This window comes from Cohnella sp. GbtcB17 (assembly GCF_019091135.1).
Taxonomy (GTDB): domain Bacteria; phylum Bacillota; class Bacilli; order Paenibacillales; family Paenibacillaceae; genus Cohnella.
This window is the reverse complement of sequence record NZ_JAGXJW010000026.1, coordinates 1-57,671: the sequence shown is the minus strand read 5'-3', so window position 1 is coordinate 57,671 and position 57,671 is coordinate 1. Positions and strand designations below refer to the sequence as shown.

The following is a 57,671-nucleotide window of genomic DNA, read 5'->3' as shown; positions in this document are numbered from 1 at the left end:
AGCGGCTATCTGGGCGGTCCGGTCAAGATGAGCGCGATCAGCGGCATCGATATGGCGCTCTGGGATTTGACGGGCAAAGCCTACGGCCTGCCCGTTCACAAGTTGCTGGGCGGGACATTCCGCGATCGGGTGAAGGTATATCGTGCTTGCCACGACGAGCAGCCGTATACGGTCGCGCCAGGCATGCCGTATCGACCGTCCCCTTACCGTTCGGCACCGGAGGATGGGGCTGCCCGGGCACCGGCGCGAATGGCCCGCGCCGCCGAGACGCTGCTTCAGTGGGGCTTTCGCTGCCTGAAGCTGCACTTCGGCCCCGCCGATACGCTGGAGCGCGCGGCCGATCTCGACGGGATCGTCGAATGCGTCGAGGCCGTGCGATGCGCAGTCGGCCGCGAGATCGACATCGCGGTCGACATTCACAACACGCATCTGTCGCGCGCGCAGCAGCTCATCCGCCGCTTCGAGCCGCTTGGCCTTCTGTTCCTGGAAGAGCCGCTGCCGCCGGAGCGCATCGATCTGCTCAGACGCGTCGTCGATGCGGCGCCGGTGCCGGTAGCGGCGGGCGAGCGCTGGATGGGCAAATGGGCGTTCCGCGAGGCGCTCGAGGCCGGAGCGGCCGTGCTGCAGCCGGATCTGGCGCATGCGGGCGGCTTCACGGAGCTGCGCAAGATCGCCGCGATGGCGGAGGCTTCCTATGCGTCCATCGCTCCGCATTGTCCGCTCAGCCCGCTCAGCTTCGCGGCGAGCATCCAGTTCGGCGCCGCCGTGCCGAACTTCCTGATCCAGGAGCACAACGAAACGAATGCGAGCAGGGAGAACGGCATGACCCGCATCGGTAGCGGCTTCATGTCGGAGCCGTTCGAGCTGGGGCTCGACGGCTGCGTGGCGGTGCCGGATCGGCCAGGCCTCGGCTTCGAACCGGATCCTGCCGGCTTCGAGGCGATCATGCGTCGGCCCTGGCGGCAGGCGAGAGGATAGGCCGCCGCTGAAGTCGCTGCCGGAGCCGCTACCGAAGCCGCTGCCGATCGGCCCGTCATGCCCCATTCTCATGCCGCCCTCCGTCGGCCGGTTCGTCCGCAGCCATGGACAATCGGTACTGCGCCGGCGTCATGCCGTACGTCTTCTTGAACAGCGTGAAAAAATAAGTGCCGCCGAGTCCGACCTTCTCGCTGATGGCCGCAGCGGATTCGCTCGTCTGGCGGAGCAGCCGTTCGGCCTCCTCCAGCCGAAGCGCGTTCACGGTGTCATTGAACGAGTGGCCTGTCGCCTGTTTAAACAGCTTGCTCAGATGACCGCTAGAGTAACCGACTTGTTCCGCCGCCCATTCCAGCGACAGCTGCGGATTGTTGTACGCCGCCTTGGCCAGATCGAGCACGCTGTCCACGATCTCGAGATTGCGAGCGCTCCGTTTCTTTTCGAGACGGTCGGCCACGGTGGCGCACAGTTGCTTGAGCGCCGATCCGATCTCGTCCAGCGTCTCGAACTCGGAGAACGAGAAGAGCAGGGCGGCGTGCGTCGCATAGTCGTCCTCGTCGAAGGATAACACGTTCTCGAACTGCTTCTGCACGGAGATGACGAGCTGGTTGGCGAACACAAAGGCGTACTTGTAGTCGAGCGTGCGAATGGCGTCCAGGAAGCGGTCGACGGTTCGCTCGGCGTCCTTGCGGCGACCGAGCCGGACGTTTTCAAGCAGCACGGTCTCCTCCCTGGCGGGATATTCGCCGCCACGGCCGTCTCGCGAAGCGACTGCGGCCTCGTCGATGATGCAACCGTGTCCAAGGAGAAACCGGTAGTTCAAATACGAACAGGCCGAATGGTAAGAGTCCCTGATCTTGTCCTCTGTGTCGGCGATGCCGCCGACGCCGATCGAGACGGACAGACGAAAATATTGCTTCGCCTTCAGCTGCAGTTCGGCCAGCGCGAGCTGCAGCGGTTCGGGCAGCCGCGGCTCGGATAGCTGTGCCAGGATGACCAAATGATCGTTGTCAGCCTCGAGCGTCCGGCAGGCGACGCCGTCCGTCAGCTCGTCGGCAATATTGCGGATCGCGAAGCGGATCAGCTCCTGCTCCTTGTTGCTGCGCGCGAGGAACTGTCTGTACTCGTCGAACTTGACCACGATGACGCAGTACCGGCTGCCGTCCGCCCGCCAGTCGAACAGCTTGCCGCCCTGGTCGGACGGCGGCTTGCCCGCCAGCAATCCGCGAAGGTAAGACTCCTGCAGCAGCGGGAACGCCGTCTTCCAGGTCGCCTCGAGCGTGCTCGTACGGCTCTGGAAGGCGGAGTAAGGCCGGAACATCCCGCTTGCGAGCCGGAACGCGAATAGCACGCCGACGGCCGACAGCAGACCGAAGCCTGCCCAGATCAGCGTACGACGGCCGCCCGCGCCGAAGAGGAGCAGCTCGTCGTATGGACGACGGCCGATGACGGTCAGACCGGTATCCTTGGACTTGGAATAGGTGACGAGTGTATTGACGCCGTCCTTTTTCGTCGCAAAGTGACCCCGGTCTTCGGAGGCGCGCATGACCGCCGCCACATCGGCATCGCCGGACACATTATTCATGATCCTGGACGCGTCGTTGTGGGAGACGACTGCGCCGTCCCTGTCGACGACCATCCATTCGCTGCCCGGCGACGCCGCGACGCTGCGGTTCAGCGCGCCAATGGCCGCCTCTTCGTTCACATTGATGACGATCGCCCCGTCGCGCGGCATGAGGTTGGAGAAGTTGGAGTAGAGGATGTAGGACAAGAGCGGCTTCGGCGGCAGGGGGGTGCCAAGCGGCGTGAGATCGAGGAGACGGGGGACGAAGAAGATGGAAGCGTCGCCGTCGCCGTTCCCGCTCTCGATTCGGCGGATCAGCTCGCCGTCCATCTCCTTGGTGATGCCGCGATAATTCAGGTAGCGGCCCGTGTTGCCGTTGTAAACGCTGATGTATTCGATAAACGGATAGACCGCCTGGATCGCAGCCAGCTTGACGACGACCTCGTTCTCGAGCAGCGGATCGGCTTTTTCGTTCAGCATGGCCGCGATCAAACGCGGATCGTGGAGGAGCTCGTTGCCGATCGACACCGCACTGTTCTGCACCGCTTCGGTCGTCCGTTCGATCTGGTCGAGACTCGTCAGCGTCATCCGGCCGATCTCTGTCTCCGTTTGATAGGAAAACCGCTGGTAGAGCAGAGTCGACACGAGCAGAATCGAGATGAGGACAAGGATGAGATAGGAAACGAGCAGTCTTCGGTAGATCCCGTACCGCTTGATGTTGTTCCATAACGTCATGTCGATGTTCCTCTCCGGTTTCTTGTAGTTAGCATTGTATCGTGATGGAACCGCCGTTTCAATGGAAACGCATTCATAAATGCGGCAAATGCGGCGCTTGCGGCGTTTTTTTAGGAATATCCGGTTTTCGAAGGCCTTCAATTTCCCAGGATTCCTTCGATTTCCGCTATTTTAAGTTTACCCGCTGCCAAAGCGCTCACTAGAATGGGGCTATCACGACAAGCTGGCGAGAGGAGAGATCGATCATGCAAACATCCGCATCAAGGCCCGGCTTCGGGAAGCGTGCCGACGCGGCGTCGAAGACGGGCAAGGGCAGCTTTGTCAGAGACATCTGGCGCAATCCTGTCAGCTATTTGCTCGCGCTGCCAGCCATCGTTTATACGCTCGTGTTCGGCTATGCGACGCTGCCTTATTTATTAATGGCGTTCCAGAAGTTCAGCTACGACACCTCGTATTTCTGGCAAAACCCGTTCGTCGGACTCAAAAATTTCGAATTTTTCTTTATGTCCGACAATGCGGTGCGCGTCACCTGGAATACGATCCGTCTCAATTTCCTGTTTATCGTGTTCGGCAACGCCGCAGCCGTTCTGCTGGCGATCCTCATGAACGAGGTCCGGTCCAAATGGTTCCTGCGCGTGTCGCAATCGCTGTTCCTGTTTCCTTACTTCCTGTCCTGGGTCATCGTCAGCTATGTCGTCTACAACATTTTCTCCTCTCAATACGGCCTGTTGAACCAGATCCTTGAGGGACTCGGGATGAGACCGCAAAACTGGTACGGGATGGCGGACGCCTGGCCGGGCATTCTTACTTTTATGCGCGTCTGGAAGGACGCGGGGCTGCTGGCCGTCATTTTCCTCGCAGCGATCATCGGCATCGACGGCGAGCTGTTCGAGGCGGCCAAAATTGACGGGGCGAGCCGCTGGCAGCAGATCCGATCCATTACGCTGCCGCTGCTGATGCCGACCGTCGTCATCATGATGCTGCTTGCGATCGGCAAAATATTTTACGGCGACTTCGCGATGATGTACGCCATCATCCGCGACAACGGCTTGCTGCTGCCGACGACCGACGTCATCGATACCTACGTATACAGGGCGCTCCGCATGACAGGCGATCCCGCGCAAGCGATGGCGGTAGGCATCTACCAGGCGGTCATGGGCTTCGTCCTTGTGTACGGCGTCAATCGGCTGATCCGGCGATACTTTCCGGAAGGGGCGCTGTTCTGATGACGACGAACTCCCCGCGACTCGCAGGCCGCCTGATCCAGCTGTTCATGACGGCGTTCGCCTTGTTCTGTTTTCTACCGGTGCTGCTGGTGCTGATGATCTCCGTGACGGACGAGGAGGCGATCCGCATGAACGGGTACAGCTTCTTCCCGGCGAAGTTCTCCGGCGAAGCGTACCGCCTGCTGTTCCAGGATTCGGGCACCATTTTGCGCAGCTATGGCATCTCGCTGTTCGTCACGATCGTCGGATCGCTATTGGCGGTAGCGATCACGGCGATGGCCGCTTACACGCTGACGAATCGTTCTGTGCGCTACCGCAACCATCTAGCCGGCTTCTTTTTCTTCACCATGCTGTTCAACGGCGGCATCGTGCCCTGGTACATGATCTGCAGAGAGCTGGGGCTGAACAACAATATTTTCGCGCTGCTCGTGCCGAGTCTGCTGTTCAGCGCGTTTAATCTGTTTCTCGTTCGAAACTTCATGCTGTCGCTGCCTTACGCGCTGGTCGAATCGGCCAAGATCGATGGCGCGAACGATGCGACGACAGCATTCCGGATTATTTTTCCGCTGTGCAAGCCGGTCCTCGCGACGATCTCGCTGTTCTACGGGCTTGCTTACTGGAACGACTGGTGGAACGCCATCATGCTGGTCGACAACCAGCAGCTGTATCCCGTGCAATACTTCCTGTTCAAGCTGCAATCCGACATCCAGATGATGACGCAGATTCAGGGCGCTTCGAATTCAGGAACGCTTCCTGCGGAATCGGTCAAGATGGCCACCGCGGTTCTGACGATCGGACCGATCGTGCTCATGTATCCGTACCTGCAGCGCTACTTCGTCAAAGGGCTCGTCATCGGCTCCGTCAAAGGTTGACCATCCGCTCCGAACATTCGCATGCGGATTCAACGATAGAGCAATCATTTTACTGAGGAGGTCGTGCAAAGATGAGGAAGATCGGGAATTCGGCTGCCGTGCTGTTGACCGTATCGATGCTGCTGGGCTCGCTCGCCGCATGCTCCGGAGGCAAGTCGAACGAAGGGAACGCGGGAAAAGGAAATGCGGCGCAGACTGACAAGGGCTCGGCCGCGAATCCGGACGGCGGTACCGTAACGATCAAGATCGTGCAGCCGGGCAGCGAGCCTACCGAGGCGAAGAAGCGCTGGGATGCCGTCAACGCCAAGCTCAAAGCGGACGGCGTCGGCCTCCATGTAGAGTTCCAGCATATCGGCTGGGACGCTTGGGAGCAGAAGACAAATCTCATGCTGTCCACGAACGAAGCGTTCGACGATTTGACGATCATGGAGGACCTGATCAAGACATCCGTGTACGCAGGGCGCGGGGCGCTGCAGCCGATCGACGATTTATTGGCCAAGTATCCGGATTTGAAGAGCAAGTTTTCCGACGACGTCTGGAACGCCATCAAGGTAAACGGCAAAATCTACGGCATCCCGGTCATTAACCGGGAATGGGCGAACGACTATGAGCTGATTACCTATCGCAAAGATCTGTACGACAAGTACGACATTCCGGTGCCGACGACATTCCAGGGCTTTATCGACGCCGCCGATCAGATCAAGAAGGCCGAGAAGGACCCGAATATGTTCGTCGTCATGAAGCCGAACTTCCTGGCAGGCGCACTTCACCGCGAATACGACACGTATCCGTTTAACGTCATCGACGACTTGATCTATGTCGATCAGTCCGGCGGCGTGAAGTCGTGGCTCGAGACGGACGAGTTTAAGAAGGACGCCGAATATTTCCGTCAAATGTATGAAAAAGGTTTGATTCATCCGGATATACTCACCTTGCCGCTCGACCAGGTCACCAAAACGTTTACCGACGGCGAGTTCCTGTTCAACCTCGGCAACGGATTTTTCGATTATCCGGCCATCAAGCAAAAAAAACCGGAGCTCGACATGGACGCTGTCCGTCTGGCGCCGGAGAAGCAGTGGATGCGTCCGATCGTCGCGACGAACGCCAATGTGATCCCGAAAACGTCTAAAAATCCGGAAGCCGTCATCAAATTTTATAACTGGCTTTATAGCAGCCAGGACAATTATGACCTGCTCGTCTACGGCATCAAGGACGATTGGTGGAAAGACGCGGGGCCGAACAAGCGCGAGGCGCTGCGCCCGGTGGGCAACGAAGTGCAGTGCTCCGAATGGACGATGGGGTACGGACCGCTCACGCGCATTCCGACGAACGCCCATCCCAAGCTGTTCGATACGCTGCAGCTGAGCGACAAGGCCGTCAACGCGGCGAATATCGGCTTCACGTTCGATACGACGCCGGTGTCCGTGGAGTACGCCAACCTGCTGGCCGAGATCAAGACGAGCGTCTACCCGCTGAAGATGGGCGTCGCGGATTGGGATGACTTCTACCCCGGCGCGCTGAAAAAGATGAAGGCGGCCGGACTCGACAAGGTCGTCGCCGAGTACAAGAAGCAGTTCGACGCCTGGAAGGCGCAGCAGTAAAACTAAAAACCTAAAAAAATAGGATCGGATCCTTGGAGGAAACCAAACGATGCAAATCATGACACTCGACGGCAATTGGCAGTACCGCAGGCTTGGCGAAGGACAATGGCGGCAGGGGCTCGTGCCCGGCACGCTGCTCGGCGACATGCTGCGCGGCGGCGAGATTGAAGACCCGTTCTATCGCGACAACGAAGCGCGGGTCCTGCCGCTGTTCGATCACGACTACGAATACAGGCGGACATTCGATTGGGACGGCGGCCTGCCGGACCCTGCCATCAAGCGGGTGCTGCGGTTCGAAGGACTCGATACGCTCGCCGAGGTCGAGCTTAACGGGCAGCCGCTGCTGTCGGCCGACAATATGTTCCGTACGTATGAAGCCAACGTGGGGGAACGGCTTGTTCAAGGGGAGAACGAGCTGCGCATCGTGTTCCGTTCGTCGTCAGGCTATATGCGAAACCGCCATGCCGCCTATGCGCTTTTCGGCATCCCGATGGTCGTGGAAGGCTATACTTATTTGCGAAAAGCGCATTACATGTCCGGTTGGGATTGGGGGCCGAAGCTGCCGGACTGCGGCATCTGGCGCAGCGTCCGGCTGCTGTCTATCGCCGGAGCGCGGTGGGCGGACGTGCTTGTCCGCCAGCGGCACGAGCAGGGCCGCGTATGGCTGAATATCGCGCTGCGCACAGATCGCGCGGACGGGGGATCGGACGGTTACCGCGCGCAGGTGACCGTTGCCGGACCGAAAGGCGAACGCCAGGTTCATGCAGTGAACCTGGCGCAAGCGGTCTCGGCCGAGGTCGAACTCGAGATCGATGCGCCGCAGCTGTGGTGGCCGAACGGCTTTGGCGCGCAGCCGCTCTACATGGTCGAAGCCGCGCTGCTGGATGCGTCCGGTAGCACGCTCGATACGCGCTCGCTGCGCATCGGACTTCGCGAGTTGACAGTGAACACCGAGCCGGACGCATGGGGCAGCGCCTTTGCCTTCAAGATCAACGGCGTCGAGATCTTCTCCATGGGCGCCGACTACATCCCCGAGGACAATGTGCTCGGCCGGCTGTCCCGCGAGCGCTCGGAGCGGCTGATCCGCGATTGCGTCCGCGCGAATTTCAATACGATCCGCGTATGGGGCGGCGGCTTTTATCCGGACGATTATTTCTACGATCTGTGCGACGAGTACGGCCTGATCGTCTGGCAGGACTTCATGTTCGCTTGCGGCGTCTATCCGCTGGACGACGAGGCATTCATCGACAATTCGGTGGCGGAGCTCGAAGACAATGTGAAGCGGATTCGCCATCACGCCTCGATCGGCCTTTTCTGCGGCAACAACGAGATCGAGATGTTTTTCGAGGACGGGCGCATCGCGAACACGGAGGCGAACCGCCGCGCGTACGTATCCTTCTTCGAGGAGCGGCTGCCCGCAATGGTAAGGGAGCTGGCGCCGGATACGTTTTACTGGCCGGGCTCGCCGTCATCCGGCGGCGATTTCTTCGAGTCGAACGGACAGAACCACGGAGACGGACACTACTGGGACGTCTGGCACGGCAACCAGCCGTTCACCGATTACCGCAACACCTACTTCCGCTATATGTCCGAATTCGGCTTCGAGTCGCTGCCGGATTACCGGACGACGCTGTCGTTTACCGAGCCGGACGACCGGAATCTGTTCTCGTACGTAATGGAGTGCCATCAGAAAAATCCGTCGGGCAACCAAAAAATTCTGGCCTATCTGGCCGAAACGTTCCGGTACCCGAAGGATCTGCGGTCGCTCGGCGTCGTGTCCCAGCTCATGCAGGCCGAGGCGATGCGCTACGGCGTGGAGCACTGGCGCCGCCATCGCGGCCGGTGCATGGGCGCCTTGTACTGGCAGCTCAACGATTGCTGGCCGACGCTGTCCTGGTCGAGCATCGATTATTACGGGCGCTGGAAGGCGCTGCATTACTTCGCGCGGCGCTTCTTCGCGCCGGTGCTGCTGTCCGCCTGCGAGACGGAGACGACCGCCTCGCTGCATGTCGTGAACGAGCGGCTGGAAGGACTGCGGGGCAAAGTGAGCTGGGCGCTGAAGGATTTGAACGGCCAGGTGCTGAAGCGCGGCGAGGCTTCGTTCGAATCGGCACCGCTAAGCTCGCTCTGCGTCGCACAGCTGGACTTCACGGAGCAGCTCGCGAATCCGGACATCCGGCGACGCGTTTATCTCGAGTATGCGCTGACCTCGGACGGGGCGCCGGACTCCCTGGGCATGGCCTTCTTCGTGCCCGCGAAGTATCTAGAGCTGAAGCAGGCGAAGATCGACGCCGAAGTGACCGAGGAGACGGACCGATTTGTCGTCGAACTCTCCGCGCCTTCGCTGGTCCGCTACGTAGAACTGTCGTTTAGCACGCTGGACGGCGTATTCGAGGACAATTACTTCGACCTGCCGGCAGGCGCGAAGCGGCGCATCGGTCTCGCCAAATCGGACCTGTCCCGCGCCGTCTCCCTGGAGGAGATTCGGTCAGAGCTGTCCGTCACCAGTCTGGCCGACACCTATTAATCGCAGGGGGGAAATCGATGGCAAGCGGCAAATTCGCCTGGACCTGGCATGTGAAGCCGGCATTTCTGGATGCGTATGTGAAAATGCATCGCGAGCCTTGGCCGGAAATGATGGAAGAACACGTCCGTGCGGGCATTCGCAACTATTCGATCTTTCAAAACGGAAATCAGTTTTTCTATTGCTTTGAATGCGACGATGTCGAGGAGGCTTTTCGGATTCTGGCCGACAGCGACGTTTGCAACCGCTGGAATGCCCTTACGTCGGCCATGGTGGAAGGCTCCTTTGACCTGAACAATCCGGAGCCGATCAAGCCGATGAACGAAATTTTTTATCTGAAATAAGGGTAGGCGTAACGGCGAAAAAGTCCACCTTATTAGATAAGGAAAGACGAAATCTTCGTATATAGCAGCATCTTCCGGCGCTTTATAATTGAATCGACTAATAAATGAATCGACCGGAAGGGTTGTGACCGACTTGTTGAGCGATCGATACGGCCATTTGGATTTTGCGACGATTCCGGCTGCCAGCGCAATCGCTCCGTTCCCGGCAATAACGGTCCGCGAGGCATGGTCAAATGTGGCGGCGCCGATGCGAGATCTTTGGCTTGCCGAGGCGGAGCGCTGCCTCGACTACGACTGGCCCGCGCTCAAGGTGACGGACCGCCTCGATGCGCAGCAGACCGGCAGGCTGACGGTCGCTTCGGATCCGATCTACGACCGGCGCACGGCACTGGGGAAGCTCGTCATCGGGGAGTGCCTCGAAGGCGAAGGACGGTTCCTCGGACAGATCGTCAACGGCATTATGGCGATCTGCGAAGAGACGGTGTGGGGCGGTCCGGAAGCGTTCCCGCTGACCGGAGAGCACGAGGTCCAGCTGCTGAGCGGCGAGACGGCGGCGATGCTCGCATGGGCGCATTATTTGCTCGGGGAACGCTTCGACGCAGTCAGCATCCATATCGGTCGAAGAAGCAAACGGGAAGTGCGGACGCGCGTGCTCGATCCTTATGTGGACCGGGACGATTACTGGTGGATGGGCTTTATGCCGGGGACGCGGGTGAACAACTGGAATCCCTGGTGCAATCTCAGCTGTCTCACGGGCTTTCTGCTCCTGGAAGACGACGCGGCCGTTCGAACCCGGGGCATCCGTAAAATCATGAAAAGCCTCGACCGTTTTCTCCTTACGCATCCGGCGGACGGCTGCTGCGACGAAGGCCCGATGTATTGGGAGCATTCCGGCGGGGCGCTGTTCGATGTCCTCGAGCTGCTTCATGCCGCAAGCGGGGGAGAGATCGATATTTACGGCGAACGGATCGTGCGCGACATCGGCAGCTACCTGTACAAGGTCCACATCGGCGGCATCTATTACGCCAATTTTGCCGACGGCGATGCGAAGGTGGCTCATTATCCGGACGTCATTTACGGCTACGGCACGCGCATCCATGACCCACGCCTTCAAGCGCTGGGCGCAGCGACGCCCACGATCATTCGCGATTACCCGTACTGGTTCCCGCTGCCGCGCTTCGTCCGCAGCCTGTTCCAGGAGCGCCCGTCCGACGCCAAGCCCCCCTATATACGGGACGCCTGGCTGGAACAAACGCAGGTGATGACGGCCAGGGAGACGGAAGGGGCGGTCGAAGGTTTGTTCACAGCCGCCAAAGGCGGCAACAACCTGGAGTCGCACAATCACAACGATGTGGGCAGCTTCATCGTCTATGCCGACGGCCTGCCGGTTCTGATCGATCTCGGGACCGAGCTGTATACGGCCAAAACGTTCAGTCCGCAGCGCTACGAGATTTGGACGACCCAATCGGCCTATCACAATCTGCCGACCGTCCGCGGCGTGCAGCAGCATGTCGGCGGCGAATTCCGCGCGTCGAACGTCGTCTATGAATGTGCCGGAGACGTGTCCCACCTGTCGATGGACATTGCCGGCGCTTATCCGCCGGAAGCGGGCATTGTGTCCTGGCATCGCGCAGTGGCGCTCGGCAGAAGCGGCCGCGCCGTCGTCGAGATCGCGGACGATTTTAAGCTTAATGAACCGACCCGCGACATCGTCTATACGCTTATGACGCCCTGCCGTCCCGTAGAGCGAGCGCCCGGAACGATTCTGCTCGAATACCGGCCGGGGAGCTTCGCGGAGATCGAATACGACAAGGAACGACTTTCCTTTTCGCAGGAAACGATACCGGTCGTCGATGCGCGGCTGCGGCGGAATTGGGGAGACACGGTGTACCGGATCTTGCTGTCGGAAAAATCGGCTGTGTCGGAGGGACGCAGAATGCTGCGCGTCGCGATCGCCGCTTCGGCGAAGGAGGGAGTGCGATGACCGCCATGGCGCATGCGGCGCACAATCCGATGCTGCCGCTTACGGCCTTTGTGCCGGACGGCGAGCCGCATGTTTTCGAATACGAAGGGAAGAAGCGCCTGTTCGTATACGGCTCGAGAGACGAGCGGGTGACGGCATTTTGCGGATTCGGGCACGATGCCTGGTCGGCTCCGGTCGACGACCTGTCGCAGTGGACCAATCACGGCGAGATTTTTAACGTGAAGCAAGTATTCGATATCGGCTACGGCATCGTGGAGGACCAGCACTTCGGAGCGCCCGATTGCGCGTACAATCCGGTGACGGGAAAATATTATTTGTACACGTTTCTGGGAGCGCCCTATGCGCTGGACGGCGTTCAAGGTCCGGCCCGGCACGCGGACGGCACGGTCCCCGGTTACGGCGATAGCGGACCGAAATGTGTCATGGCGATAAGCGACAGCCCCGCGGGTCCTTTTACCGATCCCGTCATGTGCGACTGGCCGGCGGCCAATGCGGCAGGCGCGTTCGACCCTTCCGTACTCGTCGACGAGCAAGCGGACGGTTCGGTACGCGTATACGCCTTCTGGGGGATGCATCACGCCGGCGAACCCGGCGACCGGTGCGCGGAGCTTGATCCGCACGACATGCATACGATCATAGACGGCGCTTCCGGCAAGCCTGATCGTCACGCTTGGAGAAAGACGCTTCCCGCGGCCCAAGATCACAACGGTTCCATGCTGTTCGAAGCCTCTTCGATCAAAAAAATCTCCGGCGGCCACTACGTATTCATTTACTCGGCTCTCGAGCGCATCTCCGCCTTGACCTATTGCTACAGTGATCATCCGATGGGACCTTGGACGTACGGCGGACAAATCGTGAACAACGACCGGAACTGGCCGGGCGGCAACAATCACGGCAGTATCGTTGAGGTGAACGGACAGTGGTACGTCGTTTATCACCGCAGGACGTGCGACGATTACAACCGGCAAGCGATGATGGAGCCGATTGAAGTTATTGCGCAAGACGGCAGGGTGTCGATCCCCGAAGTCGAGATGACGTCGCAGGGCATATCGCGGGAAGGTTTGCTTGCTTTTCGGCGCTATCCTGCCAACCTCTTATGCTACTGCACCGGCAACGTTTATATCGACGGCGCGCAAAGAAGCGAAGACGGCCTGAATCCGGTAAGAGGCATCGATGCCGAAAATACGGTGATCGGCTATAAGTATTTCCAGTTCGGCACGACGCGGGCGGACGACAGCGACGGCCTTGAGCTCCGCTTGAACCTGCGCATTTTATCGAATGCGAACGTCACCGTTCAGGTGGCGTTGCCTGATGACGCGGACGACCCGCTCAAACGAATCGACATTGCCTCTTTCGAACTGAAGGACTATCGGTCTGCGACCGATGATTACCTGGATATTTGCGTGTCGCTTAACGGATTGGATCGCAACGAACGGCTTCGATCGATCGGCGGCTTGCTGGGCAAGCTGTTCGTCGCGCTGCGCTTCGACAGGCTCGCAGGCGAGGCTTGCACATTGAGAGAAATCGAGTTCGCCAAAAGCGTTGCCGCGACGCCCAATCCGTTGCAGGCGATCAAGCTGGAAGCCAATGCGCATGGAAGGCTGGCCGTGCTTCCGACGCATGGCCGGGGCGGAGAGTCCGTGAAGGTTAGCGTATTTCCGGAGACGGGCTACAAAGTGGTGGCCGTCATGGTCAAGGATGCGCTCAACCGCAGCCTACCGGTCGAACAAAACGGAGCTGCGCCGTATGCGCCGGTCAGCTTTCATTTCCGCATGCCAAGCAGCGAGGTCAAGATATCCGCAGCATTTGCGAGAATAGAAGGCTGAAATGGATTCTTAAAGGGCTATAAAGGGGAAAAACCGTTGAGAACCAAAGAAAGGGTGATCAACGGCATGGAGCAGAGAAAGCTGGGAAATACGGACATGTTGGTATCGGTCGTCGGCTTTGGCGGATATGAGATTGCTATGAAAAGCGTCGAAACGACGATCGAAGGCACGCGCAAGCTTCTGAATACGGGGCTGGATCAAGGCATGAATGTCATTGATACCGCTTCCTGCTATTTGGAGAGCGAGCGAATGATCGGAGAGACGGTCTCTCATCGGCGCAAAGATTTTTATCTATTCAGTAAATTCGGCGAGGGTAAAAGCTACGGCTTGCCCTATCCCGATTGGGACGTCCGCAATGTGAAGCCGAGCGTCGAGCGGACGCTGCGCGACCTAAAAACGGATTATCTGGACGTCATGTTTATTCATAGCTGTACGGAGGCGGTGCTCCGCCGCGGGGAACTGATCGAAGCGGCACAAAAGCTGAAAGAGGAAGGCATCGCGCGTTATATCGGATACAGCGGCGATTCCACCCATGCGTTGTATGCGATCGAGACCGGCGTGTTCGACGTTCTGCAGACTTCGCTCAGCATCGCCGATCAAGAAGCGGCGACGATGACGCTGGACAAGGCAAAGGAACGCGGCATGGGCGTTGTCATCAAACGACCGATCGCCAACGTCGTATGGTCCAGACAGGGAGCGGAAAACGCGCCGGAGGAATACGTGACACGCTTGGAGAAGCTGGCCTATCCGTTCATGGACGAGGATTCGGACGCGATCGTCGAGAAGTCGCTGCGGTTCGTCCTGTCCTTTCCCCAAGTCGACCTGGCGCTCGTCGGCACGAAAAATCTCGATCATCTGCTCAGGTCCTTTGAATTCGCTGCCAAGGGCAAACTGAATCCCGAGGAATTCGACGCGATCCGCAAGCGGTGGCAGGATGTGCACGAGCCTGCTTGGGCGGGCCTGGAGTAACGGAAGGGACCAAGAAATAAATAAAACTATCATGACATGCAAGCCCGATCAATAGCCCGATCGGGCTTTTTTTGTTTTTTTCATCAAGTTGTCGGATAGAAGTGATCCATTGTTGAACGATTGAGGGAGAAGGTGTGACGGCGATTGAACCGGCCAAGGACAGAGATATAATCAACACAGATTACATATGGCTTTGGGAGGGAGGCAGCAAGGAATGGGCGTAGATACGGTTCTATGGAGCAAGCTGGTGACGGGAATGACGCTGGGATTCCATATGATATTCGCGACGATCGGTGTCGGGATTCCGCTCATGATCGCAATTGCCGAGCTTTGCGGCATCCGCAAGCAAGATGCGCACTACACGCTGATGGCCAAGCGGTGGGCGCGGGGGTTTGTTATATCGGTCGCAGTCGGTGTCGTAACAGGCACGGCCATCTCCCTGCAGCTGGCCTTGGTATGGCCAAACTTTATGAAGCTGGCAGGGAACGTGATTGCGCTCCCGTTATTCATGGAGGTGTTCGCTTTCTTTTTCGAAGCGATCTTTCTGGGCATTTATCTGTATACGTGGGATCGGTTCAAGAACCCGTATATCCATTGGCTGCTCACAATCCCGATTGTCGCAGGGGCAGGCATGTCCGCCGTTTTTATTACGACCGTGAACGGTTTTATGAATCAACCCGGGGGATTTGAGATGCAAGACGGGCAATTTACGGCCGTTAACCCGGTGCAAGCGATGCTGAATACCGCGACGTTCTCCAAAGTGTTCCACGTATTAAGCTCGGCCTATCTCACAGGAGCGGCTCTGCTCGCAGGAATAGCCGCCTTTACGATGCTCAGAAAGGGAGTAACCGGCTACCACAAAAAAGCGCTTAAGCTTATGATGACGGTCGTCCTGCTGTTCGGCGCGCTAAATACGCTTGCCGGAGACGAGTCCGCCAAGTTTTTGGCCGAACACCAGCCAGAAAAGCTGGCTGCCGGGGAATGGCATTTTGAGACCCAGAGCGGCGCGGATCTGATCTTGCTGGGATGGCTTCATGCCGAGCAAAAAATAGAAGGCGCGCTTCATCTGCCGAAAATGCTCAGCTTCCTTGCCTTCGGAAACTTCAATGCAACAGTAACGGGCCTGAATGAATTTCCTCCGGACGAACGCCCTCCGCTTATCATCCATTACTTTTTTGACTTGATGGCCGGCATCGGCTTTGCATTGTTGGGCATATCCGTGCTGTACTTCCTGTTTGCCTTTTGGAAAAAACGCAACGAGCACAATAAATGGCTGCTCCGCCTTATAGCTGCAGGTGCGCCGCTTGCCTTTTTGGGCGTCGAGCTGGGCTGGTTTTTCGCAGAGCTGGGGCGGCAGCCGTGGATTTTGCGAGGATATATGCGCGTAGAAGAAGCGGCGACGACATCGCCAAGCGTGAGACTTCTATTTTTCCTGTTCCTTCTCCTTTACGTTGTGTTAGGCGCGGTCAGCGTACTCGTTCTTCGGCGCTTGTTCAACCATAATCCGGCGGAAACCGAGATGGAGAAATGGGCGCGGCGTGCGGACGAGAAGCGAACAGGGGAGGGGGCGCATACGTGATGAGTTACGATTTGATCGGAATTTCGGTTCTGTGGCTGTTTTTGTACGGCTATCTGATCGTTGCCTCCATTGACTACGGAGCCGGCTTCTTTGCCTTCTATGCCCGCCTGACCAAGCAAGACCCGCTCATTAATCGTCTGATCTCCCGTTATTTGTCGCCCGTATGGGAGATTACAAACGTATTTTTCGTCTTTTTCTATATTGGGATGATCGGATTTTTCCCGGATACGGCCTATTACTACGGCTCGGCGCTGCTTGTTCCGGGGAGCATCGCCATCGTGCTGCTCGCTGTTCGCGGATCGTTTTATGCATTTGAAAACTATGGTTCCAAAAATAATATCGTCTATCTGTTTTTGTACGGCGCATCGGGGTTGCTGATCCCGGCCTCGTTGTCCGTAGCGCTGGCTCTGTCCGAAGGCGGCTTTATCCTGAAGCAGGAGCAGACAGTATCTCTCGATTATAGGGCACTGCTTACGAATCCGTTGTCGTGGAGCATCGTCGGGCTCGCCATTGCGTCTGTCTTATTTATCAGCGCCTGCTTTCTGGCGTTTTACGCATCGCGGGCAGAGGATCGAGCCGCGCTGAAGCTTATGCGAACCTATGCGCTGTTCTGGAGCACGCCGACGATCATTATCGCCCTGACGGCCTTTATCTACTTAGGGCAGCACAATGAGCGGCATTATCAAAATATGATGGATTTATGGTGGCTGCTTGCCCTTTCTGTCGCATTTTTTATGATGGCGATGTGGCTGCTATATCGAGGCCGCCGTTATGGGCTCGCTTTCGTTTGCGTCATGCTTCAGTTTTTATGCGCTTTTTTCGCATACGGGATCGGGCAGTATCCCTATATTCTTGATCCCTACATTACGATTCAGGGCGGCGTCACCTCATCCGCTATGGGCTTCGCGCTGGTGGTCGTATTTTTCGGGGGCATGTGTCTGTTGATACCTTCTTTGATTCTCGTTTTTAAGCTGTTCCTGTTCGATGCGGATTATGTGAAAGGGAAAAAGTAGGGGGCTGAGTTAGGTGGAGAGAAAAAGAAGCATGATCGCCATACAGATGACCGCCCAACGCAAACGCCTCGTTTACCTGACCTTCTGCTCACTCGCGCTAAGCGCCGCTATTGTAAGTCAGGCTGCGTGGCTGGCTGAAGCCGTCCAACAAATCTTTGTGGAGCAGGCTTCCTTTTCATCGGTTGCGGGACTGCTCGGCATCCTGCTGGTCGTCATGGCGATACGCACCCTGTTGTCGTACGGGAACGGGAAGCTTGGCTTGCAAATGGCAGCCGCCGCCAAAACCAATATGCGAGCAGCCGTACTTCAGCATTTTACACATTCATCAATAGCTTTCTCGCTTCGAGGGCAAACGGGGGGAAAGGTCAGTCTCGCGCTGGATGCCGTGGACGAGGCGGACAGCTACTTCAGTCAATACTTGCCGCGTACGGTGGAGACGGCCATGATCTCCGTTCTGATTGTAGTCGTTACGTTCACCCAACATGCCAATTCAGGTATTATCCTGCTGGCCACGGCTCCGTTCATCCCGATTTTTATGATATTGGTTGGGCTAAAAACGAAAAATAAATCCGAAGAAAAGTATGCGCAGCTGGCCGAGTTTGCCGGTACATTTCTGGATTCTCTTCAAGGGCTCGTTACGTTAAAAATATTCGGACGGGCCCGCCGGCAGAAGCAACAAATCGAACGCAGCAGCTTCAAATACCGCGATGCCACGATGGATATTTTGAAAATTGCATTTACGAATACACTTATGCTGGAGTCGATCGTCATGCTGAGCATCGGGATTGTCGCGCTCGAGTTGGCTCTGCAGCTGTTGGTGTTCAAATCGATGTCGTTCCATACGGCCTTTTTTGTTTTGCTGCTCGTCCCCGAATTTTACGGCTTGCTGAAGAGCTCGGGCACGGCTTTTCACAACGGTCGAACGAGCATGGGGGCGATGCGCAAGGTGGAGACGATGCTCGCGGGCTCGACCGATAGCAACGAGCTGAAAGATCAGCCGGCAGGGAGCCGGACACTTCCGAACAATTTGTCTCTCATGCCGCCCGCCATTGAATTGGACCATGTGCGGTATCAGTATGCACCCGATGCCTTCGAGCTTCAAACCGGTTCGCTCACGATCGGACCTGGAGATCATATCGCCCTCGTCGGTCCTAGCGGATCCGGCAAAACGACTTTGCTCCATCTGATAGCGGGATTGCTTCAACCGGCGTCGGGGAGCGTTCGGGTGAATGGCAGCCCGCTTACGCCGCACGACGAGACGATATGGTTCGAACAGATGAGCTATATTACGCAGCATCCTTATATTTTCGCCGGTACCTTCGCCGATAATATCGCGATCGGAGCCGGTCGGCATGTGTCTAGGGAGGAAATTGAGGCAGCGGCTGCGGAAGCGGGACTGTCGAAAGTGGTGGCCCAGCTCGAGCAGGGGCTGGATACTCAAGTCGGCGAGGGCGGGAGAGGACTATCCGGCGGGGAAAAGCAGCGACTTGCCCTGGCGCGCGCTTTTTTGAAGCGTCCTTCCATCATATTGTTCGATGAACCGACCGTCGGACTCGATCTTCAGACCGAAGACATCCTGCAACGTTCGATTGCCTCCTTGGCCCAGTCGGCGACGATGATCACGGTGGCTCACCGACTGTATACGATTAGACATGCGGACAACATTTTGTTTATGGACCATGGCGCACTCATTGGCTCCGGACGTCACGACGAGCTCATGGAGCGCTTGCCTGCGTATGCAGAAATGATTGGTTTCCAACGAGAGGGGGTGCCGGGATGAGCGAGCTTGCGATTTTGTCCCAAGCGATGATTCGGGAACGCAAAGATATCCTTCTATCGATTGTAGGCGGATTTGTCGCCGGCATTGCCGGTGTGGTCCTCTTTTCCGCGAGCGGTTATCTCATTTCGCAAACGGTGTTTGCGCCCCCACTTTATACGCTTATCGTACTGACGTCGCTGGTCAAGTTGCTTGGCTTGCTTCGAGCGGCGAGTCGTTATGGCGAGCGCTTGTACTCGCACAGAGCGACATTTTCTATGCTTAGCCGCGTGCGGGCATCCTTTTTCTCCAAGCTTATTCCTTTGACGCCGGGCATTTTGAATCGTAACCGTAGCGGGGACCTGCTGGCGCGAATCGTGGGGGATGTAGAGGGGCTGCAGCACTATTTTCTACGGGTGGCGTATCCGCCGATCATTGTCGTTATGGTCTTTTTATCGACGATGCTGGCTGCCGCTTCCTTTTCGGTCTGGATCGCTTGCTTACTGTTGCTCGGCATGTTGGCGACCGTATTCGTCGTGCCGGGTATCGTGTTGCTGGGATATCGTGGCGTGAACGGGCAGGTTCGCAAGCAGCGGGCGTCGTTGTCTGCGGAAATAACAGAGGTGCTGTACGGTTATCGTGAGCTTAAACTTTATGGTCAGCTTGCGCAGAGGGAGCGGCAGCTTCGCCAAGCCTCCGGCGCATTGGCAGCGGCGCAGCGGCGAGCGGCCGGACAGCTGCTGCGCGGGCAATCGCTGCATGCCTTTGTCACCTATCTTATATGCTGGGGCGTGCTGGCGCTTGGCGCTTATCTGATCGCCCATGGAACGATGGCAGGCGTATATTTGGCGATGCTGGTCATGGCCGCATTAACTGTATTTGAAGAAGCCGCGGCTATGGCTACGTTGCCGGCTTATAAACAGGATAGCGAGCATGCAGCCAAGCGGCTGACGGAGGCTGTATTAACGCCTCCCCTGCAGCCGGAGTCGCCTGTGCAGCCAAGTCGTGCATTAAATACGGACGATGCCCTATCTATTGAAATATCCGGCGTTTCCTTCCAATACGAAGGGGAGTGGAGGCCGGCGCTGAACCACTTTTCATTGCAAATGCCACCGGGCTCCAGGACGGCTATTGTCGGCCCCAGCAGCTGCGGCAAGTCCACGCTGATCGAATTGTTGCTCAAGCTGCGTACGCCGACGGCCGGCGATTTGCGGCTGGGCGGCATATCGGTAGACGAACTGGAGGCATCGAGCATATGGAACACCGCTCATGTCGTGCTCCAGCAAAGCCATTTTTTCCGCGGAACGATCCGGGACAACTTGCTGATCGATGGGGAGGACCATACGGACGACGACTTGTTGAATATCCTCGCTAAAGTTCAGTTGCCGACTGCATCATTATCGGACCCCGTATACGAAAAAGGAGAAAATTTATCGGATGGCGAAAAACAGCGCTTGGCCTTGGCGCGTGCCATGCTTCGCAAAGGGAAGCTATGGCTGCTGGACGAACCGACGTCTTCAATGGACTATGTGACAGAGCGGCGTGTCATGACGCACCTGTACGAACAAGCATCAGAGGATACGCTGCTGCTCATCTGTCATCGACTTAACGGATTGGAGGATTTTGATCGCATCGTCGTTGTGGAGCAAGGAAGCGTGATTGAATCGGGTTCCTATTCCGCGTTAATGGAGCAAAAAGGCTATTTTTATCGAATGAAACAATTCGAGCAGCAACTGATGAACAGCCTCCCTCACTGAAGGTGCGGAATTATCGCTGCCGAGAGTCCCACGCGAAAAAGGGACTCTCGGCTTTTTGCCGCTGTTCAACGGAACGCCGTGATCGCGAACATCGGCCGATGCTTGTTCAACACTTGCTCGGCCGGCGTATAAAGTCCTTCGTCGAACCCTTGTCGGACGGTCGTTTCTTTGAATCCGATAGGACGAAGCATCGCGATATCCCAATCCGGCCGAGCAACATAGGAAAGCGGCAAGGTCAGGGTAATCCGATCGCCTTCGCCGATTTCCTTCTCGCTTCGATAGGGCACGTAACCGGCTGCGGCGGCTTCCAGATTGACGGCTTCTTGCAAGGTGGCCGCTGCGGGATCGGTCAAATGAAAATTCCAATTCGCGTCCAATATTATGACTTGACCGTCGCATTTTAACCAGGAAAACCACTTCTTATAAGCGTTTATTGGATCGGGCAGAGTCCATGTCACATTCCGGGAAATGATGATGTCATACGATTCCGGCAGGGCGAAGTCCAACAGGTCCGACAAGACCAGCTCGACATCGCATCGATGCTTCTCCGTATTAATCCTGGCTTTGGCAAGCATCTCCTTGGAGGAGTCGATCGCCGTCACCCGATGCCCGAGCCGGCTGAGCAAAATACTGAAGTACCCAGGCCCCGTGCCCACATCCAGGATGGACAGCCCCGAACGGTCTTGCAGCAGGCTTTTTAAAATCTGGGTCCAGCGTTCGTTTCGACTGTCGGATAGTTCTTGATCGATGATCGAATCGTAGATATCGGCACCCTTATCCCAATAAAATTCGAGCTGTTGTCTTCAATATATTTTCCAAAATACAAAATCCGCTTTGAATCCGAGAATGACGGTCTTCCAAAGCTTGGAGGAGCCGCTGCTTCATTACTCCAATCTGGATCGCCGCCAAAGAAGAGACGAAGTTCACGCTTATGCGGCACGTGTCGGCTTGCCCATGGATAAACTTCCGGCAAGACCCAATCAGCTCAGCGGCGGTCAATATCAACGCGCCTGCATTGCCAGAGCATTGATCGCCAAACCGCAACTGCTTGTCTGCGATGAGATTGTCTCTAATCTGGATATGATTCACCAGGTAAAAATCATCACTTTGCTTAAGCAGCTAAAATCGGAAGCGGGAATTTCCCTTTTGTTCATTACACACGACTTGCGTGTCGTTCGCGAATTATGCGATGAAGTGTTGGTTATGGTAAACGGATCGATAAAGGAAAAGGAAGTGCTGCAACAGTAGCAGAAGACGAAAGCCGGCTGCCTTTCTTCGGGCAACCGGCTTTTTGCATTCCATTTCTTTGTTCAACCTCTCGTTCCCATATTAAACGCCGAGTGCTGGCACATTAAACAAGTGGGCGGGATAGCACAACAAGTAATAGAAGGTAAATATAGGATCGTATCGAATTATAATGTATCGTATGTGTCTTGCAATTGCTTGAACATGGGGGGTGTAAAATGCCTTTTTTCATAGGAATTGTTCCACCTGAAGAATATAAAGAGCAAATTTTGGTGTTTCGCAATAAATGGGCTAAGACATTTCGAAATCGATGGGATATTAACGGATTTAGGGCTCCTGTGGAGCCTCATATTACGGTTAAACTTCCAAATGGACTTACGGAGGATATGATTTGGCTTGAAAGGGTCAGGGAAACTTGTGCTTCATTTCCGAGCTTCCAAATCACATTGTCTAAACCAGGATCATTTGGAACAGCGGTTGCTTTCCTAAGCGTTGAATCGAAAGAGATATTTCGTCTACATAAAAATCTGGTAGATGCGATCTCCCCACCGCCCGAATTTATTGACAGGAATACAGAGCTGGATAATTTCATTCCACATTTGACTTTGGGACAAACCAAATGGGGCATGACTGAAGCAGAAATCATAGAAATGAAATCGGCTGCGAGTGAAGTATTACCGCCTTTTCCAAGCTTTGATGTCACCTCCGTGCGGTTATTTGATATCTCAAACAACGTACCTTTAGAGGATATCAAGCTTGCCTAGTTATTCCGATCATTCATTAGGGGCAGACATGAGCAGAGCCTTTCTCACATTAACGGAGGTGGATTGTCTTTGAATGTATTGGCATTCGTCATGTTCATTGTTTATGGGCTTTTTATTTTACTCGGCTTGTATAGTCTGTATTTATTTATCAAGTTAGCGACACGGGGAATCGAAGCATTAGATATATACCTGGACGAGAAGCGTAACAGGCGTTTATAGGGTGCGGTGTGATGAGGATGGAAGCTGTGCGGCTGATTGTTGGTACATTTCTACATGGTTATTGAGCCATTCACTTGCTTGATTCCTTTATCTTAAAAGCCAGCCGGCGGAGGTAGATATAATGAGTGTTGGTTATTCAGGTACTCCACTCGTAAAAAAGCTCGGAATTAAAACAGGATTAAGGGTTTTGTTGATTAATGAGCCCAGTAATTATTTCACTTTACTAGGCGAAATACCAATGATCGAGAGATTAAGTAGAGATTATAACTCGAATGATTTGGATTTTGTTCATTTGTTCTCTACATCACAAGAGGAATTATTTCCTTTATTGAACGAGTATAAGGACAGCATCAATCAATCAGGTATGATATGGGTTTCTTGGCCGAAGAGGGCTTCAAAAATAAAGACTGATTTAAGCGACGAGATTATAAGGAAATATGCAATAAACATAGGTCTGGTTGACGTTAAGGTTTGTGCTGTTGATGAGGTATGGTCAGGGCTAAAATTCGTTATTCCACTGAAAAATAGAAATTAATTAATTTTGAGAAGCTGAAATGTACGCAAATTCAGTAAGCATTTGATGAACCTTCGTTTCAAATCGAATCCATAAGTCAATTATCATCATTCATTAAAGATGCAACTCATTTCTGATGGGGGGACAATAATTGAACAAATATATGTTCCATATAATTACCAGTGTAATTTGTATTTTGATACCCCTGTTTGGACTCATATATTTTTTATGGGATTCTTATCAACCTCAATTAGGAGCAGTAGGTGACGGAAAAACAAATTATCCCTCTATCCCTCAATTAATACCTGTTGTATTTTGTATTATCCTTGGAGTGATGAATTTACCTATAGCAATAACTCGGTATAGACAACACAAAAAGACTAAAGACGACGAAAATGGATTAAATTAACGGGAGCCTGTGGAGATATGGAACACAAAAAAATAATCGAGGAATTCAAGAAAGAGATAAATAAACTAAAAAAAGAAACGATTAGCGAAGAACATATTCGTGAATGGTACGATCTCATAAAAGAAAGTATACAAAATGACATTAAAGACGGGCACAAAGATACGATTGCCAGGAATCTAACGCTTGGAATAGGCGTGCATGCCGGAGATTATCCTAAGCATCTAATATTAAATGGCGAAAAAGAAGGATGGAAATATATCACCCGTTTTCTTTTGTGGGAAGAGCATATGCTACAAAAGCTATTTGATTATAAAGAAGTCACTTCTAGATCAATTGGGTGCATTATAGGTTTATCGCTGCTGTGGGAAATGACTGATTTATCGAAGCTGTCCAGAGACTATTTCCAGTTATTATTTGAAAGCAATAAAGATAAATACGCTCAAAAAGAAACCCATCATTTGTTTATGGCGCTTTTATATGATCTAAACCATTCCAAAAAAGTAAATCAGGAACTTTATGCTATATTGCCGGAGCAAAATGTATATAAAAAACTATTTGACCATTGGTATTCCACTGATGAAAAATTGTTGAAGGATCTGCTTTATGAAATTTGTGATTTTCATATTTATAGTTCGTTAGATTTGAAAAATAAATTTTCCGAGATCCTATCCATGAATTATATACCTTATGATGTTCGGCTCATCGAAAAAATGAGACAACATCAAGGATTAATCCCTATTTCAATTGAACATCCTTTGTTAGAAACTCAGCTCGCTGATCTTCCTGAATGTTCCTATGAATGGGATTTGTCAAAGGATGAAGTCTATCAGTATTTATTAAGAAGAGAATAAAGAGATGGGATCCACGTCTAACGCGGATTTTTTGTTGTAGCGGTACCAGATATGTTTTGCGTGCTTAGTCACAAGGGTAATGAGGGTTCGACTTGTAATTAGAGGGGAGGGAAGGCGAAGGCGAAGATCTTCGCCGAAAGATGAGCGGTCTTAAAACGGAAAAATACGCACAGAACATTCATATACATGATTCGACTACAACGAAATCACGAAAGGCGATTCACGAAGCGTTGCCTGCGATCGATAAATTCGCCAAAGCGGGTTACTCGGCAAAGGGGACTGTTTATATCATGATCGGGGCATTGGCCATGATGACCGCGGTCGGGCATCGAAAGGAAACGTCGGATACGAAGGGTGCCATTGAGACGATCGGCGCGCAGCCGTTAGGCGGTATTCTGCTGCTCATTCTTGCCGTCGGACTGGCGGGATTCACGGCTTGGCGGTTTGTACAAGCATTCGCGGATCCGGACGATGAGGGAGGGGACATAAAAGGAATCCTAGTACGCGCCTCTCGTTTTGGCGGGGGAATCTTCTATGCGGTAATCACCTATCATGCAGCGAAAACGATCTTGGGCGGCCGGCCGTCTTCGGATAACAACGAACAGACGCTGACAGCCGTATTTCTGCGTCAACCGTTTGGCGCTACGTTAATAGCTGCAGCCGGACTTGGCTTCGCTATATACGGGATAATTGAGATCGTCAAAGCGATTCGCAACTCTTTTACGGACTCATTCAAATTGAATAAAATAAAACCTGCTATGTATCGGTACCTTGTGGCTACGGCGAAGTTCGGTCTGTGTGCCAGAGGCGTCGTATTCGGCCTGATCGGTTATTTTCTCGTACGCACCGCTGTCTATTCCGATCCTGAAGAAACGAAAGGCTTGGACGACGCGCTCGCCGAGCTCGCGCTGCAGCCGCACGGTCGCTGGTTGCTCGGCGTAGCGGCGTTCGGGTTCGTAGCGTACGGGCTCTATATGTTCGGACTGGCCCGTTACCGGAAGACGATCGGCTAGCGCTGCGAATTGGGACATTCTGTAACTTGCCGCCCCATAGTTTCCTCCAGGTAACTACCTCACGCGAAAGTGCCTACTTACAAAAATGAAACGATGACTCTACAATAGGCAGAGCTAAGCAACAATTATCATGCTGAAGGAGAGATCATTTCATGGAGCTTCAATTGGCGCTGGATCTTGTAGACATTCCCGGAGCGAAAGCGGTCGTCGCGGAAGTGGCGGAGCATATAGATATCGTCGAAATCGGCACGCCGGTCGTCATCAACGAAGGACTGCGGGCGGTAAAGGAAATCAAAGAGGCATTTCCTTCGCTTCGCGTGCTGGCCGATCTGAAGATCATGGATGCAGGCGGCTATGAGGTCATGAAGGCCTCCGAAGCGGGCGCGGATATCGTCACCGTGCTGGGCGTATCCGACGATTCGACCATTCGAGGCGCCGTCGAAGAAGCCCGCAAGCAGAACAAAAAGATCATGGTCGACATGATCAACGTGAAGGACATTGAAGGCAGAGCCCAAGAGATCGATGCGCTGGGCGTGGATTACATCTGCGTTCATTCCGGATACGACCATCAAGCTGAGGGCAAAAACTCCTTCGAGGAGCTAATGGCAATCAAACGTGTCGTCAAACAGGCGAAAACGGCTATCGCCGGCGGCATCAAGCTGGATACGCTGCCCGAGGTCATCAAAGCCCAGCCGGACCTGGTCATCGTCGGCGGCGGCATCACCGGCCAGTCGGACAAAAAGGCGACCGCAGCCGAAATGAAAAAACTGGTCAGCCTGGCCTAAGCGAATGGAAGCGACCCAATATGTCGCCGAGATCGTCAAGGAGCTCCAGCAGTCCGTGGCACAGATCGCCGATACCGAAGCCGAGACGTTGGCGGATCTCATCTTGCGATCGAACAAGGTGTTTGTCGTCGGGGCGGGAAGATCGGGACTGATGGGACGGGCGTTCGCCATGCGTCTCATGCATAGCGGCATTCACGCTTACGTGGTCGGGGAGACGGTCACGCCCGGCATCGACCAAGGCGACGTCCTGATCGTCGGCACGGGCTCGGGAGAAACCAAAAGCTTGATCCCGATGGCGCAAAAAGCGAAAAGTCTCGGCGCATCCGTGGCGGCCGTCACGATCGCGCCCGAGTCGACGATCGGAAGCTTGGCGGATGCGGTGGTCAAGTTGCCCGGGGCGCCCAAGGATCAAGCAAGTGGCAGCCATGCGACCATTCAGCCGATGGCTTCGCTGTTTGAACAGACGTTATTGCTCTTTTACGATGCTGTAATTCTAAGAATCATGGAAAAACAAGGGCAGGATACCGGCCGGATGTACGGCAGGCATGCCAACTTGGAGTAGGCCGCTACCCGCCGCACGAATGTCCGACAGTCCTCGCCGCTTGCGGCGGGGGCTGTTCTTTAGTTTCCAAATGGAAAGTATAAGCTTTTACAACCTGTAATAGCTCGTTGTATACTGCCTAGAGGAGGGATGACGATGGCGACGGAGATCAAGGATCGAATCGATTTGACGACGATCAACTGCGAGAAGGAACTGACTCTGGCGGTGATCGGCGGCAAATGGAAGTTAATTATATTGTGGCATCTTGGCTTGGAGGGCACCAAACGGTTCAGCGAGCTGAAAAAGCTGATCCCGCACATTACGCAGAAAATGCTGACCAATCAGCTGCGTGAATTGGAGGAAGACCAGCTGGTTTTCCGAAAAGTGTACCCTGTCGTCCCGCCTCATGTGGAATATACGTTGACGGAGCACGGCGAGAGTCTCATCCCTGTGCTGAAGATGATGTACAATTGGGGCAAAAGTTACGGCGAACAGGTCATTTGGAAGGATGACAAGACGGGCCTAGAGACCGCAGTCTCCGACGCTTAATTTAATCCGCCCAGCCCGCATCCCCTCAAACGAGTAATTGAGGGGATTTTGTTTTTCCTTGGGGCGGTGGCGCGTCTCGACTGACGCGGATGCCATCTTCTTGATCAAACTAAGGAAGCCCCGGAAGGAATTGAAAACAGAATTCCATCCATTTATACTCTTATTGCTGAAAAAGGTCAGATCAAATAATGTATTTAGCCTGTTTAGGGGGGACGATGGCATGGACAACAATTCTGTATATAGCGCAAAAATTATTGGCGGTGGTGAGGTTGGTGCCTTCACTGTCGATATGGATAAGCTTAATATTCACGAAACAAATAGCTCATTTTGGAATTCAAAAGGAAATGATATTTTAGGACCAATCGCCCTCCCGCATTATGGAGCATTTGTCTCTGAAGATAAGCTGCAGCTTTTTGGCAATGTCAAAGGAAAGAAGGTACTCGAAGTGGGCTGTGGAAGCGGTCAATCCTTGCAATATCTCGGGGAACGAAACGTTTCTGAACTTTGGGAATGGATTTATCGGCGAACCAAATTGAAAAGGCAAAGCGGCATTTGACGGCGTGCGGTCTTTCAGCTACATTAATCTGTTCCCCCATGGAAGAAGAATGCGGCATACCTGAGGGCTATTTCGACTTTGTTTATTCGATTTATGCCATAGGCTGGACCACCGACCTTGAAGGCACCTTTTGCCGAATTGCTTCCTATTTAAAAAAAGACGGAGTATTTATTTTCAGTTGGTCTCACCCTATACACAAATGTGTTGTTGCAGAGAATGATAGGCTTGTTTTTAAAAAATGTTACTTTGATGAGTCCTGGTATTCGGTAACGCTCGGGGAAAATGCGCTAGCCTTAGCGGACCGTAAACTATCGACTTATGTGAATGCATTGGCAAAAGCGGGATTTGCCATAGAGCAAATGATTGAGGAATCCGATGATGAAATGATGCGATCAAACGACAGCGATTTTGCCAAAAAAGCAAAGATGCTTCCAGTGACATTTGTGATCAAGGCACGAAAACAAGTTTAACTTGAGACTCAATCGTTTAAGGAAGGAAACTTTATGAATCGCTATTTCAAGTGGATTGACGATGATATTATTAGAGGCACTATTTACGTAGAAAGTTTAGATGGTTATGCAATAAAACAGATTGCAGTAACACCAAACAAATACATAGCTTCCAACCGAAAAGATGAAGAACGTCATTATTATTTAGCTGAAGGGCTACTGGATGTAAAAGAAATAATTAAGTATGGTGGTTCAGAAATTAGTAGAAAGCAATTTTATGGTATATGGAATGTATATAAAGAAGGATTAAATGATAAATGGGACATAACAAAATTAAGATTTCCTATTGATTCAGAAGCTGAGGGCATAATAGAAGTGTTTTATCCTCAAGGAGTTATTATAAGCATTGCGGAGCATGTAATTTGTGTGGCTGATTATAACAAGTGCAAAGGCAGCACGGCACCAGAAAATCTTTATCCAGGACACAAAGTAACAGGCAAAGTTGTCGGGTACGATGAAGAAAATATGTGGTTAGTTATTAACAATCCAACGGTGTTATAAGAAGTCAAAAGCATTGTCCCATTATTAGCCGCAGCATTCGCGGCTTTTTTGTTTTATGGGATTATGTTTGGGGAATAGTAAATTCATTATGAACAGCAATGGAGCGTATAGGAATGAAAGTACTATCCATGATTCAACCATGGGCGACTCTGCTTGTCCAAGGCGAGACTCTATATGAAACCAGATCCTGGAAGACAAGGTATCGCGGACCGTTGGCCATTCATGCAAGTCAGAAAGTCGATAAGCAGGTCTGCAAGCACGAGCCCATACGTTCTTTACTCGCCAAGAATGGCTTTACGGAACAAAGCCTCCCTACGGGGGTTATCCTTGCCACTTGCGAGCTTACAAATTGTTATCGGGTCATCGAAGCTAATCATACGTCAGCCATTTTGGATTGCGGGAAGGTTGTGACGGGAGATGACTTGCTGTTGGGCGATTACAGTCCAGGTTATTTTGCTTGGGAAATAGCGGGTTTCCGTCAGTTGAAGCCCTACATTCCGGCGAAGGGTAAATTGGGATTATGGGAATATCCGATAGACGAAGAGTTGATGATATGATTTAGCTTGTTTTATGCTGCGAAAGTTGAGTTAGAATGTATGAAGACCAATATAACAGGGGGTAGGAGCATGGTAACCCTCCTTGACGGAACTTCTTTGCCCAGATTCGGCCAAGGTACGTGGCATATGGGGGGACCGCCTTGATCTTTATCTTCTTTACTGGAGAGGAAGCAGAGCTTACCGAGAAAGACTTGGAGATGTTAAAGGAAGCGTTCCCCAAACCGAGTAGTAAGGTTCAACTCGACATTATTTAAGTCAATACTTAGTGGAGGCAAGAATCGAATGAAAACAATAGGTCTTATTGGTGGAATGAGTTGGGAGTCATCTTTGCTCTATTACCAAATCATCAATCTACGTGTAAAAGAAAAGTTAGGCGGCCATCACTCCGCTAAAAGTCTCATGTATTCGGTGGATTTTCAAGAAATTAAGGATTTACAAGATCAAGGAAATTGGGATGAAGCCACTAGAATTATGATGGACTCGGCACAAAAACTAGAAAAAGGTGGAGCCGAGCTCTTACTCATATGTACCAATACGATGCATAAAATGGCAAACGAAGTTGAAACGTCGATATCTATCCCTTTAATACATATCGCAGATTCAACAGCAATCGAAATTATTAAAGACGGTATTAAAAAGGTAGCTTTGCTGGGGACTGCTTTTACGATGGAGCAAGACTTTTACAAAGGTAGACTTGTTGAACGCTTTGGACTTGAGGTTATTGTTCCAAATGAAGCGGACAGAATGGTCATACATGACATCATTTATCAAGAACTCTGTCTTGGAATTGTAAAAGAAGCGTCTAAGCAATCCTACATAAACATCATCAATCGTCTTGTTCAACAGGGAGCAGAAGCTGTAATTCTTGGATGTACAGAAATTACGCTTCTCATTTCACAAGACGATTGCCCTATACCGATTTATGATACAACAAGACTTCATGCTGAATGTGCTGTTGACTTCGCTTTGAATGAGAGGTAGAAAGTGATTAAATATGGCTAATTCAAGGCGGCTAGGAGCAGTATGAAACTGCGCCTAGCCGCTTTGTGACCTTATGAATTTCATATCCGTACATTCATAATTTCATATTCCGGCGGCTGAACGATTGAAAAAAAGAACGGAGGTTTGTTGTAAGATGGAGAAAATAGATCCATTTTCATTAGGACGGTGACGCTCTCTGGTTGCGTTGTTTATTTTCCGCTATTTCGGCAGATCCATGTACCGAAAAATGATGCTCACGTCCTTTCTCATTATCGTGCTCACGGTGTCGGTGCTCGTGGCAAATTTTTATTCCCGCACGGCAGGGGATTTAAAGCGGCAGGCCGTCGAGACAAGCGAAAGAGCGATGCAGCAGTCCGCGGTCGCGTTCAATTCCTATTTGGAAAATGTTCGCGGCTTCGCTTGGAGCAACTTTAGGGATTTTGAATTTCAGAAGTTCGTCCAAAGCATGGGCAGCAACCCGGACGCGCTGAGCAAATACACGGGCGATTTTACGATTTATGTGAACGACAACCCCATCGTGTGGTCGATTACCGTCGACCAGTTAAACGGATTCTCCCTAAGAGCCGGAAACGCGATCCCGGATATGCTGCCGGAAGAGAAGGCGCGCATTGCCCGAATCGCCATCGAAGCGAGCGGCAAAGGCGTGTGGGTTCCATCGACGATATACGGATTAAATGCAGACCAGATGGAGCAGACGCTTACTTTTGCGCAAGCCATTCGAAGTATCTCACTCACTTCTCCGGGTCCGATCATCGGAGTCATGATGTACAATCTATCTTTCGATTCGTTAGATCAATGGTTCAAGAAAGTAGAGGGAGACCCGTCTAACCGCACTTATATTGTCAAGGCGACCGACGGTACCATCGTGCATTCCCTCGTTCCGGAGGAACGAGGCGAATCCCTGCTTCGTCCCGACGATCTGAAATCCGTTAAGAAAGCGAAAGGCGGACACTTCTATTCAAAAAGGGATTTCGGATCGGCTTTGGTCCTTTACGAGAAATTGGAGAGATCCGACTGGATGCTCGTGACGATGATGCCCGTTAAGCTGCTCATTAAACCGGTAAACGATTTTACGAAGAGTACCATCGTATTCGGATCTTTAAGCCTGCTTTTCTCCATGCTGCTAGCCGGATTTTTTTACTCTCGGACGATTACTCCCCTTAAAGAATTAAGCAAAGGCATGAAGGCGATCGAAGTCGGAAATTACGCGGTGAGCCTCCCGGTTAGAAGCTATGACGAGTTAGGATACATCACGTCGTCGTTCAACCGAATGGCCAAGGAAATCAACCGTCTTATTATGAAGGTATATGAATCAGAAATCACAAAGAAAAACGCGGAAATCAAAAGCTTGCAATCCCAGATCAATCCTCATTTTCTTTATAATACGCTCGGCATCATCGATAGTTTATCCGCCATCGACGGAGATGCCAGAATATCGTTTATTAGCAGATCGCTTGCCAAAATGTTTCGTTACAATATTAGCGGCGAAGATATCTCGACGATGGAGACGGAAATTCAACAAATCCGGTTGTATTTGTCTATCCAGAAGATACGGTTCGAAGAGAAATTCGATTATTTGATATACGTCGAACCGGGGTTGGAGCAAGCGCCGATTCCAAAGATGCTTCTGCAGCCGATCGTGGAGAACAGCATTCTTCATGGCGTTAGCCGAAGCCGTCATTCCGGAATCGTCAGGATCGAAGCGACATTAGAAGACGGAGATCGCGTACAGGTGAAAATTTGGAACAACGGCATGTCGATCGACTCGGAAAGACAGGAATGGCTCCGTGCAAGGTTAGCCGGGACGCCTAAATACGGAGAGTCGGTCGAAAACCGTTCTTCCATTGGCTTGCTGAACGTTCAAGCGAGAATCAAGCTGCTATATGGCGACGATTGCGGCGTTTCTTTTGAAAGCAGCAGCGCGTACGGAACGACGTTTACGTTGACGTTAAGGAATCAGGTGCACAAGGAGGAAACGAAGGATGAAATACATCGTTCTTGACGACGAGCCGATCATACGCCAGGGCGTCATCCATAAAATTCGGCAGACGGGATTGCCGCTGCTATTCGCGGGCGAGGCCGACGATGGCGTATCGGGGCTTGAATTGATCCGATCGGCAAAGCCGGATATCGTCTTGACGGATATCCAGATGCCGGAAATGAACGGCTTGGAATTCATTCGCATAGCCAAGACCTTGTATCCGCGGATGGAATATATCATTCTCAGCGGATTCGACGATTTCGAATACGCCAAGAAGGCGATTGGCTATGGTGTAAGCCATTATCTCCTAAAACCGGTGGAGGACGATGAACTATACGAGGCACTGAGCGGCTTAATCGAACGACTGCAGGCGGAGAAACACCGCGACAAAATGGTCCTTAAGCTGCAGCAACAAGCGGAGACGGGGCAGGAAGCGGCAAGAAGCCAAACGCTCACGAGGCTATTAAACGAAGAGGAAACGAACATCGCGGATCCGTTGCTCGACGAACTGTCCGTCGGCTGCGTTTCTTTTTCATCGGTCGTCTTGCAGGTGGAACCGGTAAAGCTACCCCATTATTCGTTTGCGGAAGACGAAGAGGAACTGATTTGGTTCTCGGTAAAAAACATCGTAGCGGAGGGGTTTAAGGCCGGAGGCATCGCAGGCTTTCTCGTTCATAGTTCGCTGAACCGCTGCGAATTCGTATATGTGTTCGGTCTCAAAGCGGGTCAAGATCGTTCAATCGTTCTTTCCGCGGCAGAGACGGTTGCTTACGGCGTTCGCAAGTATTTGAAAATCAACGCGGTGGTCGGGATCGGTCCGTTCGCGGATAAGCTTGACCGCATCCAGGAGATTTACCGAGCAGCGAAGCAATCGGCACGGAACGCGGTGCTCCATGGCGGAAACCGGGTTTCTCATTGGACCGCACAGCTCCCCTATAAGGCAAATCGGCAGTCCATCATCGGCATTGAGGACAGCAAATTGCTTGCGGAATGGCTGGATCGTCAAGATGCGGACCAAATCACGCGTTGGACGAAACGGCGCCTGGGCGCAATCGCGCAGGATCCGAATTCCGTTTTCGTGCAAATCGAATGGTTTTGCGTCGATCTTTACCTGCTGTTCAATAAATATTTGCTTGCCAATGCCGTAGACGCGGAATGGACGATTGGCGAGCTGGACGACATGCTGCGCTGGCTGCAGCAGATCACGCGATTCGGCGAAATCGAAGAACGGATGGTCGTTTTGGCTTCGACTGTTATCGGCCGTCTTGCCAGAAGCGGAGAACTGTCGGGAAAAGAAGTGATGGAGGCCGTTCGGGCGTATATCGATCATCATTTTGCCGAGCCTTTATCCTTGCAGTCCATCGGCGAGCGGTTTTCCATTCATCCGAATTACTTCTCCAAACGGTTCAAAGAAAAATACGGCGAAAGCTTCATCGAATATTTAACCTCGCTGCGAATGAAGATGGCCGCCAAGCTGCTCAGCGACACGGATTTAAAAATCCATCAAATCGGGGAAAGAGTCGGCATCGAAGACGCTGCCTATTTCGGAAGCGTCTTTCGCAAGTGTTACGGCGAGACGCCCAAGCAATATCGGGAACGCTTACATTCAACTTAAAATTTTCATATCGAATCGGCATAACCCGTTAAGATATTCGCTTAAACCTCCGAATCGGCGGACCTATAATTTAAACAAGCAAGACTAAATGGACACGAGGGGGAAGCTGGCTACAATGAAAAAGAAGATTCGCATGTCCGCCGCATCCATGTTATTGCTGACGATCGCTTTAACGACCGCCGCATGCGGAGGGAACAACGGCAACGAAAACGCGTCGCCGAGCACGAACACCGCCCCCGAGAGCAGCGCCGCCGTATCGGCCTCCGGATCTCCTAGTGCTTCCGCGCAAGCGGAACCCGTAGAGATTGTCGTGTGGGATAAACCGAGCGCCGACGCGGCCGACAAGGCCTTCAAGGAAGAAGCTTTCGCCGCTTTCGAAGCGAAGTACCCGAATATCAAGGTCACTCACGTTGAGCAGACCAAAGAGAAAGAGCGCGAGCAGTTTATGACCGCGGTAGCCGGCGGGGAGCAGCCCGATCTGTACAAGAACCCATATCCGGACATGGAGTCTTACATCGCGCAAGGCATTGCGGCAGACATTACCGATCTTTGGAACAGCTTTGAAGGGAAGGACGGCTATCTGCCTTCGTCCCTGAACGCCGCAACGGTAGACGGCAAAATTTACGGCGTTCCGAACGACATGTACGTCACAGGATTGTTGTACAACAAGCAAATGTTCACCGACGCTGGTCTCGATCCGGCTGCGGCCTTGAAGGACTGGGACTCGTTCGGAGCGGCCGCGCAGAAGATGACCGACGCCGCCAAGGGGACTTACGGCTACGCGATTCTCGGCATGGATTGGGCGGATTGGTTCTTCGAGTACTACGTATGGCAAGCCGGCGGCGATCTGACTGAGAAGCAGCCGGACGGCACGGCCAAATTGATGTTCACGTCCGACGCGACGATCAAAGCGCTGCAATACTACAAAGACCTGAAATTCAAGTATAAAGCGACACAGAAGAATGTCGTACAGAGCTTGGACGACAACCAGAAGGACTTCTATACGGGACGCGCAGCTTCCATGATCGCGGGATCCGACTGGATCGGGGGCCTCGTAGCCAAAGGCATGGATCTGAACAACATCGGCTTCTCCGCCTTGCCGGCAGGTCCGTCCGGCAAAGCGCCTTCGCAAGTCGGCGGAAGCTACTGGATCCTTAATCCGAAGTCTTCCCCAGAAAAACGGCAGGCGGCCTTTACGTACGCAACCTATATAACATCGAAAGAATACCTCGAATCGGTGCTGCAATACAACAAGGACAACGGCATGTTCCCGAACCTGCTTTCCGTTCGGACCGACGTCGACGTGACGGATTTCGTCGACGGCCTGCCAGCGGAGGTCGTGAGCGGCGTTCAATCGGCTGCGAAAGACACGCATCTGGAATATTTCCTTAAAGCGCGCTTGAGTCCTTATATCGTCAAGCCGATCCAACAGGCGCTCCTTGACGAGAAGACCGATCTGTCGGCCGTGCTGCAGACGGCGCAGGATCTCGCGCAGAAGGAAGTCATTGATAAGTATAACGAGGAAGTAAAAAAATAAGAGGGATCGGGATTCTCTCCAAGAGGGAATCCCGATTCTGTTCCAGGGGTGAACGAACCGTATGACCAGAATAACGAACATCCGTTGGATGCCCGTCTTCTTTCTGTTGCCGTCCGTGCTCTGCTATCTGTTGTTTAAATACTATCCGCTGTTAAGCATGGTCCGCGTCAGTTTCTTTCGCTACAGCATCGTCAATCCGCCAGGGGAGTTCATCGGCCTGGCCAACTATACGGAGTTTCTTTCCTCGTCGACCTTCTGGCAAGCCGTATCCAATACGTTCGTGTTTTTTGCGCTTTATCTGGGTCTAACTTTCTGGATTCCGATCGTGCAAGCGCTGCTGCTCAGCGATATTCGCAAGGGTAACGCATTCTTTCGTTTCATGTACCAATTGCCGACGATCATGCCGGCGGTCGCGGGCGTACTCGTATGGAAATGGATGTACAACCCCGATTACGGTTTGCTGAATTACTGGCTCCAATTTATCGGCCTTGGCCCGTATATGTGGCTCAACGACTTGAATATAACGAAGTTGGCCATCGTATTGCCCGCGGTGTTCGCAGGCAACGGCATCTCGCTTCTGCTTTATTATTCGGCGATCAAATCGATTCCGACGGAAATCTTGGAAGCGGCCAAAGTAGACGGAGCCAGTCCATGGAGAAGAATGTGGACGATGCTGCTGCCGAACATCCGATTCATTATCGTGATCCAGTTTATCGCCTTCATGTCCGGCGTCCTGCTGGCTTACGACAATATCTACGTCATGACGCAAGGCGGTCCGGCAGGAAGCACGACCGTCGTATCGATGCTGGTCGTGAACACGGCCTTCCAGCAGTCGCGCTTCGGGATTTCGGGCGCCATGTCCTTGTTCATGTTCTTCGTGATTGCTTTATTGACCGTCTTGCAAAATAAAATTTCCGCGGAGAAGGATTGAGCGATATGAAACGAACGCGCATGGCGGAGAGAGGACAGCGGTCTCTTACCCTTACAGCTTACGCGGTGACAATTCTTTTTACGGTTTTTTCCCTGATCCCCGCGCTATGGATGGTCTCCTCGGCGTTCAAATCGGATAAGGACATTGACGCCTATCCGCCCAAGTGGATCCCTCAGATTCCTCAATCGATCAGGGTTACGCTCGATTATTCGGGACTTGGACCGATGGAGCAGGCGGATTACGAGAAGGATGCCATGGAGGCGATCTGGTTTCCCTGGATGAAAAATATCCGGGAGAATATCGGTGAAGTCAGAATTACCGGCATCCGGGACGGGAAGAGGATATTTCAAGCCTTTACGGAGTCGTCTTCGTTCCGGGCCGGACAGCCCTCGATCGTTCCATCCACGTTGTTTACCAGCCAGTTGATGGATCGCAAGCTTCCGATGATTCGCGATAAAAAGCTGTCCAAGTTTACTTGGTACGGGGACGGAGGAAGCGACGTTTCGAATGGGAAAGGCGTGGCGAAGAGCGAGCTCTCGTCGCGGTTCGCGGAATTTTACGGCTCTTCGGAGATCATCCAGGGAAAAGTTGCGGCGATCGAGGAGAAACAAGCTTGGACCCGCATGTTCGACAGCTTTATTTCGGTGAACAAGATCGCGACGAATGCTGCCGGTCCGCTTGGATTCACGAAATACTTCATCAACAGCGCGATCGTGACGCTGTCCTCGGTGGCAATACAGTTGTTGCTCGGGGGTTTGGCCGGTTATACGCTGGCTCATCTGATATCGAACAAAAAGTGGCAGTTCTTTTGGATTATGTTCTTCCTGGCGACGATTATGATACCGGATATCTCTCTGCTGTTGCCGCTGTATTTGCTCATGAAGGATTTGCATCTGGTCAATACGCTTTGGGCGATCATTCTGCCTCATTCCGCCTGGGGCATTGTTATTTTCCTATTCAAAGGCTTTTTCGATCAAATCTCGAAGGAGCTCCTGCAAGCGGCGAGGGTGGACGGAGCATCCGAATTTCGCACGTTCCTGCAGATCGTCGTTCCGTTATCCGTGCCGATCTTCGCGGCCGTCAGCGTGCTGACGTTCATCCCGGTATGGAACGAATTCGTCTGGCCGCTTGTCGTGAACAATCTGCCTCAATACTGGACGTTTACCGTCGCGCTGAACGATCTGCAGAATCAGAGCAATGTCCAGCAAAATATGATTATGGCCAGCTCGTTTATTTCGATGATTCCTTTGCTCGTGATTTTTGTCTTCGCGCAGAAGTATATAGAGAAAGGCGTAGCGTTCTCGGGAGTCAAAGGCTAGCAGGACAGATCGGATAATTAACGCATGGGGGAGGCGATTCAAATGCTTTCGGTCCATCTGCTTTGCGAATACTTGCCAAACCCCGTAGCGATTCAGAAGGAAGCGCCTTGCTTCAGCTGGCAATTAAGCGCCGACGGGCGCAATCGGTCGCAAACCGCGTATCGGGTTACGGTTGCCGACGATCCGGGGAAGCTGAATGCGGAGCGCGATTTGCACTGGGATTCGGGCAAAGTCATTTCGAATAACAACTATCACGTCGAATACGAGGGAAATCGGTTGGAGAGCGACACCCGATATTACTGGCGCGTCGTCGCTTGGGACGAAACGGATCGAGAGGGGGAGCCCAGCGAAACGGCCTCCTTCCATATCGGGCTTCTGCATAAAGAGGATTGGTCCGGACAATGGATCGGCGCCCCGGATATCGCGGGCTCTCCGTTATTCCGCGGAACATTCCCGGTCGGTAAGCCGTGCGAGCGCGCCGTCGTTTATTTCGCTTGCCTGGGATACGGGGAACTCTACTTGGACGACAGCAAAGTCGGCGATCATGTTCTCGATCCCAACTGGAGCGATTACGACGATCGAACGATCGAAGGATTGCTTTATCCTTATAACGATAACGGAAAAAAATCGGTCTATTATGTGGCCTACGATATCACTCCCGATTTGAACGTCGGAAAGCATAGTTTCGGCGCGATGTTAGGCAACGGATTTTACAATCAAACCGCGCGTACGATCGAAGGCCGAATGTCTTACGGGACTCCCCGTTTCCTGCTCCAATTGAATATTAAATACACGGATGGCAGCACTGAGCAAATCGTAAGCGACGACAGCTGGCGCTGCGAGTGCGGGCCGATCCTGTTCGATAACGTTTTTGTGGGCGAGGTATATGACGCCAGGCGCGAGATCGAACGATGGAGCGAACCGGAATTCGACGAATCGGATTGGCGCCCGGTCCGAATCATGACGGCACCCAGCGGCCGGTTAAGGGCGCAGCAGTCTCCGGCAGATAAAGTGATGGGCACGATTGGGCCGATATGCCGAACGCAGCTTGGAGACGGTTGTTACGTCTACGATATGGGTCAAAATTTCTCGGGATGGGTCAGATTGCGGTTGAGATCGTCACCTCGCGGCTCCCGCTTTACCCTCCGGTTTGCGGAAGAGTTGAATCCTGACGGCACGCTCGACTTTACGAGCGCGGGCGGGACGGACCAAATTCAGCATGACGTCTATATTTCGAGAGGCGATGAAATTGAAGATTACGAGCCAAGATTCGTCTGGCACGGGTTTCGTTACGTTGAAATATCGGGGTTTCCCGACGAACCGGGGGACGACGCCGCGATCGGCGTTATTGTCCACGCTTCGGTGGATTCACTGGGTTCTTTCGAATGCTCGGACGAGACGCTTAACCGCATTCAGCGCATGTACCGTTGGTCCCAACTGAGCAACCTGCACGGCGGCGTGCCGAGCGATTGTCCTCATCGCGAGAGGTTGGGATACACCGGGGACGGTCACATTACGGCCAAGGCCGCCATCTATAACTTCGGAATGGCCTCCTTTTATCGGAAGTGGGTTCAAGACATCGGCGACGCGCAGAACGTTCAGACCGGCTTCGTCCCCCATACCGCTCCCTTTAACGGAGGCGGAGGCGGACCTGGTTGGGGAAGCGCCTATGTCATCGTGCCTTGGCTCGTATACCGAGCTTACGGGGATTTGAGCCTGCTTCGGGATCACTATGACGGCATGAAGAGATGGGGTGATTATCTGCAAGGCTGCACGGATGACGGATGCATCGTCGAGAGAGAGGAGCCGGGGAGCTGGTGCCTGGGCGATTGGTGCATTCCAGGTTCCATGGAACTGCCCGAACGTGTCGTTAACACTTATTTTCACGCTTACGTTACGAGATTGCTCGGATGCATGGCGCATGTGCTTGGCAGGGGAGACGATCAGCGACGCTACGAGGCACGATACGCCGACATTTGCTTGACGTTTAATGAGCGATTTCTGGACCCGGAGCGGAATCGCTATTCGATCGGCAGGCAAGGAGCGGATCTTTTCGCTTATGCGCTCGGCTGCGTTCCGCCCGAACGGGAACCGGCCATCCGAAACCGGCTGCTGATGCAGTACTCGGAGGCGCTCGGTGGCTGCGTAGATACGGGCATATTCGGAACCGGTCTGCTATTTGACGCGCTAGCCGATTGGGGCGAGACGGATACCGCGATCGCGCTGGCCGTCAGAGACGCGTATCCCGGCTACGGCTACATGATCAAGAACGGCGCTACAACCCTCTGGGAGAGATGGGACGGGCTGGAATCCCGTAACCATCCGATGTTCGGGAGCATTAGCGCCTGGATGTTCGAGCATTTGGCAGGCTTGCGCATGTGCGACGAATCCATCGCTTTCGCGCGAATGGTCGTGAAGCCGCCGGTAACTTTGAAGCTCGCTTACGCCAAGGCGGAGATCTCGACAATCAGAGGAACGTACGCCGCCGGTTGGAAGCGGGAGGGGGATTTAACGGTGCTGGAAGCCACCGTGCCGGTAAACGGGTCGATCGTCATCGAACTGCCGGATCGCTTGCGGGAGCAGATCTCGATCTTCGAAAGCGGACAGCCTCTGTTCGATGGCGTCGACTACGTAACGGAGGACAACCGCATCGTTCTGGGGTCCGGCCATTATCGAGCGAGCTGGGTTGAGAGTCCTTAAATCAATGTATGGAAAGGAGGTGACAATCGTTATCGCGAGCAAGCCGCCGTATATTGAAAGCGCTTTTAAAAAACAAAGGAGTGATTTCAATGAATCAGGCTCAAGGGAATAACGTTTTGTTCATGGGTTTGAATAGGAAGAAGCGGATCACGCTGGCTTTGCTGTCGATCATGGCCATCACGATTCTCATATCCTTTCCGCAGGTCGGCTTCGCGGCGACGTCCGCGACGATTCAATTCAATCAGAGCCAGGGCCAACGCAGTCCGAATGTCTTCGGCGGCTCGATTAACCAGCTGGACGGCGCCTCAGACGTGGATTCTTTGCGTTCGGTAGGCATTAGCTTCGCCCGCCGCGACGTCTATTTATCCCAAATCCTGCCGAATACGACCGTTGCGCAATATCTGGCGGACATGTCCGTCTCGGGCGGCGTGGACGACCCGAATAACTGGGATTGGAGCCAGTACGGGTGGGTGGACACCTACCATAACAAAGGGCTCAAGACCATGATCATCTTGTCCTACAACGTGGGTTGGTTGTCCTCTAACAACGCGAATAACGGCGTACCGAAGAACTGGACCGTCTACGAGGACATCATTAAGAAAATCACGCAGCGGTTCCAAGGAAAGATCGATTTCATCGAGGTTTGGAACGAACCGGATCTCGCCCAGTTCCTCGATATTTCAAATAGCGGTTACGCCAACAGCTTGGCGGCTTACAAGGCGATCTATACGCATGCGGCCAATGCGGTCCGCAGCGTCAACGCCACGATCCCGATCGGCGGGCCTTCGTTGTCGACGACGGACACGAGCTGGGCGAATGCTTTGCTTCAGGACGCGAACACGAAGCCGAACGTAAACTTCTTGTCTTATCACCATTATCAGATGGTCCCTAACGGTGAGCCGAATATTCAAGCTTTAAGGAACGTAGCCTCTGTGAACGGCGTCTCCAATATGCCGATCTATATTACCGAATGGAACTGGGATTGGCAATACATCGGTTCTTCGATGAATAACGATTCCACGCACGCCATTCCTTACGTCGCCCAAAGATTGAACGATATGATATGGAACAACGTCGCGGGAACCGGATACTTTGCCTTTAACAAGCAAACGACGCATCCGGATTTCTATTCGATCTATTCGAACGGAAGCCTGACACCGAAGATGAACACCTATCGCGTGTTGGCCAAACAATTGGGACTCGGGGCCGGAGCTTTCACCTTGAGAGGCAGCACTTGGGTTAACGGAGCAGCGTCGATCGTGGCGGGCGGCGCGACCAACTCAAGCGGGAATCCGGTCGCTTGGGTCGTCAATACGTCCACCTCGGTCGGGGATAACCTGAACTTTAACTTCAACGGATTAAAGGCGAACACGTCGTATGTAGCCGCGGCTTACGAGGCGAGCTTGTGGCAGAACGGAACGGCGGTAAGCTTCACGACATCGTTCACGACAAACGCGAGCGGGAACGCGACTATCTCCTTCTGGACGCCGTACGAATCGGTTATCGGCATTAAACTGACTGAACAAGCCCCCAGCCCCGGCGCAGTGTCTAACGGAAGCTTTGAATCGCCGACCACCTCGAACTTCGCTTACAGGCCTTTAGGCGCAACTTGGACGTTTACGGGCGATGCGGGCATTCAGCGCAACGGCGGCGACTTTGGAGCTTCGGCAGCTCCGCTGGGGGTGCAGACCGCTTTCGTTCAGAATAGCGGAACGATGTCCCAGCTCGTCAGTTTGACGGCGGGTACGTACAAGGTCGCCTTTAAGGCGGCCAAACGAACGAGTTACGGCGGTACGCAAACCTTCAATGTCATGTTCGATTCGACCTTGATCGGCACCTATACGCCTTCGACGGGTACCTTCGCTACGTTCTCGACGAACAATTTTGCGGCATCGGCGGGCCCCCATACGATTAGCTTCGTCGGTACGACAACTGGAGACAATACCGACTTTATCGACGACGTCGTGCTTTCGGCCGTGTAAAGAAAGAAACCGCCACCCAATGATTCGCACATGCGGGAAGAGAAGGGGCGAGTTTTCGCTCCTTCTCTTCCCGCATTTCTAAACAGGGCAGGATATTTCAGTTATAGATGTATTTCCCAAATATTTGATGTTAGTGTATGATAGGGTATCACTACGGTAGTACAGGTGATGTCTGTTGAATATAGTTACGTCGATGAAGTGAGAATCAGCATTGGGGGGGTATTTATGAAACAAGGCAGAATTGTTATTATTACTGGTTCACCAGGGACTGGTAAAAGTACAACGGCATCAATTGTAGCTAAAGAGTCAAATTTATCAAAGTCAGTACCTATGCACACTGATTTCTATCACTATATTCTTAAGGGGGCAATACCTCCATTTTATCTTAAGAGCGACTAAAGAAGAGACAATGAAACGAGCAATCAATCGTTCTAAATTGGACGAAGATGCAAACATTGCGTTGGTAGAACAAATGTGGGAGCAGTTTAACAATCTGGGTCACTATGAATCCAATATTATTGACACCACAAATCAATCGATCGAACAAACTGTTTCAATAATAAAAGGTGTAATTGAAAAAAAATCTTCTTTACTCACTATTTAATCCGTTGGAAGGAGCGGACCCGGATGGACTACGAGGAGAAGGTCCGGCAGGAGCTGGAGAATTGGGAGAACAGTCTCTACAAGACACCAGGCCTGTTTGAGAAAGCATCGAAGAAGCTCGGAGATAAAATAAATGCCATTATTCCGGCCAAAGTGCAGAACACGATAACAGGAACCGTAAAAGTGATTGTCCGGACGACGCTTTTCGGAGCTGAATATACGCCTAAGAGAATAGTTGAGCGTTCGCTAACGTTGGAACAAGCCGACGAGCAGGCGAGACAGGTCATTTCCCTTTATCAAAAGATCGCCGCAGCTGAGGGCGCCGGCACAGGCGCAGGCGGAATACTGTTCAATGCGGTTGATTTTCCAGCGTTAATCGCGATTAAGATGAAGCTGCTTTTCGAGCTTGCGCATGTGTACGGCTATTCGTCCAACGTTTTCTCCGAGCGAATCTTTATCCTATCGCTATTCCAGTTGACCTACTCGGAGAATAAGAAGCGCAGCACGATGCTGAAGCGACTCCGGGACTGGAACAACGAAAAGCTTCAATGGTCGTCGGATGCTGAATATTATAAAGAACTGAACTGGGAAATCTTCCAGAAGGAATACAGAGACGCGATCGACTTTCGCAAAATGCTGCAGTTGGTGCCCGGTATCGGTGCGGTCGCGGGAGCTTGGGCCAACTACAGCATCGTGGAGGAACTTGGCAGATTCGCAATAAACGGCTACCGGATTCGGAGATTGGGGGACAACTTGCGCTGAACGGAAACCCTATATTCCAGCGAAGGGAAAACTGGGACTATGGGAATATCCGATAGACGAAGCGTTGATCCTTCAAAAACCAAACCATTATGGCAAGCGAAAGCTTGAATGCATCCCATGTATAATAACGAAGCAGTCCCGAACATAAAGGTTCGGGCTTTTTTTGCATGACATCCATCGCCAGCCGCTCTCACGGTGCAGGTTTTTTCGACGAGAAATGACAAAACCCGCATTCCGCTATCCCCTCCGGAAGTCCGATTTTCCGTTGACCGTGTCATTACTTTTCAACCCGTATGATGTGACGGAGGTCACTTGTTTCAGGTAATCATTCCCAATAAAATGGGAAAGCGAAAATAGTATCACTCGATATACCAAAAGATCAAAACGAAGCGGAAGGAACGTGAAACGTTTGACGAAGGAATCAACCAGCCGCGTATTCGGCGTCGTGTCCGTCGGTTCGGTCACGGTCGAAGGCGTACTCGTGAAGCTGTTCAACCGCACGCTGCGGGAGGAAACGCAACTCGGCTCAGCGGTTACGGATGAATGCGGACGCTACCAGATCGAATACGACCGCGAGCCGCTGCTTCAGTCCGGCCGCAAAACGATCGACCTGTTCATCCGTGCCGAGCATCCGGACGGCGAATACGAGCCGTTCCAATCGCCGGTCATCTATAGGGCCAAGGCGATCGAATCGGTGGCCGTACAGCTGCGGCCGGTCGAACGCGCGGGAACGGAATGGGAGCAAATCGAAGCCGCGCTGGCGCCGCTTCTCGCCGAGGCGGATACGGCCGACTTGACAGACGAGCAAGCCGAATACGCGGCCGGAGCGAGCGGCATCTCCCCGCACCGCATGCTAAATTGGCGGTCGGCGCACAGGCTGAGCCGGGAGAGCGGCGCCGTGCCTGCATCCGTCTATTACGGGCTGCTTCGCACGGGTCTTGCCGCCCATACGGAAGGACTTGCGACCCTGCCCTCCGGCGAGTGGGAAAGGGCGTTGGAGCAGGCTGCACAGCACCGATATATCCCCGACCTCGACGAGGGGACGCGTGTAAAATCGATTGCCCGGCTCGAAGAGCTGGCGGAGAAACGGAGGGAGACTGCACTTGCGGCCGCAGACCGGATGCTGCAGTCCGAGTCCGACGAGCCGACGCTTCGCCGGCTGGCGCTGGCGCGTTTCCTCTCGGAGCGGCCCGCCGTTCCCGCTGCCTTCCGGACCGCGGCCAAGCAAAGCCATACCGAAGCCGCGCCGCTTCGCGAGGAGGCGGGAACGGAGCACGAAGCCTTCGAAGATTGGCTTCGTAAAGAGCGGAGCATGTTTCCGCACTTCAATGCGGATGACGCGCTCGACGAAGCGAAACGGACGGGTATCCTTCGCAATCCCGCGAGAGAGCGGCTGGCGCGTTTCCTGGAGCAATCCGCCGATTTCGACATCGAGAAGACGGTCATCGACGAGTATATGGCCGCCGGACGCAACGAAGAGCGAGCGGGCTTGGCGGCAGAGGTAGTCCTGACGGAGCAGGATATCGCCAGTCTGAAGGCTATACAGCGGGTTTATCAAATTACGTCGCAGCCGGAGCATGTCGCCGAGTTGGTGGGCAGCGGGCTGGATTCGGCGATGAGCGTTGCCGGCGTCGGCGAGGAAGCGTTCGTCGAGCGCTTCGGCGAGGCGCTGGGGGGCGGGGAGGAAGCGCAGCGCGTGTACGCCCAGGCCGAGCAGATTTACGCGACGGCGACGCAGCTGTATACCTCGGTTTATCAAGCGATGAACGACGTCAATCCCGCCGCGCTCGGCGGGAGCGCGCTCGCCGAATCGCTGCGCAAGGCGTTCCCGGACTGGGCCGCCTTGTTCGGGAGGATCGACATGTGCGACTGCGCCCAGTGCCGGTCGGTCTACAGTGCGGCGGCTTATTATGTCGACCTCCTGCAGTTCCTGAACCCCAAGACGCTGCCGACCGGCGTATATGTCCGGCCGATCGACGTGCTGCGGCGCCACCGGCCGGACTTGGAGCATATCAAGCTCACCTGCGAGAATACGAACGTGGAGATCCCGTATATCGACCTGGTGAACGAGGTGCTGGAGAGCTACATTGCGCGCGGCGTTCCGATCGCCAACAACACATCGCCGGATAGCGATGCCGAGGATCTCGGCGTGCAGCGGGAATACAGCGATACGTTCCCCGAATCGATCTCCGTTCAAGCGGCTGCCGCGGTCAAGGACTATCTATACCCGTTCGGTCTTCCCTACGACAAGGATCTGCAGGAGATCCGCGCGTATCTCGGGCTTCTAGGGACCGAGCTGCACACCCTTCTGTCGGTATTCCCCGAGCGCCACGGGGAGTCTGCACTAGCGGCGGAATACCTCGGTTTGTCCCGAAGAGACCGCGAGATCTGGGAGGAACAGACTGGACGGTCGCTGCAGTCGCTTTACGGGTACGACTTCGAGTCGATCTCGTCGCAGGGGCTGCTCGGGGAGTACTATCCGAATTTCGACTTGTCCGGCGATCCGCTGTTTGCCCGCGTCGAACCGCAGGTCGCATTCGATTGGGATGAAGGGCCGCCCGAATCGACGCTTCCCGCCAAATTCAGTGTCCGATTGTCCGGTTCGATCGTGCTGTCGGCGTCGCAGCAAAAGGTGATCCAAATCGATTGTACGGGCGGCTACCGGCTGTGGCTGAACGGACAGCTGTTGTTCGACAGATGGAACGAGACGAACCCCGGGGTCGGCATAACGAGCCCGATTCCAATGCAGGCCGGCGTGCCCTATGCCATCAAATTGGAGCTCAGGTGCGGCGGAACAGCAGGGGAGTGGGGCTATCTGTATTGGGCAGATCCCGACAACTTCGGGCTTATTCCGCAGGAGGATTTGCGGTGCAGTTTGCCCTGGAGCCAATATCTCTGCCACGTTCCGGAATTGCTGGCACGTACGAAGCTGTCGTACGAATCGCTGCTGGAGCTCTTGAACACCCGTTATCTCAACCCGAATTCGGCGGTTCCGTCAGTGGTCGTCGCCGCGCAGGGAGATCCCTGCGACCTGAACACGATGTGGCTGCGCGGCGCGGAGAACGACAACCGGACTCCCCTCCGCCGGATGCACCGACTCGTCAGGCTGTCGCGCAGGCTTGGGGTCGGCTTCGCCGATCTCGACCGGGTTCTGGCGGCGTTTGGCAGCGAGCCGGGGACATTTCTGGTCAAGTATGCCGATATGCGCCGCATCCGAAGGGAGCTGGGCGAACGGTTGGCGACGGAAGCCGAGCTGCTTGCTCTGTGGAGCCCGCTCGATACGCACGGACCGGACTGCTTGTATGCGAAGCTGTTCCAGAATAAGGCGGTCGCGAATCCGCCCGATCCGGATCTTGCCCTGCTGGACGACCGTCAAGAGATCCGGGGCCATACGTTGCCGCTCTCCGCCAAGAAGGCGCAGATCCTGGCGGTGCTTCGGCTGAAGGATTCCGACTGGGCGGCGCTGCTCGAATCGGCCGGCCTGATCGAATCCGGGGCGCTCCTAACGCTGGCCAATCTATCCCTGCTGTACCGGTGCGCGCTGCTCGGCCGGCTGCTTGCCACGTCCATGGCGGAGCTCGCCGCATTGCTTCGCTTCACCGGGATCGCTCCGTTCGGGTCTCCCGTGGAGACGCTCCGGCTCATCCGTTATCGCCGCTTAATCGAAGCGGAAGGCCTTCGGATCGGCGAGCTGAATTATTGGTTCCGCAACAGGGAACTGCCGAACCAAGGGCGGGCGCCAACCGACGCGACGGTCGCCAAGCTGGCCTCAGCACTTCGGGCGGGCTACGACCGCATCGACGAGTCGGCGGCTTCGCAGGAGGACGGTCAAGAGACGGCCGGCTCGCTACGGCGCATGTTCGCCATTCAGACGTTGGCCGACAAGCTGGGATTAACCGAGACCGTCCTGGCCGAACTGATCGAGAAGACGCTTCATTCGGCAAACGCCAAGACGCCCGGCGCCTACCTGATCGACGACTTCCTGGGAACCGACCAAGGGCTTCTGTTGCCAGCCTACCGAAGACTGGACAAAGCGGCGGCTATCGTTCGCAGCCTGGGATGGGAGGAAGAGGATATCGCCTATGTACGGGCAAACGGAGCCGACTTTGACGGGTTCAGTCTGGATCGCGTGGTCTCGGGCGCGGCGGAGTCCGAAGCGGAATCCGGAGCCTCGTTCGCGCAGTGGCGGCTCCTGACCCGGTACAGTTATGCGAAGCGGCTGCTGCTTCCCGACGCACCCGGTCTGCCCGAACTGCTGGCCGGCGCGAAGAGGGCCGGAGCGAGCCGGGACAGCGTACTGCAGGCCTGGTCGGAAGCCGCGGGGTGGGACGCCGGCGATCTGCTCGCGTTAGGCGGACCGGCCGGATGGAATCTGCAGCCGTCGGACCTGGCGAATCCGGACCGCATTCCGGCGATCCGCGATGCCGTTCTGCTGTCCGAGCGCATTCGCGTTCCCGCCGTCAAGTGGCTGTCCTGGAACCTGCTCCAGCCCAACGCGCAGCTCGCCTTTGAAGTTAAAAACGCGGCCAAGTCGCAACACAGCGAGCAATCCTGGCGGCAGTACGCCGCGGCCGTCGAGAACGGATTGCGCGAGCAATGGCGTGACGCGTTGGTGCATTTCGTGCTGGAGATGCCTGTCATCCGGCTGGAGGGGATCCGGGACGGGAACCAGCTGTTCGAATTTTTCCTGATCGACGTCGGCATGAATGCCGAGATGAAGACGTCGCGAATCAAGCAGGCCGTCTCTTCCGTCCAGCTGTTCGTACAGCGCTGCCTGCTGAATCTGGAGCCGAATGTTCCGCCCCGATTGATCAACGCGAAGCAGTGGGAATGGGTGAAAAACTACCGGACCTGGGAGGCCAACCGCAAAATTTTCCTTTACCCGGAAAATTGGGCGGAGCCCGATTTGCGCGACGATAAAACGCCGCTGTTCAAGGAGCTCGAAACCGAAATTTTGCAAAAGGATATCAACGACGCCAATGTCGCCGACGCGTTCGGCAGCTACGTATCCAAAATGGACGATATCGCGCGTCTGGACGTTCGGGCGATGTCCCTATATAACGGCGAGGTTCATTTGTTCGCCCGAACGTACGCCAAGCCGCATGCGTATTACCATCGCATCCGCAAAGGCCGGAAGTGGACGCCGTGGATCAAGATCGAAGCGGACATCCAGGGGGATCACGTCGTTCCGGTGCTGCACCAGTCAAGCCTGTACTTATTCTGGGGCGTCGTGGAGAAGAAGGCCGACCAGAAGGATAATGTTCCGCAGAGCGAATCGCCGGCAAGCACGCAGGAGCAGCTCGTCATGAGGCTCGCCTGGAGCGAATACCAGAGTGGCCGCTGGACGGCCAAGCGCCAATCGGACGATCATTTGCTGCTGCAGCTGCTGCTGCGGACGGACGACGAACAAGCAAGCAAAGCGTTGTATCGCTTGTATCCGACGGCCGTTTACGAGAACGGCAAAAAGAATCTCGGGCTTGTCGTGCTGAGGGATTACCGGCTTGCTTTCAGTACGGGGCTAAGTTACGAATCTTTCGAATGGGGACAGTTTATTTTTGACGATACGAGAAAGGGCGTCGTCGTCAAGCCGTATGCCGGCGGCAACCGGGTGCTTGTCTTCGGCCCCAGCGGCGTGGACATGGACGGATTGTTCCTCAAATGCGGCTCGACGCATCCCTTGATCATCCCGCGCATTCAGGGCGAGCTGCCGTACGGAGAGCCGATTCTGGCATTGAACCAGGCGCAGGGACCGTTCCGGCTCGTCATGCCTTACAATGCGTTTGCGCATTTTGCGTTCGACGAAGGCAGGAAAGACCTGGCGTTCGTCCAGCAGGACCGGCACCGCACGTATTACGCGGAGCAAAGCCGTGTTAATAGCGGACCGGTATTGAATTACGAAAATTTGTATCACCCGCTGACGCGCGCTTTCGTGCAGACCTTAAACGAACGGGGCGTGGAAGGGCTGCTGTCCCTGGAGACGCAGAAACTGACCAACGAGACGGACGGAGATACGGTTTTCAACCGGCTTTACCGGCCGACCTCCGCAGCGTCCGGGTTTAACGTAAAGGAAGTCGTGGATTTTGGCGACCAAGGGGCGTATGCCGTCTACAACTGGGAGCTGTTTTTCCATATCCCGATGCTGCTCGCTGACCGTCTGACGAAGGAGAAACGCTATGCGGAGGCGCTGAAGTGGTATCACGCGGTGTTTAATCCGTCCGTCGATTCCGCGCTTGAAGGAGCGGCCAAATATTGGCGCTTCCTGCCTTTCCATACGAATATTCAGGAGAACCGGATCTGGAAACTGCTGACCGTATTGGCCGACCCGGACGGGGATCCAGCCGTCAAGGAGATGCTGCAGCTTCAAATCGCGGAATGGCGGGAGAATCCGTTCGAGCCGCACCGGATCGCGAGGATGCGGATCAGCAGCTATCAGAAGGCCGTCGTGATGAAATACATCGATACGCTCGTCGCCTGGGGCGACGATCTGTTCGCGCGGGACACGATGGAGTCGATCAACGAGGCCACTCAGCTGTACGTCATGGCGGCGAGCCTGCTCGGTCCGCGGCCGGAGCGAATCCCTGAATTGACGGAGGCGTCGGCGAAGACGTATGCCGAGCTGCTGCAGGGCGGACTTGACGACTTTTCGAACGCGCTGGTCGATATTCAGAACCGCTTCCCGTACGTGTTGGTGCAGCCCGCGGTCGGTCCGTCCGGCGCGCCGGTCGGCACCGGCGTAGGCAGATCGCTGTACTTCGGAATTCCGCAGAACGACAAGCTGCTCGCCTACTGGGACACGGTGGAGGACCGGCTGCAGAAGATACGCAACGGGTTGAATTTGCAAGGCGTCGCGAGGAGTCTGTCCCTGTTCGAAGCGCCTCTCGATCCGGCGGCGATCGTCATCGCGGCGAGCGCGGGCGGGGGAACGGGATCGGTCCTCACCGATCTGTCGCAGCCGCTCGGCCATTACCGGTTCGCGGCCGTCATGCCGCTGGCGCAGGAACTGTGCGCGGAGGTCAAGTCGCTGGGCGCCGCGCTGCTCGCTGCGCTTGAGAAGAAGGACGCGGAGGAGCTGGGCGGACTGCGCGCCCGCCATGAGTCGTCCATGAACCGGCTGATCCGTCAGGTTAAGCTCTATCAGATCGAGGAAGCGAACAAGGTGCTGGAGGGCTTGCAAAAATCCAGGGCGGTAGCGGAGTACCGCTTCAACCATTACAAGCGAATTCTCGATGCGGGTCTGAATGCCTTCGAGCTGGGACAACTCGTCCTGCTGGGCGGGTCTGCCGTCCTGCAAGGGGTCGCGGGCGTAGCGGAGCTCGCGTCCTCCATCGGCCACGCCGTTCCGGATATGAATGTCGGTGTGGCGGGCTGGGCGAGCACGCCGTTCGTCACGGCCCGCTACGGGGGTTCGAATGTGGGTGGCGCAGCGAGCGCCTTCGGCAAGGCGATGGGGACGCTCGCTTCGATTCTCGGCACGGCATCCTCGATGAGCGGCATTATGGGCGAGCAGAAGCGAAGATCGGACGAATGGCTGCTTCAGCAGGAGACCGCCTCTCGCGAGCTGCAGCAGATCGACGCACAAATCGCGGCCGCCGGGATCCGGCTCTCGATCGCCGAGCGCGAGCTGGCGAATCACGACCGGCAAATCGAGCAGGCGGAGGAAGTCGAACGGTTCCTGCTGGAGAAGTACACAAGCCGCGAGCTGTACCAGTGGATGTCCAACCAGCTGACGACACTCTATTTCCAAACGTATCAGTTGGCTTACAATACGGCCAAGCGAGCCGAGATGGCGTACCGGTTCGAGCGGGGGCTGACCGGATCAGGCTACATCGTGTTCGGATACTGGGACAGTCTGCGCAAGGGACTGCTGGCGGGCGAACGGCTTCATCTGGACCTGAAGCGGCTTGAACTCGCCTACCAGGAGCAGAACGCCCGCGACTACGAGCTGACCAAGACAGTCTCGCTCGTCCAGCTGGACCCGATCGCGCTCATCGCGCTCAAAGAGACCGGGATATGCACGATTCAGCTTCCCGAAGAATTATTCGACATGGACCATCCGGGCCACTATATGCGGCGGCTCAAGACGGTCAGCCTCTCCATCCCGTGCGTGGCCGGTCCGCATACGGGCGTGCACGGCAGGCTGACGCTCATGTCGAGCCGCATCCGCGCGGCCAAGACGCCGGCTGCGCCGTACAAGATGCAGCCTGACGATACGCGGTTCCTGTACGACTTCGCCGCCGTCCAATCGATCGCCTTCAGCCATGCGCAGAACGATGCCGGCCTGTTCGAGCTGTCGTTCCGCGACGAGCGCTATCTGCCCTTCGAAGGGGCGGGCGCGGTATCCGAATGGAGGCTGGAGCTGCCGAAGGAGACGAACGCGTTCGACTTCGATACGATCGGCGACGTGCTCCTTCATCTCAACTACACGGCCCGGGAAGGCGGAGATACGCTGCGTCAGGCTGCCTATGCGAGCGCCGTATTCGAGCCTGCGGGACCGCAGGGGACGACAAGCGCGCCGATCCCGCAGCTGCCGCCTCAGCCGAGTCTGCAGCGGCTGATCAGCGTCCGCCACGAATATTCGGCGGAGTGGCACCGGTTCCTGCATCCGCTCCCCGCGGATACGGCCCAGACGCTGTCGCTCAAGCTGGACGGCGCCCGGTTCCCGTACCGGTACCGCGGCCGCAGCCTGACGGTCGGCGGAGTCAAGTGCTATCTCAAGCTGAAGGACGGCACGGTCTATCCGGCGACCGGCCCGCAGCTGGTTCTGACGCTTGCCGTTCCGGTCACCGGGACCGTGCTGTCCATGCCGCTGGTATCGAACGAAGCGGTGCTGCACGGCCTGCCGTCCGCGTCGTTCGACGTTTCCGGCGAAGGCCAGGGCTTCGGGGATTGGGTGCTGAGCGCTGCCGAATCGTCCGTCTTCGGCCTGCCTGATGCGTTGAAATCGTCCGTGGACGGACACGACCGATTGAATCCGGCAGTCATCGAGGATCTGCTCGTGCTCCTCGATTATGCCGTCGGTTGAGAGGAGGGCCAGCATGGCTGAAAACAAACGATACGAGCAAGACGGGGGCGGCCGGCCGCCCGGCGGCGCCCCGGCCGTCTCCCTCCCGAAGGGGGGCGGGGCGATCCGCGGCATCGGCGAGACGTTCGCCGCCAATCCTGCTTCCGGGACCGGCACCTTCACTGTGCCGCTGCCGCTCAGCCCAGGACGTTCAGGCTTCGGGCCGCGGCTCGATCTGACCTACGATTCGGGCGCCGGCAACGGGCCGTTCGGCTATGGCTGGAGCCTGAGCCTGCCGTACATCTCGCGCAAGACCGAGAAGGGGCTGCCGGTCTACCGCGACGAAGCGGAATCCGACGTTTACGTGCTGGCTGGCGCGGAGGATTTGGTCCCGGTCCGGGAAGCGGACGATTCCGGTCTCGCCGCCGCGGCCGGGACCGAGGGCTACCGGATCGACCGTTACAGACCCCGGACCGAGACCGAATACGCCCGCATCGAACGCTGGACGCGCCTGGATTCAGGCGCGATCCACTGGCGAGCCGTCAGCCGCGACAATGTCACGTCGGTATACGGGGGGACGGCTCAAAGCCGGATATCGGACCCAGCCGATCCGGACCGGCGCACATTCTCCTGGCTGCTCTGCGAGAGCTATGACGACAAGGGCAACGCTATCGTCTACGAGTACAAAGCGGAGGACGAAGAAGGGATCGATCGGATGGCTGCCTCCGAGCAGGGCCGCGAGCGGCCGGCGGGCCGCTACCTGAAGCGCGTCCGCTACGGCAACCGCGTCTCCCGTCTGATCGAGCCCGATCTCTCGGCCGCCGAATGGCTATTCGAAGCGGTGCTCGACTACGGGGAGGGGCATGCGGAGGCGTTCGATCCCGAGCCCGAGCGGCCGGCCGATGCCAAGCACCGGTACGTTAGGGCGACTGCCGATGAGCGGGGGAGCTGGACTTCGCGTCCCGATCCGTTCTCCGAATACCGCGCCGGATTCGAGGTCCGTACGCACCGCCGCTGCCGCCGCGTTCTCATGTTTCACTGCTTCCCGGAGCTTGGCGGCGTGCCTTGCCTCGTTCGCGCGGCGGAGTTCGGGTACGAAGACTTCGAATACGGCAGGGACTATACGGCCGAAGAAGAGCTCGCCCATCCGGGGAGCAGCCGCTTCGCATCGTTTCTCCGCTCCGTGACGCAGACCGGTTATGTCCGGCAACAGGCGCTGGAGACGGACGAAGACGGACGTTGCGTTTATTTGCGCAAATCGTACCCGCCCCTCGAGCTGGAATACGGCAAAGCGGTCATCCTGGAGGAGACGCGGGAGCTGGACGCGGACAGCGCGGCCAACCTGCCGGCGGGCGCGGACGGCGCCCACTACCGCTGGGCGGACCTCGAAGGAAACGGCTTGACCGGGGTGCTGACGAAGCAGGCGGACGCCTGGTACTACAAGCCGAACCTCGGGGGCGGCCGGCTCGGTCCCTTGGAGCCCGTGTCGCCGCTGCCCGCCTACGCGGCGGCCGGCGGCCGACAGCTCGTCGATCTCGACGGGGACGGACGGCTCGAATGGGCGAGCTTCGGAGGCGTCACCCCCGGCTATTCGGCTCGCCGAGCCGACGGCAGCTGGGAGCCGGACCGTCCGTTCGTCAGCCTGCCGAACCTCGATTGGGACGATCCGAATTTGCGGTTCGCGGATCTGGACGGGGACGGCCGGGCGGACATTCTGATCACCGAGCGGGATGCCATCGTCTGGCATCCGTCCCTCGGTACGGACGGCTTCGGACCGGCCTCGCGTACGGCCGGCTTCGACGACGAGGAGCGGGGCCCGCGGCTCGAGCTGGCCGACGGCGAGCAGTCCGTCTATCTCGCGGACATGTCCGGCGACGGCCTGGCCGATCTCGTCCGCATCCGCAACGGCGAAGTCTGGTACCGGCCGAACCTCGACTACGGCAGGTTCGGCGCCAGGGTCGCGATGGACGACGCGCCCTGGTTCGACTATCCCGATCAGTTCGACCGGAGCCGGATTCGGCTCGCCGATCTGGACGGGTCGGGCACGACCGACATCGTGTACGCCGGGCAGGCGGGCATCGCGCTGTACTTCAACCAGTCGGGCAACCGCTGGAGCGGACCGTACCGTCTCGGCTTATCGATCCCGGCGGACGCTGCGCTCGATGTCGTCGATCTGCTCGGGACCGGCACCGCCTGTCTCGTCTGGTCGGCGCCGCGCCCGGCCGAAGGCGAATCGGCGATCAAGTATGCGGATCTGCTGGGCGGGCGCAAACCGAATCTGCTCACCGGCATCGCGAACAACCTGGGAACGGAGACGAAGCTGAGCTACGCGCCGTCGACGAAGTATTATGCGGAGGACGCGGTGGCGGGGCGTCCCTGGCCGACCAAGCTGCCGTTCCCCGTCCAGACGCTCGAGCGAACGGAGACATACGACCGCGTCAGCGGCAGCCGGTTCGTCACCCGCTATGCGTATCACGACGGCTTTTATGACGGCATCGAGCGCGAATTCCGGGGCTTCGCGCTCGTGGAGCAGTGGGATACGGAGGAATATGCCGAGGCGGCGGAGAACGATACGTTCCGGCGCGTTACGAATGCCGATTCGTACACTAGTTTGCCGCCCGCGCTTACGAAGACCTGGTACCATACCGGAGACTGCGGGAGCCGCTCCCGCCTGTTCGGACATACCGCTCCGGCTGTCGGGGGCGAAGGGCGTCCGCTGCTCGACGATGTCGATCTCCCGTCCGACTGGGCAGAAGAAGAGCGGCGTGAAGCGTACCGGGCGCTGCGGGGCATGCCGCTGCGCCAGGAGATCTATGCGCTCGACGGTACGGAGAGAGAGGGGCTCGCGTACCTCGTGCGCGAGCATAGCTACGCGGTTCGCTGCCTGCAGCGCAAAGGGAGCGGCCGGCATGGCGTATTCGATGTCCATCCGCGGGAGACGGTAGTCGTCCGCAGCGAGCGCGGCGCGTCCGATCCCCGGATCGAGCACGAGCTGGCTCTTGCGACCGACGCTTACGGCAACGTCCTGAAGGCGGCGGCCGTCGCATACGGCCGGGCCGAACCCGATCCGGAGCTGAACGCGCAGGATCAGGAATTCCAGGGCGAGACGAAGCTCGTCTATACGGAGCACGAATATACGAACGCGGCGGAAACGGCCGGCGGCTATCGGGCGCCGCTGCCGTTCGCCACCCGCCGCTACGAGTTGACGGGCCCGGTTCTTCGGACGGCCGGGCGGCGGCTGACCTTTGCCGAAGCGGCGGAGGCTTGTGCCGAAGCCGCCGTTCTCGCGCCCGAAGCGAGCCCGGATACGATCGCGCTGCAGAAGCGTCTGTTAACGGAGACGCGCACGCGCTACCGCCGCGACGATCTGTCGGGCCCGCTGCCGTTCGGAAAGCTCGAGGCCGGGGCGATCCCGTACGAGAGCTACCGGCTCGCGTTTACGCCCGGCCTGTTGGACGTCGTATACGGGGGGTGGGCAGCTCATGAGCTGCTCGAGGATGAAGGAAGATACGTACGTCTGGAGGGCGACGAACGCTGGTGGGCGCCGTCCGGCCTCACATTCTATTCGCCGAAGACGGAGGATACGCCGGAGAGGGAGCTCGCCGAAGCAAAGGCGCATTTCTATGCCATCCGCCGCTATCGGGATCCGTATCATACCGAAGCTTTCCCCACGGAAGTCGCCGTACGCTATGACCGCTACGATCTCTTGCTCTTGGAGACGACGGATGCGCTCGGCAACCGGGTCTCCGTCCTGGAGACGGATTACCGTGCGCTCCAGCCTGCCTGCGTGGCCGATCAGAACGGCAACCGATCGGCTGTCCGCTTCGATGCGCTCGGTCTGGTGACGGGGACGGCCGTCATGGGCAAGACCGGGGACGCGCCGCGGGAAGGCGACTCGCTGGACGGCTTCGCAGCCGACCTGACCGAGGCCGAGACGCTCGCCTATCTGCGTGCGCCGGCGGAGCGGGCGCATGAGCTGCTGGGGTCGGCGACGACGCGGCTCGTCTACGATTGGTTCGCGTACCTGCGGACGCGGAGCGAACTTTGGCCGGAGCCGGCTGCCATCTCAACGCTGGCCCGCGAAACGCACGACGCCGAGCTCAAGGCCGGCGAGCGGACGGCGATTCAGCGCAGCTTCGCCTACTACGACGGATTCGGCCGCGAGATTCAGAAGAAGCTGGCGGCGGAGCCCGGACCGGTGCCGAAGCGTGACCCGGATACCGGCGCTATCGTCCTTGAGAACGGACGCCCTGCGATGAACGCCGAGGACGCGCCGGTTCGCTGGGTCGGCGACGGCTGGACCGTCTACAACAACAAAGGCCTGCCGGTTCGCCGCTACGAGCCGTTTTTTACCGATACGCACCGATATGAGCGCGATGTGCGGGTCGGCGTCAGCACGCTCAGGATGTACGATCCGCTCGGGCGCGAAGTCGCCGCCCTGCACCCGGACCATACCTGGGAGAAGGTCGTCTTCGACACCTGGTCCCAGCGTACGTACAC

General features: G+C 55.5%; 38 protein-coding genes and 1 pseudogene (1 of these 39 running past the window's edge). 37 read left to right on the top strand and 2 right to left on the bottom strand.

What is annotated here, in order from left to right:
- Positions 1-978, top strand: partial view of an enolase C-terminal domain-like protein gene (locus KVT38_RS15835; protein ID WP_217594698.1) — the 3' portion only. Its footprint begins 213 nt before the window's first position; only the last 978 of its 1,191 coding nucleotides appear in the window; its start codon lies off the left edge, out of view; its stop codon occupies positions 976-978.
- Positions 979-1,033: 55 nt separating this feature from the next.
- Here KVT38_RS15835 and KVT38_RS15830 read toward each other — a convergent pair whose 3' ends face one another.
- Complete coding sequence (locus tag KVT38_RS15830; RefSeq protein ID WP_217594697.1) at positions 1,034-3,274, bottom strand: helix-turn-helix domain-containing protein; 2,241 nt, start codon at positions 3,272-3,274, stop codon at positions 1,034-1,036.
- Positions 3,275-3,519: 245 nt separating this feature from the next.
- On the opposite strand from KVT38_RS15830, the gene KVT38_RS15825 reads away from it, so the two are divergent.
- The 12 genes from KVT38_RS15825 (at position 3,520) to cydC (ending at position 20,725) form a co-directional block, all read left to right on the top strand.
- Positions 3,520-4,500 (top strand): ABC transporter permease, encoded by a 981-nt coding sequence (locus KVT38_RS15825; protein WP_217594696.1) that lies wholly within the window; start codon positions 3,520-3,522, stop codon positions 4,498-4,500.
- Entirely contained in the window at positions 4,500-5,372 is an 873-nt protein-coding gene (locus KVT38_RS15820) for a carbohydrate ABC transporter permease (protein WP_217594695.1), read from the top strand. Before KVT38_RS15825 ends, KVT38_RS15820 begins: the two co-directional genes overlap by 1 nt.
- Before the next feature lie 71 nt (positions 5,373-5,443).
- Positions 5,444-6,973 (top strand): ABC transporter substrate-binding protein, encoded by a 1,530-nt coding sequence (locus KVT38_RS15815; protein WP_217594694.1) that lies wholly within the window; start codon positions 5,444-5,446, stop codon positions 6,971-6,973.
- A 49-nt stretch (positions 6,974-7,022) separates the two neighbouring features.
- The gene (locus KVT38_RS15810; RefSeq protein ID WP_217594693.1) at positions 7,023-9,500 is read left to right on the top strand and encodes a beta-mannosidase; all 2,478 of its coding nucleotides are present in this window, start codon (positions 7,023-7,025) and stop codon (positions 9,498-9,500) included.
- Positions 9,501-9,517: 17 nt separating this feature from the next.
- Entirely contained in the window at positions 9,518-9,841 is a 324-nt protein-coding gene (locus tag KVT38_RS15805; RefSeq protein WP_217594692.1) for an L-rhamnose mutarotase, read from the top strand.
- A gap of 247 nt (positions 9,842-10,088) precedes the next feature.
- The gene (locus KVT38_RS15800) at positions 10,089-11,825 is read left to right on the top strand and encodes a heparinase II/III domain-containing protein (RefSeq protein WP_217594691.1); all 1,737 of its coding nucleotides are present in this window, start codon (positions 10,089-10,091) and stop codon (positions 11,823-11,825) included.
- The gene (locus tag KVT38_RS15795) at positions 11,822-13,651 is read left to right on the top strand and encodes a family 43 glycosylhydrolase (RefSeq protein WP_217594690.1); all 1,830 of its coding nucleotides are present in this window, start codon (positions 11,822-11,824) and stop codon (positions 13,649-13,651) included. Before KVT38_RS15800 ends, KVT38_RS15795 begins: the two co-directional genes overlap by 4 nt.
- Before the next feature lie 36 nt (positions 13,652-13,687).
- The gene (locus KVT38_RS15790) at positions 13,688-14,620 is read left to right on the top strand and encodes an aldo/keto reductase (protein ID WP_254639265.1); all 933 of its coding nucleotides are present in this window, start codon (positions 13,688-13,690) and stop codon (positions 14,618-14,620) included.
- A 214-nt stretch (positions 14,621-14,834) separates the two neighbouring features.
- Positions 14,835-16,199, top strand: a complete 1,365-nt coding sequence (locus KVT38_RS15785; RefSeq protein WP_217594689.1) for a cytochrome ubiquinol oxidase subunit I — start codon at positions 14,835-14,837, stop codon at positions 16,197-16,199.
- Positions 16,199-17,212 carry a cytochrome d ubiquinol oxidase subunit II gene (locus KVT38_RS15780; RefSeq protein ID WP_217594734.1) on the top strand — a complete coding sequence of 338 codons (1,014 nt, stop codon included), beginning with the start codon at positions 16,199-16,201 and terminating at the stop codon, positions 17,210-17,212. The genes KVT38_RS15785 and KVT38_RS15780 overlap by 1 nt, the downstream gene beginning before the upstream one ends.
- A 31-nt stretch (positions 17,213-17,243) precedes the next feature.
- A complete protein-coding gene (gene cydD, locus KVT38_RS15775; protein ID WP_483298176.1) occupies positions 17,244-18,992 on the top strand; it encodes a thiol reductant ABC exporter subunit CydD in 1,749 nt (582 codons plus the stop codon).
- A complete protein-coding gene (gene cydC, locus KVT38_RS15770; RefSeq protein ID WP_217594687.1) occupies positions 18,989-20,725 on the top strand; it encodes a thiol reductant ABC exporter subunit CydC in 1,737 nt (578 codons plus the stop codon). The genes cydD and cydC overlap by 4 nt, the downstream gene beginning before the upstream one ends.
- A 65-nt stretch (positions 20,726-20,790) precedes the next feature.
- Here cydC and KVT38_RS15765 read toward each other — a convergent pair whose 3' ends face one another.
- Positions 20,791-21,477, bottom strand: a complete 687-nt coding sequence (locus KVT38_RS15765; RefSeq protein WP_368859110.1) for a class I SAM-dependent methyltransferase — start codon at positions 21,475-21,477, stop codon at positions 20,791-20,793.
- Positions 21,478-21,535: 58 nt separating this feature from the next.
- Between KVT38_RS15765 and KVT38_RS15760 the strand changes: the two genes are divergently transcribed.
- The 24 genes and pseudogenes from KVT38_RS15760 to KVT38_RS15650 form a co-directional block, all read left to right on the top strand.
- Complete coding sequence (locus KVT38_RS15760; protein WP_368859109.1) at positions 21,536-21,973, top strand: ATP-binding cassette domain-containing protein; 438 nt, start codon at positions 21,536-21,538, stop codon at positions 21,971-21,973.
- Between the two features lie 215 nt (positions 21,974-22,188).
- Positions 22,189-22,734 carry a 2'-5' RNA ligase family protein gene (locus tag KVT38_RS15755; RefSeq protein ID WP_217594685.1) on the top strand — a complete coding sequence of 182 codons (546 nt, stop codon included), beginning with the start codon at positions 22,189-22,191 and terminating at the stop codon, positions 22,732-22,734.
- Positions 22,735-23,074: 340 nt separating this feature from the next.
- Complete coding sequence (locus tag KVT38_RS15750) at positions 23,075-23,488, top strand: DUF3052 family protein (protein WP_217594684.1); 414 nt, start codon at positions 23,075-23,077, stop codon at positions 23,486-23,488.
- A 405-nt stretch (positions 23,489-23,893) separates the two neighbouring features.
- The gene (locus tag KVT38_RS15745; RefSeq protein WP_217594683.1) at positions 23,894-24,727 is read left to right on the top strand and encodes a hypothetical protein; all 834 of its coding nucleotides are present in this window, start codon (positions 23,894-23,896) and stop codon (positions 24,725-24,727) included.
- A 140-nt stretch (positions 24,728-24,867) separates the two neighbouring features.
- Positions 24,868-25,740, top strand: a complete 873-nt coding sequence (locus KVT38_RS15740) for a DUF1206 domain-containing protein (protein WP_256454863.1) — start codon at positions 24,868-24,870, stop codon at positions 25,738-25,740.
- 152 nt (positions 25,741-25,892) lie between these two features.
- Positions 25,893-26,525 (top strand): 3-hexulose-6-phosphate synthase, encoded by a 633-nt coding sequence (gene hxlA / locus KVT38_RS15735; RefSeq protein WP_217594681.1) that lies wholly within the window; start codon positions 25,893-25,895, stop codon positions 26,523-26,525.
- Between the two features lie 4 nt (positions 26,526-26,529).
- Positions 26,530-27,087: a 6-phospho-3-hexuloisomerase gene (gene hxlB / locus KVT38_RS15730; RefSeq protein WP_217594680.1), complete on the top strand. Its 558-nt coding sequence runs from the start codon at positions 26,530-26,532 to the stop codon at positions 27,085-27,087.
- A 135-nt stretch (positions 27,088-27,222) separates the two neighbouring features.
- Positions 27,223-27,615, top strand: a complete 393-nt coding sequence (locus KVT38_RS15725) for a winged helix-turn-helix transcriptional regulator (protein WP_217594679.1) — start codon at positions 27,223-27,225, stop codon at positions 27,613-27,615.
- Between the two features lie 220 nt (positions 27,616-27,835).
- Positions 27,836-28,641, top strand: a pseudogene (locus tag KVT38_RS15720) (class I SAM-dependent methyltransferase).
- Positions 28,642-28,674: 33 nt separating this feature from the next.
- Positions 28,675-29,181: a hypothetical protein gene (locus KVT38_RS15715; protein ID WP_217594678.1), complete on the top strand. Its 507-nt coding sequence runs from the start codon at positions 28,675-28,677 to the stop codon at positions 29,179-29,181.
- Between the two features lie 113 nt (positions 29,182-29,294).
- The gene (locus tag KVT38_RS15710; RefSeq protein WP_217594677.1) at positions 29,295-29,738 is read left to right on the top strand and encodes an ASCH domain-containing protein; all 444 of its coding nucleotides are present in this window, start codon (positions 29,295-29,297) and stop codon (positions 29,736-29,738) included.
- A gap of 282 nt (positions 29,739-30,020) precedes the next feature.
- Complete coding sequence (locus KVT38_RS15705) at positions 30,021-30,719, top strand: aspartate/glutamate racemase family protein (protein ID WP_217594676.1); 699 nt, start codon at positions 30,021-30,023, stop codon at positions 30,717-30,719.
- 604 nt (positions 30,720-31,323) lie between these two features.
- Positions 31,324-32,742 (top strand): sensor histidine kinase, encoded by a 1,419-nt coding sequence (locus tag KVT38_RS15700; RefSeq protein WP_217594675.1) that lies wholly within the window; start codon positions 31,324-31,326, stop codon positions 32,740-32,742.
- Positions 32,723-34,336 carry a response regulator gene (locus KVT38_RS15695; protein ID WP_217594674.1) on the top strand — a complete coding sequence of 538 codons (1,614 nt, stop codon included), beginning with the start codon at positions 32,723-32,725 and terminating at the stop codon, positions 34,334-34,336. The genes KVT38_RS15700 and KVT38_RS15695 overlap by 20 nt, the downstream gene beginning before the upstream one ends.
- 115 nt (positions 34,337-34,451) lie before the next feature.
- Positions 34,452-35,873, top strand: a complete 1,422-nt coding sequence (locus tag KVT38_RS15690) for an extracellular solute-binding protein (protein WP_254639263.1) — start codon at positions 34,452-34,454, stop codon at positions 35,871-35,873.
- Positions 35,874-35,934: 61 nt separating this feature from the next.
- A complete protein-coding gene (locus tag KVT38_RS15685; protein WP_217594672.1) occupies positions 35,935-36,804 on the top strand; it encodes a carbohydrate ABC transporter permease in 870 nt (289 codons plus the stop codon).
- A 5-nt stretch (positions 36,805-36,809) separates the two neighbouring features.
- Positions 36,810-38,123, top strand: a complete 1,314-nt coding sequence (locus KVT38_RS15680) for a carbohydrate ABC transporter permease (RefSeq protein ID WP_217594671.1) — start codon at positions 36,810-36,812, stop codon at positions 38,121-38,123.
- A 42-nt stretch (positions 38,124-38,165) separates the two neighbouring features.
- A complete protein-coding gene (locus KVT38_RS15675; protein WP_217594670.1) occupies positions 38,166-40,823 on the top strand; it encodes an alpha-L-rhamnosidase in 2,658 nt (885 codons plus the stop codon).
- An 89-nt stretch (positions 40,824-40,912) separates the two neighbouring features.
- Positions 40,913-42,805: a GH39 family glycosyl hydrolase gene (locus tag KVT38_RS15670; protein WP_217594669.1), complete on the top strand. Its 1,893-nt coding sequence runs from the start codon at positions 40,913-40,915 to the stop codon at positions 42,803-42,805.
- Between the two features lie 225 nt (positions 42,806-43,030).
- Positions 43,031-43,204 (top strand): AAA family ATPase, encoded by a 174-nt coding sequence (locus KVT38_RS35880; RefSeq protein ID WP_254639262.1) that lies wholly within the window; start codon positions 43,031-43,033, stop codon positions 43,202-43,204.
- Between the two features lie 10 nt (positions 43,205-43,214).
- Entirely contained in the window at positions 43,215-43,409 is a 195-nt protein-coding gene (locus KVT38_RS35875; protein WP_254639261.1) for a hypothetical protein, read from the top strand.
- A gap of 23 nt (positions 43,410-43,432) precedes the next feature.
- Positions 43,433-44,170 carry an EcsC family protein gene (locus tag KVT38_RS15660; RefSeq protein WP_217594668.1) on the top strand — a complete coding sequence of 246 codons (738 nt, stop codon included), beginning with the start codon at positions 43,433-43,435 and terminating at the stop codon, positions 44,168-44,170.
- 400 nt (positions 44,171-44,570) lie between these two features.
- Entirely contained in the window at positions 44,571-53,192 is an 8,622-nt protein-coding gene (locus KVT38_RS15655) for a Tc toxin subunit A-related protein (RefSeq protein WP_217594667.1), read from the top strand.
- A gap of 13 nt (positions 53,193-53,205) precedes the next feature.
- The coding region (locus KVT38_RS15650) for a SpvB/TcaC N-terminal domain-containing protein (RefSeq protein WP_306795319.1) at positions 53,206-57,671 on the top strand (4,466 nt) is incomplete at its 3' end.

Coding starts and splice junctions, on each gene's coding strand:
- cydC (WP_217594687.1), top strand. CDS start 18,989: ATGAGCGAGCTTGCGATTTTGTCCCAAGCGATGATTCGGGAACGCAAA.
- KVT38_RS15700 (WP_217594675.1), top strand. CDS start 31,324: ATGCTGCCGGAAGAGAAGGCGCGCATTGCCCGAATCGCCATCGAAGCG.
- KVT38_RS15680 (WP_217594671.1), top strand. CDS start 36,810: ATGAAACGAACGCGCATGGCGGAGAGAGGACAGCGGTCTCTTACCCTT.
- cydD (WP_483298176.1), top strand. CDS start 17,244: ATGATCGCCATACAGATGACCGCCCAACGCAAACGCCTCGTTTACCTG.
- KVT38_RS15710 (WP_217594677.1), top strand. CDS start 29,295: ATGAAAGTACTATCCATGATTCAACCATGGGCGACTCTGCTTGTCCAA.
- KVT38_RS15820 (WP_217594695.1), top strand. CDS start 4,500: ATGACGACGAACTCCCCGCGACTCGCAGGCCGCCTGATCCAGCTGTTC.
- KVT38_RS15795 (WP_217594690.1), top strand. CDS start 11,822: ATGACCGCCATGGCGCATGCGGCGCACAATCCGATGCTGCCGCTTACG.
- KVT38_RS15675 (WP_217594670.1), top strand. CDS start 38,166: ATGCTTTCGGTCCATCTGCTTTGCGAATACTTGCCAAACCCCGTAGCG.
- KVT38_RS15815 (WP_217594694.1), top strand. CDS start 5,444: ATGAGGAAGATCGGGAATTCGGCTGCCGTGCTGTTGACCGTATCGATG.
- KVT38_RS15780 (WP_217594734.1), top strand. CDS start 16,199: ATGAGTTACGATTTGATCGGAATTTCGGTTCTGTGGCTGTTTTTGTAC.
- KVT38_RS15810 (WP_217594693.1), top strand. CDS start 7,023: ATGCAAATCATGACACTCGACGGCAATTGGCAGTACCGCAGGCTTGGC.
- KVT38_RS15750 (WP_217594684.1), top strand. CDS start 23,075: ATGAGTGTTGGTTATTCAGGTACTCCACTCGTAAAAAAGCTCGGAATT.
- KVT38_RS15690 (WP_254639263.1), top strand. CDS start 34,452: ATGAAAAAGAAGATTCGCATGTCCGCCGCATCCATGTTATTGCTGACG.
- KVT38_RS15685 (WP_217594672.1), top strand. CDS start 35,935: ATGACCAGAATAACGAACATCCGTTGGATGCCCGTCTTCTTTCTGTTG.
- KVT38_RS15825 (WP_217594696.1), top strand. CDS start 3,520: ATGCAAACATCCGCATCAAGGCCCGGCTTCGGGAAGCGTGCCGACGCG.
- KVT38_RS15745 (WP_217594683.1), top strand. CDS start 23,894: ATGGAACACAAAAAAATAATCGAGGAATTCAAGAAAGAGATAAATAAA.
- KVT38_RS15705 (WP_217594676.1), top strand. CDS start 30,021: ATGAAAACAATAGGTCTTATTGGTGGAATGAGTTGGGAGTCATCTTTG.
- KVT38_RS15740 (WP_256454863.1), top strand. CDS start 24,868: ATGAGCGGTCTTAAAACGGAAAAATACGCACAGAACATTCATATACAT.
- KVT38_RS15755 (WP_217594685.1), top strand. CDS start 22,189: ATGCCTTTTTTCATAGGAATTGTTCCACCTGAAGAATATAAAGAGCAA.
- KVT38_RS35875 (WP_254639261.1), top strand. CDS start 43,215: ATGAAACGAGCAATCAATCGTTCTAAATTGGACGAAGATGCAAACATT.
- KVT38_RS15670 (WP_217594669.1), top strand. CDS start 40,913: ATGAATCAGGCTCAAGGGAATAACGTTTTGTTCATGGGTTTGAATAGG.
- KVT38_RS15805 (WP_217594692.1), top strand. CDS start 9,518: ATGGCAAGCGGCAAATTCGCCTGGACCTGGCATGTGAAGCCGGCATTT.
- KVT38_RS15725 (WP_217594679.1), top strand. CDS start 27,223: ATGGCGACGGAGATCAAGGATCGAATCGATTTGACGACGATCAACTGC.
- KVT38_RS35880 (WP_254639262.1), top strand. CDS start 43,031: ATGAAACAAGGCAGAATTGTTATTATTACTGGTTCACCAGGGACTGGT.
- KVT38_RS15830 (WP_217594697.1), bottom strand. CDS start 3,274: ATGACGTTATGGAACAACATCAAGCGGTACGGGATCTACCGAAGACTG.
- KVT38_RS15660 (WP_217594668.1), top strand. CDS start 43,433: ATGGACTACGAGGAGAAGGTCCGGCAGGAGCTGGAGAATTGGGAGAAC.
- hxlA (WP_217594681.1), top strand. CDS start 25,893: ATGGAGCTTCAATTGGCGCTGGATCTTGTAGACATTCCCGGAGCGAAA.
- KVT38_RS15785 (WP_217594689.1), top strand. CDS start 14,835: ATGGGCGTAGATACGGTTCTATGGAGCAAGCTGGTGACGGGAATGACG.
- KVT38_RS15695 (WP_217594674.1), top strand. CDS start 32,723: ATGAAATACATCGTTCTTGACGACGAGCCGATCATACGCCAGGGCGTC.
- KVT38_RS15715 (WP_217594678.1), top strand. CDS start 28,675: ATGAATCGCTATTTCAAGTGGATTGACGATGATATTATTAGAGGCACT.
- KVT38_RS15800 (WP_217594691.1), top strand. CDS start 10,089: ATGCGAGATCTTTGGCTTGCCGAGGCGGAGCGCTGCCTCGACTACGAC.
- hxlB (WP_217594680.1), top strand. CDS start 26,530: ATGGAAGCGACCCAATATGTCGCCGAGATCGTCAAGGAGCTCCAGCAG.